The organism is Streptomyces sp. NPDC004721, assembly GCF_053601495.1.
In genome coordinates, this window is sequence record NZ_JBSGBZ010000027.1 from 56,455 (window position 1) to 112,413 (window position 55,959).

Sequence of the window (55,959 nt, forward strand, 5' to 3'; positions counted from 1 at the left end):
GTCCTCGCCCTCCAAGTCGCCCTCCAGCTCCAGGTAGGTGGCCCGCAGCCGCTCCAGCGTTTCCGCGTCCGGCTCGGCCCACAGCCCGCGGTCGGCCGCCTCCAGCAGCCGCTCGGTGATGCCCCGCAGCGCCCACGGGTTGGACTTCTTCATGAAGTCCCGGTTCTCGGCGTCGAAGACGTACTCGGCGCTGAGCTTCTCGTACATCCAGTCGTCGACCACGCCCGCCGTGGCGTCGTAGCCGAACAGGTAGTCCACGGTCGCCGCCATCTCGAAGGCGCCCTTGTAGCCGTGCCGGCGCATGGCCGCCATCCAGCGCGGGTTGACCACCCGGGCGCGGAAGACCCGGTGCGTCTCCTCGCCCAGCGTGCGGGTCTTCACCTGGTCCGGGACGGCGGAGTCCCCGACGTACGCCTCCGGGCTCGTCCCCGTCAGGTGGCGCACCATCGCGACCATGCCGCCGTGGTACTGGAAGTAGTCGTCCGCGTCGACCAGGTCGTGCTCACGGGTGTCGACGTTCTTCGCCGCCACCGCGATCCGCCGGAACGCCGTCTCCATGTCCCCGCGCGCCGCGCGCCCGTCGAGGCCGCGTCCGTAGGCGTAGCCGCCCCACACCGCGTACACCTCGGCGAGGTCCGCGTCCGAGCGCCAGTTGCGCGCGTCGATCAGCGGCAGCAGACCCGCGCCGTACGCGCCCGGCTTGGAGCCGAAGACACGGGCCGTGGCGCGGCGCCGGTCGCCGTGCTCGGCGGTGTCCTCGTCGGCGTGGGCCTTCACGAAGTTCCGCTCGGCGGGCTCGTCCAGCTCCGCCACCGCCCGTACCGCGTCGTCGATCAGCCCGACGACGTGCGGGAACGCGTCCCGGAAGAAGCCCGAGATGCGGACCGTCACGTCGATGCGCGGCCGGCCCAGCTCCGCCAGGGAGACCACCTCGAAGCCGGTCACCCGGCGGGAGGCGTCGTCCCACACCGGGCGGCAGCCCAGCAGCGCCAGGATCTCGGCGATGTCGTCACCCTGGGTGCGCATCGCGGACGTGCCCCAGACCGTCAGGCCCACCGACTTCGGGTACGCGCCGGTGTCCTGGAGATAGCGGGCCACCAGCGAGTCGGCGAGCGACTGGCCGACCTCCCAACTCAGCCTGGACGGGATCGCCTTGGGGTCGACCGAGTAGAAGTTGCGCCCGGTCGGCAGCACGTTGACCAGACCCCGGGTCGGCGAGCCGGACGGTCCCGCGGGGACGTAACCGCCGTCCAGCGCCCGCAGGATGTGCCCGATCTCGTCCGTCGTACGGGCGAGCCGCGGCACGACCTCGGTGCAGGCGAACTCCAGCACGGCCGTCGCGTCCGGGAGTTCGGTGCCCAGTACCTCCCGGACGAGCGCCGGACCCGTGTCGGCCGCCCAGCCACGCTCCTCCATGCCTTCGGCGATCCGCCGGCAGAGCTGCTCCAGCAGGTCGATGGCGTCCGCGGCCGTGCGCGCCGGACCCTCCACCAGGTCCGTCAGCTCCACCGGCACCTTCACCGGAGCGCCCGGCTCGGCCAGCAACTCCTTCTCCACCAGGCCGAAGTGCTCCGCGAGACAGGCCCGCAGCCCCGGCAGCGCGTTCGCCTGCCCGCCCCACACCTGCGAGGCGCGCAGCACGGCCAGCACCAGGTTCACCCGCGGCTCGCCGACCGGGCCGCCGCCGAGGATGTGCAGGCCGTCCCTGATCTGCACGTCCTTGATCTCGCACAGATAGCCGTCGATGTGCATGACGAACTCGTCGAACGCGTCGTCGTCCGGCTGCTCGTCCACCCGCAGGTCGTGGTGCAGTTCGGCGGCCTTGACCAGGGTCCAGATCTGGGCCCGCACGGCGGGAGCCTTCGCCGGGTCCAGGTCGGAGACGAGCGCGTACTCGTCGAGGAGCTGCTCCAGCTTGGCCAGGTCGCCGTACGTGTCCGCGCGCGCCATCGGCGGGACGAGGTGGTCGACGACCGTGGCGTGCCCGCGCCGCTTGGCCTGGGTTCCCTCGCCGGGGTCGTTGACGATGAACGGGTACACCAGCGGCAGGTCGCCGAGCACCGCGTCCGGCGCGCATCCGCGGGACAGGCCCAGCCCCTTGCCGGGCAGCCACTCCATCGTGCCGTGCTTGCCCATGTGCACGATCGCGTCGGCGCCGAACCCCCCCTCTGATGTCGCAGCCTCCAGCCACCGGTAGGCCGCCATGTAGTGGTGGGACGGCGGCATGTCGGGGTCGTGGTAGATCGCGATCGGGTTCTCGCCGAAGCCGCGCGGCGGCTGGATCATGACGACCACGTTCCCGAACCGCAGGGAGGCCAGGACGATGTCGCAGCCGTCTACGTACAGGCCGCCCGGCGGCTCGCCCCACGCCTCCGTCATCGCGTTCCGCAGCTCCGGGTCCAGCCGGTCGAACCACGCCCGGTAGTCGGCCAGCGGCACGCGCGCGGGCGCGGCGGCGAGCTGGTCCTCCGTCAGCCACTCCACGTCGTGACCGCCCGCCTCGATGAGGCGGTGGATGAGCTCGTCGCCGTTGTCGGGACAGCCCTCGACCGCGTAGCCCGCGTCCCGCAGCGCGTCCAGGACCCGTACCGCCGACGCCGGGGTGTCGAGCCCCACCGCGTTGCCGACCCGCGAGTGCTTGGTCGGGTACGCCGTGAAGACGAGCGCGACCCGCTTCTCCGCGTTGACCTTGTGCTTCAACCGCGCGTGCCGCACCGCGATCCCGGCGACCCGGGCGGCTCGCTCGGGGTCGGCCGTGTACACCGGCACGTCGTCCGGGCCCTGCTCCTTGAAGGAGAACGGGACCGTGATCAGCCGCCCGTCGAACTCCGGGATCGCGACCTGCATGGCCGCGTCCATGGGGGACAGCGCCGCGTCGGACCCGTCCCACGCGGCGCGCGAGGAGGTCAGGCAGAGCCCTTGCAGCACGGGGATGTTGAGGTCCGCGAGCGCCCCGATGTCCCACGCTTCCTCGTCGCCGCCCGCCGACGCCTGAGAAGCGTGCGTGCCACCGGCGGCGAGGACGGTGGCGACCAGCGCGTCGGCGCGTCCGAGGATCTCGTACAGCCCGGCGTCCGCGTCGCGCAGCGAACCGCAGTAGACGGGAAGGGCGTTGGCGCCGTGCGCCTCGATCGCGTCGCACAGCGTGTCGACGAACGCGCTGTTGCCGCTCAGTTCGTGGGCGCGGTAGAAGAGCACGCCGACGGTCGGGCGGCCGGCCACCAGGGCACGTTCGCCGTGAACGCCGTACTCCGGCATCCGCCGCGGCTCCTCGAAGCCCTCGCCGGTCAGCAGCACCGTGTCGGAGAGGAACCGGGCGAGTTCCGCCAGGTTCTCCGGGCCGCCCTCGACGAGGTACTTCAGCGCCTCCGCCACGACTCCGGCCGGTACCGACGACTCGGCCATCAACTCGGCGTCCGGTACGGCCTCTCCGCCCAGCAGCACGGTCGGCACGCCGGAGGCCTTCAGTGCGGCGAGCCCGTCCTCCCAGGCGCGCTTGCCGCCGAGCAGCCGTACGACGGCGACGTCCGCGCCGTCGAGCAGCCCCGGAAGCTCCTCGCCGACGTCCACGCGGGTCGGGTTGCCGATCCGGTAGGAGGCGGCCGAGGCTCGGGCGGCGAGCAGATCGGTGTCGGCGGTCGACAACAACAACACTGTGCTCATGCGGGCGCTCCCGGTGGAATGAAAGGCAGTCCTTGCGGCGCGCCCGACTCGATGAGCCGCCAGAGCGCGTCCGTGTCCGCGTGCTGTTCGATCAGGTCGCCGAGCCGGTCGAGCTGCTCCTCGCGCAGCGCGGCGAACGAGGTGTCGGGCGCCGGCACGAAACGGCGTCCGGCGGCGGCCGCCACCTCGCGCAGGAACGCGCGCCGGAAGCCGTCCGATTCCAGCGAGCCGTGCCAGTGCGTGCCCCAGACGGCCCCGACCCGGCAGCCGTCCAGGAAGGGCTCCCCGCCGGTGACTTCGGCGACCCCGTGGTGGATCTCGTATCCCTCGACCCGCTCGCCGAGGGCTTCGCCCCGCGGCCGGGTGAGGGTCTTCTCGCGGGCGAACCCGACCCGTACGGGCAGCAGGCCCAGCCCGTCGACGTGCCCGCGGCGGCTCTCCACGTCGTCCTCGATGTGCTCGCCGAGGATCTGGAAGCCGCCGCAGATGCCCAGCACCGGCCGCCCCTCGGCGGCCCTGCTCGCCAGAGCCCGTGCGAGCCCCCGCTCCCGCAGCCATTCCAGCGCCCTGACCGTGCCGCGTGTGCCGGGCACGACGACGAGGTCGGCGTCGGTCAGCTCCTCGGGCCGGTCCACGAACCGCACCACGACGCCCGGTTCGGCGGCTAGCGCGTCCACGTCGGTGAAGTTGGACATCAGCGGCACGGCGCAGACGGCGACCCGCAGCACGTCCTCGCCGACCGGCGGCGCCACGGTGGACTCCCGCACCGCGCCCCGTAGCGAGACCCGCAGCCCGTCCTCCTCGTCGATGCCGAGCCCGTGCCGGAACGGCAGCACGCCGTACGTACGCCGGCCGGTGAGCGCGTGCAGCATGTCGAGCCCGGGTTCGAGCAGCGAGACGTCCCCGCGGAACTTGTTGACGAGGAACCCGGCGACGAGTTCCTGGTCCTCCGGCGACAGCAGCGCGAGCGTGCCGTAGAAGGAGGCGAAGACGCCACCGCGGTCGATGTCGCCGACGACGAGCACGGGCAGCCGGGCGCCGCGCGCGATCCCCATGTTGACGATGTCGGTCCGGCGCAGGTTGATCTCCGCCGGGCTGCCCGCCCCCTCGCAGATCACCGCGTCGTACGTGCTCCGCAGCTCGGCGAGGCAGTCCAGCACGGTGCCGAGGAGCTTCTGCTGCCGCCCGCCGTGGTAGCCGCGCGCGCTCAACTCGCCCACCGGTTTGCCCAGCAGGACGACCTGGCTGCTCTGCTCGCCGCCCGGCTTGAGCAGCACCGGGTTCATCAGCGCGGTCGGCTCGATGCGGCACGCCTGGGCCTGCATGGCCTGCGCCCGCCCGATCTCGGCGCCCTCCCGGGTGACGAACGAGTTGAGGGACATGTTCTGCGCCTTGAAGGGGGCGACCTTCACGCCCTGGCGCACCAGCCACCGGCAGATCCCGGCCGTGACGACGCTCTTCCCGGCGTCGGAGGTGGTGCCGGCGACGAGCAGACCGCCACTCATGACGTCCGTCCTCTCTTCAGCAGCCGTACGCCCGCGCACACGCCGAGCGCGAGCCAGCCCACGCGGCGGGAGAGCCGTACCGCGCGCTCGATGTCACCCGGCCGGACGGCGCGTCCGGCGCCGTTGAGCACCGGGCGGTGCTCAACGCGCCCGGCGTACGAGAGCGTGCCGCCCAGCCGCACCCCGAGCGCCCCCGCGAACGCGGCTTCCACCGGACCGGCGTTGGGGCTCGGATGCTTCCCGGCGTCGGAGCGCCAGGCCCGTACGGCACCGCGCGGGTCGTCGCCCGTGACGGCCGCCAGGGCGGCGGTGAGCCGTGCCCCCGGCCATCCGGCGAGGTCGTCGAGCCGGGCCGAGGCCCAGCCATAGCGGCGGTACCGGGGGGACTTGTGCCCGACCATGGCGTCCAGGGTGTTGACCGCGCGGAAGCCGAGCAGGCCCGGCACACCGGCGGCGGCGCCCCACACCAGCGCGCCCACCACCGCGTCGGAGGTGTTCTCGGCGACGGACTCGACGACGGCCCGGGCGATCCCGTCGGCGTCCAGCGCCTGCGGGTCGCGCCCGCACAGATGCGGCAGCCGCGCCCGCGCGGCCTCGACGTCCCCGGCCCCCAGCGCGCGCCCGATCTCCCGCGCCTCACGGGCGAGGGAGGTCCCGCCGACGACGGCCCAGGTGGCGGCGGCGGTCAGCGCGACGGACGCGGTACGGGAGGAACGCGCGGCGGACACGGCCAGCGCGGCCGACGACACGACGCCCCCCACGCACACGGCGGTGTGCAGGGCGCCCCAGCCGCGGTGGTCCCGCCACAGCGCGCGTTCCACGGCACCCGCGGCCCGTCCGAACACGGCGACGGGGTGCCCGCGGCGCGGATCGCCGAGGAGCAGGTCACCGAGGAGGCCGGCGGCGGCGCCGTACGCGAAGTCGCGATCGGCACCCATCGGGTCAGCCGGTCGTGCGGTCGGTCGGACAGACGCTGGTGAACCTTGGTCGGCAGCCGCGCATGGCGATATGTGTCCTCACTCAGGGTGTCCACGCCCTGGTTCGACGAGACCGGCGGCGAGAGTTCCTGGCTCCCGGGGAAGTTCTTCCCCGGTCACAGTGGCGGGACCGCGCCGGATTCGCACCGGACTTCCTCTCCTGCCGCCGTACTTGGCTCCGGCAGTCCACCACGCACCGCGAACACCCGTCAACCTGCCGTTGACCTGCGCAGGGGTACTGAGATGAGGCCCACACCGCGGACGCCGGGAACCAGAAGACCCGCCCTTTCCGGGCCGTCGTGGGGACGGCCCGGAAAGGGCGGGTGACGTGAGGGACCCGGACCCGGACCCGGTTGCCGGGGTCCGGGCCGCGCCGGTCGCAGCACTAGTGCCGCGGCAGGCAACGTTTGCCCGTGAAGGAGCGGCGTCTGGTGCGTGCTCTGGGGGTACCCCCTGCTCGAAGAGCTTGGGGGAGTGCCGGCCGGAAGTCCTCGTACTGGACGTACTTGGGCTTTCGGCCGGTGCGGCGAGTGGGGTCCCCCCTGCTCGAAGAGCTCGGGGGAGCGTGCCGGGCGTCGCGACGGGGCGAACGTTGTCTGTCGGGGCAATACAACTAGGCCACGATCAGGTAGATCCCGTAGGCCACGGCGGCGGCGCACGCGGCGAAGCAGGCGTAGGCGCCGGTGACCGCGAGGGCCCCGCCGCCGTGGCCCGCGGCGACGGCCCGCTCGCGGCGGGAGAGGCCGGCGATGCCGAGGGTGAACAGGGCCACGAGGCCCACCGTGACGCCGAGGCTGACGCCGAAGACGGAGCCGAGGGCCACCCAGTCGATCTTCATGGTGCTTCTCTTCCTTCTGCCTGTGGCGCGGGCTCAGACGGTGGCGGCCGGCGGGGTCGCCACGGACGCGGGATCAGCGGCGGGTGCGGAGGCCTGGGCGGGGATCGTGGCGGTGAGTTCCTCGGTCACCGGGGAGGCCGGGGGCGGGGTGACGGCCGCGATGGCCTGGGTGACCACGCCGGCCGGCTCCTCGGTTTCGTTGACGTTGGTGTGGTCGACGACCTCGCGGCGGGAGATCTTCCAGATCGCGGCGCTGGAGGCCACGAGGAACGCGGCGACGAGCCAGGTACCCCAGTCGCCGAGGCGCGTCACGGCCTCCGCGCCGGCCGCGACCAGGGCCGCGGCGGGCAGCGTGAGGGCCCAGGCGACGGCCATGCGGCTCGCGGTGGACCAGCGGACCACGCCGCCCTTGCGGCCCAGGCCCGCGCCCATCACCGAACCGGAGACGACGTGCGTGGTGGAAAGGGAGAAGCCGAGGTGGGAGGAGGCCAGGATGGCGGTGGCCGCGCTGGTCTGGGCGGCGAAGCCCTGCTGCGGCTGAAGGTCGGTCAGGCCCTTGCCCATGGTGCGGATGATGCGCCAGCCGCCGATGTAGGTGCCGAGCGCGATGGCCAGGCCCGCGGAGAGGATGACCCAGGTGGGAGGGTTGGAGCCGGGGGCGAGGGCGCCGCCGGCGATCAGGGCGAGGGTGATGACGCCCATCGTCTTCTGCGCGTCGTTGGTGCCGTGGGCCAGCGAGACCAGGCCCGCGGAGGCGATCTGCCCGGCGCGGTGGCCCTTCTCGGCCGCCTTGCCGTTCGAATTCGACTTGCCGCCGATGCCGTACGACAGCCGGGTCGAGACCAGTGCGGCCAGACCCGCGACGACCGGGGCGGCGACCGCCGGGATGAGGACCTTGGTGAGCAGGACACCGCCGTGCACGGCGCTGAAGCCGGCCGAGGCGATGGTGGCGCCGATCAGACCGCCCATGAGGGCGTGCGAGGAACTGGAGGGGAGTCCGACCAGCCAGGTCAGCAGGTTCCAGAGGATCGCGCCCACCAGGGCGGCGAAGATGACTTCGGGACGGATGCCGTTCTCGTCGACGAGACCCTTGGAGATCGTGTTGGCGACCTCCACGGAGAGGAAGGCGCCCACCAGGTTCAGCACGGCGGACATGGCCACCGCGACCTTGGGCTTGAGTGCACCGGTGGAGATGGTCGTGGCCATCGCGTTTGCGGTGTCGTGGAAACCGTTCGTGAAATCGAACGCGAGTGCGGTGATCACCACTATCGCGAGGATCAGCGAGAAGCTTTCCATTTACCCAGGCAATCGTTCGAGCGTCATTGGCGCGTTGAACGTAGGTAACCCGGGTGAACAGAAGATGAACTGAGTCGGTCATCGGGGTGTCCGTTCCCGTGGTCCGATGGGGAGAGAGCGGTCGCTCGCGGGAGGCGTCCTGGCAGGATCGGCACATGACCGAACTCGGAGAGACGGCCCGCGCCTGGCGGGCGCTGGTCGCGGCGGCCCGCCGCACGGTGTCCGACGGACTGGTCGTCGGCACCTCCGGCAACGTGTCCGTCCGCGTGGGCGACACCGTGCTGGTCACCCCCTCGGGCGTCCCCTACGACCGGCTCACGGACGACGACGTCACCGGTGTCGGCCTGGACGGCCGGCAGGTGCTCGGCACACTGGTGCCGACCAGCGAACTGCCCATGCACCTCGCGGTCTACCGCAGCACCGACGCGGGTGCCGTCGTCCACACCCACGCCGTGCACGCGACGGCCGTCTCGACCCTCGTCACCGAGCTCCCGCTGATCCACTACATGGCCGGCGCCCTCGGCGGGCCCGTCCGCGTGGCCCCGTACGCCACGTACGGCACCGAGGAGCTGGCCCGGAACATGCTGCGCGCCCTCGACGGCCGCACCGGCTGCCTGCTGCGCAACCACGGCACCGTCACCTACGGTGCCACCCTCGACCAGGCCTACGACCGTACGGCCCAGTTGGAGTGGATGTGCCGTGTGTGGCTGGCGGCGTCCGGCGTCCCCGGCCTGACGCCGGCTCTGCTGACGCCGGAGCAACTGGCCCAGGCGGGGGAGCGGCTGCGGGTGTACGGACAGCCGGGGCCGGGGCCGGGGCCGGGGCGGGGGTAGGGGCAGGGACAGGGGCGGGAGCCGGGGCCGGGAATCGGGAACGACGCCGGACGGTGCGGTGGCGCCGGCCCCGTGTGCGGGCGGCGCCGGAATGAACGCCGCTCTCCATGGAACTCGCGCGGACATGTCACCCCGACCCTTCGTCCCACTGGCCGGTGACCGGGTGCGCCAGGACACTGGAGCCGTGCCCACAGTCAAAGCGACGGCCGCGGCCGTCACCGCGGCCCTGGCGGCCGGCGCGGCGAGCGTCGCCGCGGGCCGGCTCGCGAGCGACGCCGCGCTCAAGGCGCTCCCGGGCCGGCCCCTGCCCACCGAACCCCGGCTCAGCGTGCACGGCACGGCCGCCGGGCAGATCAGCCTCACCCGGGACCTGGCCTCCCTGCGCCCGGGCACCTACGGCCTGGCCGGCAACGGCTCCCACGCCGTGGTCGGCCCCGTCCTGCCCACCGCCCCGCACCAGCCCGACACCGTCGTACGCCGGCTGGAGCGCGTCACCCACGGCGCCCTGCACCGTGGCGACAAGGTGTGGCTCACCCCGAACCTGCACGTCGGCAACCCGCGCTCCGCCCTCGGCATCGAGCACGCCGACGTCGACATACCGGGCGAACTCGGCCCCCTGCCCGCGTGGTTCGTGCCCGGAGTCCGCGAGACCTGGGTGATCGCGGTGCACGGCCTGGGCGCCACCCGCGAACTCCCCATGAACATCATGGGGTTCCTGCACCGCCGGCACTTCCCGGTGCTGGCCCTCGCCTACCGCGGCGACCTCGGCGCGCCCCGTCCGCCGGACGGCCTGAACCACCTCGGCGAGACCGAGTGGCGCGACCTGGACGCGGCGATCCGCTACGCCGTGCGGTACGGCGCCGAGCGGATCGTTCTGCACGGCTGGTCCACCGGCGCCACGATGGCGCTGCGCGCCACCGCCCGCTCGGCGGTGCGCGAGCGGATCTCCGGACTGGTGCTGGACTCCCCGGTGCTCAACTGGGAGGTGACACTGCGGGCCCTGGCCCGGGCGCGGCACACCCCGGGCCCGCTGCTGCCGCTCGCGGTGCGCGCCGCGCAGGGGCGCACCGGTCTGTACGGCGACCGCCTGGCCGCGGCGACGGACCCGGAGGGGCTCACGGTACCGACGCTGATCTTCCACGGCCCGGGCGACCAGGTGGCCCCCTGGCAGCTCTCCCGCCGCCTCGCCGAGCGCCGTCCCAACCTGATCGCGCTGCACACGGTGCCGAACGCTCCGCACGGCGCGATGTGGAACGCCGACCCCGAGGGGTACGAGGAAGCCCTGCGGCGCTTCCTGACGCCGCTGATGTGAGGTGGGGGCACGGTTCCGGTTCGCCCCGTGTCACCTGCCTCGGGGCCGGCGTCCGGACGGGTCTTCGGACCCCTTTCGGAACCGGCCGGATGGTGCCCGTCCGGGGCCCTCTTTGCCCTCCCTTGGCCTTCTCCATCGCCTGCCGTGACATTCCGTTTGGGTTTTCGGACCGTCAACCGGAAGACTGCACCCGTGACGTCCCGTATCCCGCGCGACTCCAGGCTTCGCATCGTCCGCCCACGACCCCTGGCCGCCGCCCCCAGAGCCGTGAACCAGCGGCACACGCGCCGCCCCGCCCCGCGCCCCCCGGAGGGCACTCCGGCACCCGCGGAGCTGGCCGGAATGGCGCGCTCCCGTCTGGCCGGGGCGGCCCGCCTCGCCCGCTGGGCGGACGCCGCCCTCGGGCCCGGCCGCGGGGGGCCGACCACCGACGACAAGGCCACCCTCTCCGACGCGACCGCCGAGCGGGCGGCCGCCGATCTGGGCCTGACCGCCGCTCAGGTCCGTGCCGACTGGGACACCGCCCGGCTCGCCGGCCTCATCGAGGTGCACGGCGACAACGCCCGCCCCGGCTGGCGGCTGCGTGCCTGGCACCGCGACGACAGCGCCGTCCTGCGCGGCTGGGTGGCCCTCTTCGACGCCTGGTCGCTCGCCTGCCCGGAACCGGAGGGCCACGAGGCGGCCGCCGTCGCCGAGGTCGTCTCGGCCATGCCGCAGGTCCTGTCCTTCCTCCAGCTCTCCGCCGGACCCGTCCCCGTCGAGCAGCTCCTCGACCTCCTCCGCCAGCGCGTCTCGGAACTGCGCACCGACCGCTGCGAGGTCCCCTACGACCCCGACGCCGCCGGTCCGGCGCCGGACGGCGCCACGACCACGGCGGTCGAGCCCGCCCCCGAACCGAAGACGGGTCTCCGGGCGGCCCCCACCGCCGTCTCCGACGATGCGGCGGCTTCGGCGCCGGGTGGTGCCGCGACCGCCGAGTCCTCGGCTGCGGCTACCCGGCTCGGTGCCGTTCCCGGCCCGGAGGCGGGCCCGCGGGTGGCGCCTGCCGTCGGGCCGACCGGCGTTTCCGTCTCCGACGATGTGGCGGCTTCGGCCCCGGGTGGTGCCGCGACCGCCGCGTCCCCGGCTACCGCCACCGGACTCGGTGCCGTTCCCGGCCCGGAGGACGGGGCGTCGGCCCCGGCGATCCACGCGCCCGAGCCCGCCGCTCCCGTGTCCGCGACGCACGCCCAGGCGCCGGGTGGTCCCGCCGCGGCCGTCTCCGGGCCCGAGGGCCAGGGGGCCCCGGCCCCCGGCGGGGCCCTTGCCACCGTGCGTGAGGCGGGAAGCACCGTGACCGCGCTGTCCGGTGCCGCCGCCGAAGGCACCTCGCTCGCGCCGCTCCTCGACTGGGCCCTCCGGGCACTCGCCGCGGTGGGGGCGCTGACCGACGGGGACGGGCAGGCCACACTCACCCCGCTGGGGAGTTGGGCGGTGTGGGTGAAGCTGGAGCAGATCTGCGTGGCCGCGCAGAGCCCCGCCGGGAACATCGAGCAGTCGGCCGAGGACATGCTCCGCGGCTGTGCGCAACTGCGGCCCAACGCGGCCCGCGCCGAGTACCGCGCCTGGCTCGCCGCCCGCCCCGTCGGCAGCGCCGTCACCGAGCTGCTCGGCGGCGCCCGCGGGGAGGACGCCCTGCTGCGCGGACTCGCCTTCGAGGCGCTGCGGGTCGTCGGCGCGCCCGCCGAGCCCGACGTACGGGCCGTGCTCGACGAGCCGGCGCTCAGGCCCTACGCCCTGCTGTGGCTCGCCGAGCACGACGGCATCGACGCGGAGGACGCCCACGAGGTGCTCACCCGCGAGGAGGCCACATGGCTGTGGGTCGACACCGCCGCCGCCGTCACCGACCACGGCGAGGCCTCGATGCTCGTACGGCATCTGGAGGCCGCGGTGCAGCCCACCGTCCCGATGCTGCTCGACGAGGTGCGCACCGTGGGCCACCCCCGCACCGTGCAGGTGCTGGTCGCGCTCGCCGCCGCGCACCCGGACCCGGCGCTGGCCAAGGCCGTCCGCCGGGCGGCCTTCCAGGTCCACACCGGAGGCAGCTGACCCCCGGGACCGCGGGGCCGGTCAGCCCTCGACGAGGGGGGCGTACGTGCCGAAGCTCCAGATGTTGCCCTCGACGTCCCGGGCCATGTAGTCCCGGGAGCCGTAGTCCTGGTCGGTCGGGGGCATCAGGATCTCCGCGCCGTGGTCCGCCGCACGCCGGTGGTGGGCGTCCACGTCGTCCACCACGACGTACACCCCCGTGGGCCCCGCGCCGCGCATCGCCTCGTCGAAGCGGCCGCCGCGGCCCTTCGAGCCCAGCATCACCGCGCCGTGGCCCTGCACCAGCTCGGCGTGGTGTACGAGGCCGTCCTCGCCCTCGTACACCGCCAGTTCCGTGAAGCCGAAGGCTTCCGTCAGCTGCTTGACGGCCGCCTTGGCGTCCGCGTACAGCAGCGTCGGGTAGATGCTCGGGCGTTCGCCGGCCGTGTCCGCCATGCCGATCACTTCCTTGTGAGTCGGTTCGCACCGAGGAGTCCGGTGCGCCGCCCAGTCTGGCACCGGCCACTGACAGCGCCCCGGCGCAAACACCCGGAAAAGCGCTTGCCCGCCCCCGTTAGACTGTCCCCCATGGCCATTCTCCTCGTGCATTAGACGGCGGGTACGTCCTCAGCCGCCCACCCGCCACCCTCCCCCGAGCTCTTCGAGCAGGGGGCACCCCAGCCCTGGAGTCTGTCCGTGATCTCCGCTTCCGGCATCGAGCTGCGCGCCGGTGCCCGCGTCCTCATCGAGTCCGCCACCTTCCGCGTCGCCAAGGGCGACCGTATCGGCCTGGTCGGCCGCAACGGCGCCGGCAAGACCACCCTCACCAAGGTCCTGGCCGGCGAGGGCATCCCCGCCGGCGGCACCGTCACCCGGTCCGGTGAGGTCGGCTACCTCCCGCAGGACCCGCGCACCGGCGACCTCGACGTACTCGCCCGCGACCGCGTGCTCTCCGCGCGCGGCCTGGACGTGCTGATCCGCAGGATGCGCGAGAACGAGCAGCGCATCGCCACCGGCAAGGGCTCCACCCGCGAGAAGGCGCTCAAGCAGTACGAGCGCCAGGAGACCGAGTTCCTCACCAAGGGCGGGTACGCCGCAGAGGCCGAGGCCGCCACCATCGCCGCCGCGCTCAACCTGCCCGACCGGGTGCTCGGCCAGCCCCTGCACACCCTCTCCGGCGGTCAGCGCCGCCGCATCGAGCTGGCCCGGATCCTGTTCTCCGACGCCGACACCCTGCTCCTCGACGAGCCCACCAACCACCTCGACGCCGACTCGATCATCTGGCTGCGCGACTATCTGAAGACCTACCGCGGCGGCTTCATCGTGATCTCCCACGACGTCGACCTGGTCGAGACGGTCGTCAACAAGGTGTTCTACCTGGACGCCAACCGCGCCCAGATCGATGTCTACAACATGGGCTGGAAGCTCTACCAGCAGCAGCGCGAGGCCGACGAGAAGCGCCGCAAGCGGGAGCGCGCCAACGCCGAGAAGAAGGCCGCCGCGCTCAACGCGCAGGCAGACAAGATGCGCGCCAAGGCCACCAAGACGGTCGCCGCGCAGAACATGGCCCGCCGCGCGGACAAGCTGCTCAGCGGCCTGGAAGCGGTCCGCCAGTCCGACAAGGTCGCCAAGCTCCGCTTCCCGGAGCCGGCGCCCTGCGGCAAGACGCCGCTGACCGCCGAGGGCCTGTCGAAGTCGTACGGCTCCCTGGAGATCTTCACCGACGTCGACCTGGCCATCGACAAGGGCTCCCGAGTCGTCATCCTCGGCCTGAACGGCGCGGGCAAGACCACGCTGCTGCGCCTGCTGGGCGGGGTGGAGACCCCCGACACCGGCCGGGTCGTCGAGGGCCACGGCCTCAAGCTCGGCTACTACGCCCAGGAGCACGAGACCCTGGACGCGGACCGCACGGTGCTGGAGAACATGCGCTCGGCCGCTCCCGACATGGACCTGGTCGAGGTCCGCAAGGTGCTCGGCTCGTTCCTGTTCTCCGGCGAGGACGTCGACAAGCCGGCCGGGGTCCTCTCCGGCGGCGAGAAGACTCGCCTGGCACTGGCGACGCTGGTCGTCTCCTCCGCCAACGTCCTGCTGCTCGACGAGCCCACCAACAACCTCGACCCGGCGAGCCGCGAGGAGATCCTCGGCGCGCTGCGCACCTACAAGGGCGCCGTCGTCCTCGTCACGCACGACGAGGGCGCGGTCGAGGCACTGCAACCGGAGCGGATCATCCTGCTGCCCGACGGCGTCGAGGACCTGTGGGGCGCGGACTACGCGGATCTCGTCGCCCTCGCTTGACCGAACAGCTGATCAACGGAGTATGGATCATTCGGCCCATCGGTGATCCACCATCTGTGTGAGATCTCCTCGTATCGAGGTGTGTCCTCCATCGATTTCGCGGCCGAGCCCTTATGTGCCAAGGGCTCGGCCGCTGTGCGTCGCTGACCAGGTACTTCGCGGAAGAACCCGATCGGCGGTACGGACGCCGAGGCGCGGAAGAACAGATTCCGCTTGTGGGGATGTGCTCCTGTCGTCACGGGCGGGTCTCACGGACCTTGCCGAATGGGTGGCCATCGGGCCCCGGAGGGGTGATCATGAGGGGACCAGAGCGCACTTCCCATGAGGAGGCACGGGTGGCCGAGACTCTGAAGAAGGGCAGCCGGGTGACCGGCGCCGCGCGCGACAAGCTCGCGGCAGACCTGAAGAAGAAGTACGACGCCGGTGCGAGCATTCGGGCGTTGGCCGAGGAGACCGGCCGCTCGTATGGCTTCGTCCACCGGATGCTCAGCGAGTCGGGTGTCACGCTCCGTGGGCGTGGCGGGGCGACGCGGGGCAAGAAGGCCGCCTCGGCCTGAAACCGCGGGCGGCCCATCCGCTTTCGACGGTGACCACCCGGTCGGTTCTCCGATCGGCCGGATGGTTACTGTGCAGTCACTTACGATGCCCGGAGGGCATCCACGATGACCGCACCCGTCGGAGGCGCACCATGGCTTCGCCCAAGCACGACCTCGATCCGGTACTCGACAAGGACGGCGTACGGCTCACCGTCGACGACGCGGTCGCCACGGTGACGCTGGCCAACCCGGCCAAGCGCAACGCGCAGAGCCCGGCTCTGTGGCGGGCGCTGACCAAGGCCGGGCGGCTGCTGCCGGGCTCCGTCCGCGTCGTGCTGCTGCGCGGCGAGGGCAAGTCCTTCTCCGCGGGGCTCGACCGGCAGGCGTTCACGCCCGAGGGCTTCGACGGCGAGCCGTCGTTCATCGACCTCGCGCGTGGCTCCGACGCCGAGCTGGACGCGGCCATCGCCGAGTACCAGCAGGCGTTCACCTGGTGGCGCCGCAACGACATCGTGTCCGTCGCGGCGGTCCAGGGGCACGCCATCGGGGCGGGCTTCCAGCTGGCGCTCGCCTGTGATCTGCGCGTCGTCGCGGACGACGTGCAGTTCGCCATGCGCGAGACCAGCCTCGGGCTGGTGCCGGACCTCACCGGCACGCATCCGCTGGTGGGGCTGGTCGGCTACGGCCGCGCGCTGGAGATCTGCCTCACCGGCCGGTACGTGGGCGCAGCCGAGGCGGTGAACACCGGGCTGGCGAACCTGGCCGTGCCCGCGGGCCAGCTCGACGAGACGGTACGGGACCTGGCCGCGGCGCTCCTGGCCGCGCCCCGTGACGCCGTGGTCGAGACCAAGGCGCTGCTGCGCGGTGCCCGGGAGCGGTCGTACGAGGAGCAGCGCGCCGCCGAACGCGAGGCGCAGGCCCGGCGCCTGCGGGACCTGGCCGGCGCCGGCGACTGACGGCGGCGCCGTATCGGGCGCGCGATCGTGCCGGTCCGCCTACCGTGGTTCGGGACGACGACCGAAAGGACGTACGGCGATGACCACGGAACAGGACCGGACGAGGACCTCCGAGGGCGAGCGGGAGGTACCGGAGACCACCGCGACCCGCAGGGCACAGGCCACCCGGCGCGGTCTGGGAGATCCCGCCACCCGGGGGCGGACCACCATCGCCGACGGGGTCGTGGAGAAGATCGCCGGGATGGCCGCGCGCGACGTGGTCGGCGTGAGCGCCATGGGCAGCGGGTTCTCCCGGACCTTCGGGGCCGTGCGGGACCGCGTCCCGGGCGGTGCGAAGTCCGTGACCCGGGGGGTGAAGGCCGAGGTCGGCGAGGTGCAGACCGCACTCGACCTGGAGATCGTCGTCGACTACGGGGTGTCGATCATCGAGGTGGCGCGGGCGGTCCGGGAGAACGTGATCGCGTCGGTGGAGCGGATGACCGGTCTCGAGGTCGTCGAGGTCAACATCGCCGTCAGCGACGTGCAGCTGCCGGAGGAAGAGGAGGAGGAAGCCGAGCCGCGCATCCAGTGACGCACCGGCCACCACGCCGGCGAAGGACGGATGACGAAGGGCGACCGGACGACGGCCCGGCGACGGCCGAGGAGTTGAGGAGCGCGCAATGAGTATGGCCGTGGTCGGCATGATCGCCGGTATGGCGCTGGGCTTCGCCGGGTACTTCGGCGGCTTCGGTGCCTTCCTGCTGGTGGCGGCCCTGGGCGCCGTCGGCTTCGTCGTCGGCCGGTTCCTGGAGGGGGACCTGGAACTCGGTGACTTCTTCCGCCCCCGTGACCACCGCCGGAGGTGACCCGCGGTGAGCGGCGGGAACGACGAGCCGGGCACCACCCCGGCCGGCATGCTGCCCGGCGAGCGCGGCGCGACGACGATCGCCGACCGCGTCGTCGCCAAGATCGCCGCACGGGCGGCCCGCGAGGCGCTCGGCGACCTGCCGCCAGACGCCGCGCCGCCGCACGCCACGGTGGTGGTGCGCCACGACGTCGCACGCGTCCGGATCGTCCTCGACCTCGCCTACCCGAGCGACATCGGCGCGTCCTGCCATGAGGTGCGTCGCCAAGTGGTGGAGCGGGTAAGCGCCTTGGTGGGAATGCAGGTGCCGGAGGTCGCGGTCCGCGTGGAACGGCTGCACCTGGCACCCGCGTACGGCGCGGCACAGGGGAGGACGCGATGAGCGAGCCCCAGGGCTCCGACGGCACCACGCAGCGCCTGCCGGTCCTCGAGAAGGACGACACCCTCGGGCGGCCCGCCGCCCCGGACACCGACGGCTCGCCGCCCGTCCAGGAGGGCGCGGACGGCCGCGGCGGCCGCTTCTGGTCGGTGCGCCGGGTGCCCGCGGGCATCGTCGCGCTGCTGCTCCTGATCGTGGCGGGCGCCTTCCTGTACGACATCGTGGCCGTCCGCGCCGGCCGGCCCGCCCTGCGCTGGCGCCGGGAGCTGGCCCGGCAACTGGCGCAGCGGCCGCTGGACGACACCTGGGTGCTCGCCGGCGCGGGCGTCGCCGCGGTCCTCGGCCTGTGGCTGATCGTGCTCGCGGCCACTCCGGGGCTGCGCCGCCTGCTGCCCATGCGGCGCACCCACCCCGACGTACGGGCCGGGCTGCACCGGGAGGCCGCCGCGCTGGTACTGCGCGACCGGGCCATGGAGATCGCCGGTGTGCGGTCGGTGCGCGTACGGCTGCGCCGCCGCAGGGCCGACGTACGCGTGGTCTCGCACTTCCGGGCGCTGGAGGAGGTGCGCGCCGACCTGGACACCGTGCTCGCCGAGGCGGTCCGGGGGCTGGGCCTGATCCGGCCGCCCGCCCTGTCGGTGCGCGTCGCGCGGCCCGGGCGGAGGGGGTGAGGACGTGCTCAGGATCGTCAACCGGGTGCTGACCGGGCTCATCGGTCTTGTGCTGCTGGTGGTGGGCGGATCGGTGCTCGCCGTGGGGCTGGGCGTACGGCCGCCGTCGTGGTGGATCCACCGCGGCCCGCACGACGTCCTGCTGAGCACCGCCGAGCGGACGCGGTGGCGGGAGGCCGGCTGGTGGTGGCCCGCCGTCCTCGCCGCCCTGGCGGTCCTGGTGCTGCTGGCCCTGTGGTGGCTGGTCGCGGTGGTGCGCCGGCGGCGGCTCGGCGAGGTGGTCGTCGACACCGGGGACGGCGAGGCGGCACTGCTGCGGGGCCGGGCCGTGGAGGGCGTCCTGGCCGCGGACGCCGAGCAGCAGGACGGTGTCGCCGGCGCCCAGGTCCGTCTGACCGGCCGCCGCGGCGCCCCCAGGACCCATGTGCAGCTCCTCCTGGAACCCCACGTGGACCCGGGAGCCGCCCTGGACCACCTCACCGGCCAGGCCCTCGCCCACGCCCGGGACTCCGCCCGCCTCGCGGCGCTTCCGGCGGAGGTGCGGCTCAGGGCGGTCGGGCACCGCGCGGAACGGGTGAGCTGACCCGTCCGCGCCCCCCCCGTGCCCTGGCAGCGCCGCGCTCAGAACCCGTGCCGGGCCCCGCCGTCCACCGGCAGCATCACACCGGTGATGTAGGACGCCGCGGGCGACAGCAGGAACGCGGCCGCCCGGCCGAACTCCTCCGGCATCCCGTACCTGCGCAGCGGCACCCGCGACTCGGCGGCCGCCCGGGTCGCCTCCGGATCCGCGGACAGCGCGTCCAGCTCGCGCACGCGGTCGGTGTCGATGCGGCCCGGCAGCACACCCACGACCCGGATGCCCCGCGATCCCAGCTCGTCGGCGAGGGACTTGGCGAACCCGGCCAGGCCGGGCCGCAGTCCGTTGGAGATGGTCAGCCCCGGAATCGGCTCGTACACGGACCCGGACAGCACGAACCCGACGACCCCGCCCGGCTCCAGCTCGGCCGCCGCGGCGCGGGCGAGCCGCACCGCGCCGAGGAACACCGACTCGAACGCCGCCTGCCACTGCTCGTCGGTGTTGTCGGCGACGAAGCCGGCCGGCGGCCCACCGACGCTCACGAGCACGCCGTGGAAGCCACCGAAGTGCTCCCGCGCCGCCGCGATCAGCCGCGCCGGCGCCTCGGCGTCCGCGTTGTCCACGGCCATCCCGACCGCGTTCGGCCCCAGCTCGGCCGCCGCCTCCGCGACCCGCTCGCCGTCCCGCCCGGTGATGACCACCTTCGCGCCGTCGGCGACGAGCTCGCGCGCGGTGGCGTTGCCCAGTCCGCGCGTGGCGCCGGTGACGACGTACACCCGGTCCTTCAGTCCAAGATCCATGGCCCCTATCCTGCCCGGTCGCTGCGGCGCGGGGCGAGGCCGACGAGAACGTCCCGCGCTACACCGCCGCGGGTTCCGCCTCCGGCGTCGCTTCCTTCGCCGCCGCCTGCGCGCGCTCGCGGGCCTCGCGGCGCAGCAGGACCACCCAGCCGACCGGGACGCCCGCCGTGAACAGCCACCACTGGATGGCGTACGCCAGGTGCGGGCCGATGTCGCCGTGCTCCGGGTCGGGCAGCAGCTGGGGGCTGCCGCCCTGGGGCGCGGGCGAGGTCAGTTGGACGTAGCCGCCGAGGACCTGCTTCCCGAGCCGCTCGGCCTGCTGCGTGCTGCTGATCAGCATCACCTGGCGGTCGGGCAGGCCCTTGACGTCCTTGATGCCGCTCGCCGCGGTCGTCTCGTCGGGCATCAGCCGGCCGGTGACGGTGATCTCTCCGCGCGCGGGCGCCGGGATCGTCGGGAACGTCGTCTGCGAGGCGTCCGCGGGGACCCAGCCCCGGTTGACCAGCAGAATCCTGCCGTCCTCGAGGACGAAGGGGGTCAGCACGTGGTAGCCGACATCGCCGTTGTCGTTGGTGCGACGACGCACGACCTCCTCGGCCGCGGTGTCGAAGTGCCCCTTGGCGGTGACCCTGCGGTACAGGTCGGCGTGCTTCACGGTCGCGCCGGGCGAGGTCAGCGACTCGGCCGGCACCGGCCGCGCGGCCAGCGATTCGGCGATCACCTGGTTCAGCGCGACCTTGTGCTCATGGCGGTGCAACTGCCAGAAACCCAGCCGGATCATCGTCGGGATCAGCGCGATCGCGACAATGGTGAGGATCACCCACTGGCGGGTCAACAGGAAGCGGTACACCCCACGACGGTACCTCTGCGGTCGTGGGGTGTTTTCGGCAGGGGTGTCCTCAAACGCGGTCGACGATCCCGACCCTCCCCTCGGCGCGGGCGCAGTGCGCGCCGCAGTACCAGTGGCCCTCGACCTCGACGCCCTGCCCGATGATCTGGACACGACAGTGCTCGCAGATCGGTGCCATGCGGTGGATCGCGCAGGCGAAGCAGTCGAAGACGTGCACCGAGCCCTGGGCGTGCACCTCGAAGGTCATTCCGTAGTCATTGCCGCATACTTCACATCTCGCCATGCGCCACAGGGTGAGCCGTGGCCGCGGCGCGGGCGAGCGGACCGTGGGCGAGTCGCCCGGTAATCACCCGTACGCCCGTCAGCGGCTCTCCGCCGGCTCCACGTCCCTGAGCAACTGCCCGAACGCCGCCTCGTCCACCACCGGAGTGCCGTACTGGCGCGCCTTGACCACCTTCGACGTGCCCGAGTCCGGGTCGTTGGTCACCAGCAGGCTGGTCAGCCGGGACAGACTGGTGGCCACGTGCAGTCCGGCCTCGGTGGCCCGGTCCTCCAGCAGTTCGCGGTCGGTGGAGGTGTCGCCGGAGAAGGCCACCCGCATGCCCTGCTTGAGGCGCTTGCCGTCCTCGTAGCGACCCGGGTTGGGGTACGGGCACGCGGGCCGCTTGCGCGAGGGGCGCCAACTGCCCGCGCGGTAGCCGCCCGACTGCTGCCGGGGCACGGGCCGGTCCGACCATTCCGTCAGCGGCCGGCACTCCAGCAGTGGCAGCCGCATCCCGCCCGCCGCCGCGGCCCGCAGGCTCGGCCGGAACGCCTCGGCCAGCACGCGCGCGTCGTCCAGCGCGTGGTGCGCCCGCTGCTGCACGACGCCGAAGTGCGCCGCCAGCGACTCCAGCTTGTGGTTGGGCAGGGGCAGGTCCAGCTCCTTGGCGAGCGCGATGGTGCACAGCCGCTGCCGCACCGGCGCCTCACGCTTCGCGCGCGCGTACTCCCGCGCGATCATCTGCCAGTCGAACACCGCGTTGTGCGCGACGAGCACCCGGTCCGCCAGCCGCACGGCGAACTCCTCGGCGATGTCCGCGAACAGCGGCGCGCCCTCCAGGGTGTCGCTCGTCAGTCCGTGGATCCACACCGGCCCCGGATCCCGCTCGGGGTTGACCAGCGTGTACCAGTGGTCCTCGACCTCGCCGCGCGCGTCCAGCCGGTAGACCGCCGCGGAGATGATGCGGTCGTCCCGGGCCAGGCCGGTGGTCTCCACGTCAACGACCGCGTATCCCTTCGGATACGCGGTCGGCCACGGTGTGGGGGACAACCCTGCGAGCGTGCGGTCTTCGAGCATGGTCACTGAGGATACGGGCCACGACTGACACCCTCGCCCACCGGTCGCCCCGCGGAGCCTGCGAACGGCTGCCCGCGGGACCGGGGGTGTGCCTCACGGGACATCAGGAACCGTGCGGGGACAGGAGGGACGAACCGTGCGATCCTCCGTCCTGTGACGGAACCAACGCATGACGAGCCGCACGGCGGCGCGCTCGGCTCGCGGCTCAACTGGCTGCGGGCGGCCGTCCTCGGCGCCAACGACGGCATCGTGTCCACCGCGGGACTCGTCGTCGGCGTGGCCGGTGCGACGGACTCCCGTTCGACACTGCTGACCGCGGGATTGGCCGGTCTGCTCGCCGGGTCGATGTCGATGGCGGCGGGGGAGTACGTGTCGGTGTCGACGCAGCGGGACTCGGAGATGGCCGCGCTGGCCGTGGAGAAACGGGAGCTGCGGGAGCAGCCCGAGGAGGAGCTGCGGGAGCTGACCGACCTGCTCCAGGCGCGCGGACTCTCGCGTGACGTGGCCAGGGAGGCGGCGGAACAGCTCACCGAGCGGGACGCGCTGCGCGCGCACGCCAGCGTGGAGCTCGGCATCAACCCCGACGAGCTGACCAACCCGTGGCACGCGGCCGGGGCGAGCTTCCTGGCGTTCACGGTGGGCGCGCTGCTCCCCCTGCTGGCCATCGTGCTCCCGCCGGCGGACTGGCGGTTGGGCGTCACCGTGCTGTCCGTCCTGGCCGCCCTCGTCCTCACCGGCTGGAGCAGTGCCCGGCTGGGGGCGGCGAGGCCGGGCCGGGCGGTGCTGCGGAACGCGGCCGGCGGGGCGCTGGCCATGGCGGTGACCTATGTCGCGGGGACCCTGCTGGGCGCGGTGGGGGTCTGACGCCCCCTTCGGGCACCGAGCCCGCCGGCTCCGCTCACCAGCGGATCGGCAACGGCAGCGCCGTCAGCAGCCCCGACACCGCGACGACCGCGCCGAGGACGGCGACCTCGGCCCGCGCGGGGGCGCAGGCGGTCAGCGGGTCGGGTGCCCGCCGCAGCCGGATCCGGGCCCACAGGGCGAGCAGGGCGACGCCGGCCACGAGGATCACCTTGGCGAGCAGGGTGCGGCCGTAGGCCGTCGCCGTCAGCTGGTGCAGCACCGTGTCCGCCGGCATCCGGCGCAGCGTGCTGCACACCCCCGTCGCGGTCACCCCGGCGAGCGCGGCGGCCGCCACGCGCGCGTAGCGGCCCAGCAGGGCGGCACCCGCCGCCGCTCCGCGCCACAGCCGCAGCGTGCGCAGCACGTGCAGCAGACCGCCCACCCACAGGGCGCCGCAGACCAGGTGCACGACGGTCAGCGCGGAGCCGACGAGCGGGGTGCTCTCGGTCCCGGGATGCGCGCGCAGGGCCTCGGCCACCACCACGGCGGCGAGCGGCCACAGCTGCGTTGCCGGGCGCCGGGAGACCGCGCACAGGCCGGTGACGAGGAAGGCGTTGACCTCCAGCAGGGCCAGCGCCCCGTCCCGGGTCCGGTAGAGGCCGCCGACGTCGATCTGTGCCGGGCTGTGCGGCACCAGGTTGCCGGTGGCCACCACGGAAGCGAGGCCCACGGCGGCGAGGAGACCGGCGGCGGCCGCGTAGAGGGCCCAACTGCGGGGAAGTTCGGCTGGGGCCCCGGGCAGGCGGGCGGCCGGCCGGTTCACGAACAGCTCGCCGACGGGGACGCAGACCGCCGCGAACAGCACCGTCCGCAGCACCGCTATGCCGCCGGTGCCGGGGGCCGCCGCCTCTCCGGTGCCGTGCAGGGCGGCGGACGGACCCAGCAGGGGTATGAGTGCGGCGAGTGCCACCAGAACGAGGACGGCGACGGCCCGGGCCGTCGCGCCGCGCCGCCCCGTCTCTCGCGCGTCCCCCGTCCCGGCGGCCGGTCGTATGAGCGTCACCCAATGATCTTCACCAGCCACCCCGAACGGGGCAAGCGCGCGCGGCCAAGTGGGGGAGCACGGTTCCGCCCGCACCGTCTTGGCGCGCCCTGTCCCGTGCGACTCCCGGTGTCAGGTGCCGTCACGTGCCCTGTGCCCGCGGGCGCGGGCCGAGCCGGGCGCCGTCGTCGATCACCTCACCCGACGACACCCGCGCGGCGATCGCGGGCGACCCGACCGCCGCCGGCGTCCCGGTGCGCGCGGAGAAGCCGTCGGCCACCCGGCTGCCGACCGTTTAGGTCAGGTCCAGCGGGGTGCGTCCGCGCCCCAGGGCCCCGGCGGCCGGGACCAGTCGGACGGGGCGCCGGTGAAGGAGACGGGCGTGCGTGCGTGGCGCAGGCGCCCGATCCGGCTGGTTGTCTCGCCGAGCCAGGGGCCGGGACCGTCGTACGCGGAGCCCTGCACGGTGTCCGTCGCGGGGACCGGTCCGGTGCCGGTCCGCGTCAGCCAGGACGCCGTGCGCGCCAGGGCCAGCCGTACGACCCGGGTGCCGCCCTCCGTCGTCTGCTCGGTCAGGGCGCGCAGCACTGCCGCCGCGAGCAGATAGCCCGTGCCGTGGTCCAGGGCCTGCGCGGGCAGGGCGCCGGGCTGCTCGGGCGACCCCTCGATCGCGGCGATGCCGGTGGCGGCCTGTACGAGGCTGTCGAAGCCCCGGCGTCCGCCCCACGGCCCGTATGCGCCCCACGCCGACAGCTGTGCCACGACCAGGCCGGGCCGCCGCTCGGCCAGCGCCTCGGCGGAAAGCCCGAACCGGTCCAGGGCGCCGGGCCGGTATCCCGTGACCACGACGTCCGCCGCGGCGAGCAACTCCTCGAAGGCGGCCCGGTCGGCCGCGAGATCCAGGGCCGCCGACCGCTTCCCGAAACCGGTGTCCGCGTGCAGGCCTGCCTCTTCGGGATGGTCCGGCGCGTCCACGCGCAGCACGTCCGCGCCCAGCAGGGCGAGCGTCCGGGTGGCGACGGGGCCAGCGAGCACCCGGGTCAGGTCGAGCACGCGCAGTCCGGCGACGGGCAGCAGGAGAGCGCTCGGCACGGGCGCGAGCACGCGCGCGTGTGCCTCGTCCAGCCGCTCCCGCTCGACCAGCGGCCGGGCGGCCACCGCGGCACCCTGCTCGTGCGCGGCCCATTCCTCGGGGGTGCGCAGTGCGACGGCGAGGCCTCCGGCCGCGTACACGGCCTCCTCGACCTCCCGCGCGGACCGTACGGCGAGCGCGGACGCGACCCGGTCCACGTCGTCCGGCGCTTCCAGCGCGCGGAGCAACCGCTCCCGGTGGTGGGGGTAGTTGGCGTGCGTGCGCACCCAGCCGTCCGCCGTCCGCCAGAACCGCGACAGCGGCGCGAAGGAGACGGGTGCGTTCCCGTCCACCCGCAGCTGCCGCTCGCTCGTGAAGGCCGTGGCCACGGCGCCGTCGTCCCCCCGAACCGCCGGCACCGCGGCGAGCCCCGCCCGCAGCGCGCCCAGCTCGGCGGCGGCCAGGGCACTGGCACACACGCAGGTGCGTGCCAGTTCCCGTACGGGAAGGCGCGCCGCAAGCGCGCCTTCCCGCTGCACGGTGGTGACCCGCGACAGGAGGGCGGGATCGCCGCCCAGCGCGGACCACGCGAAGGTGATGTCAGTCATGACCGCACTATGCAGGGGCTGACCGACATCTCCCGTGTCTACTTGGTCACGGCGTTGAGGGCGTTGACGATGCCCTCGCCGTAGAAGGCGTTCTTGCCCTCGCCGCCCTTGCACTCGGCGTCGATCTTGCCGTCGCCGTTGATGTCGTACGGGGTCGTGCACTCCTTCTTGTCGGCACCCTGGGCCAGCAGCGCCTTCACCTGGTTCGGCCTGGCCTCCGGGTGGGTCGACTTGATGAGCGCGGCGACACCCGCGACGTGCGGTGACGCCATCGACGTACCGGCCATGTAGCCGTACCCGCCGCCCGGCAGCGTGCTGTAAATCCGGCCGTCGACGGCAGGGGCGTCGGGCGCCTGGTAGCGGGTCGAGTCGCCGCCCGGCGCGGCGACGTCGATGATGCCCTGGCCGTAGTTGGAGAACGACGACTTGATGCCCTTGGCGCCGACGGAGGCGACCGTGACGACACCCGGCAGCTGCGCCGGGATGTCCAGGCACTTCTTCGGGTCGATCACCCGCTTACCGGCGGTGCCGTCGTTCGGGCTGACCACGTCGAGGATCGACTTGCCGGCGAGGTCCCAGTTGTCGTTGCCGGCGGCCGCGACGTTGACCGTGCCCTTGCTCTCCGCGTACTTGGTGGCGCGCGACACGGCCTCCACCAGAGCCTTCTGGTCCAGGTCGTCCCCGCAGTTGAACTGCCACGGGTCGGTGTAGTAGCTGTTGTTGGTGACGTCCACGCCGTGCTCGGCGGCCCAGATGAAGCCGCACACCACGGCCTCTGTGTAGAACCAGCCGCCGGGCGTCGACACCTTGATGCCGGACACCTTCACACCGGGGGCGACCCCGACCACGCCGATACCGTTCTTCGCGGCGGCGATCTCACCGGCGACGTGCGTGCCGTGCGCGCTCTCGCCCTTGTTCGGCCGCCAGGCGCCGTCGGCCGTGTTCGGCTTGCCCGACACGCAGTTCACGGACGCGGCACGGTTGAAGTTGGGGGCGAGGTCCGGGTGGGTGTCGTCCACACCGGTGTCGATCACGCCGACGGTGACCTTGGAGCTGCCCAGGGTGACCTCGTGGGCCTTGTCCGCCTTGATCATCGGCAGGTCCCACTGCAGGCCCTGCAGCGGATCCTGACCGGGGGCGGCCGCTTCGGCCGCCGCCTGCATCTCCGCGTCGGTGAGAACCTCCGGCGCCCACATCTCCGTGGTCGTCTGCGGGGACAGCGGAGCGGTCCGGGTGGAGCCCGCCGACTCGACCCCCTGGTCCTCGCGTATCTCCTTGGCGAAGTCGGCGTTCGACGAGTGGACGACGATGACGCCGATCTGGTCGTAGGCGATGACGACCGAGCCGCCGGCCTTGCCGATCGCCTTCTGCACGTCCGCGGAGCTGTGGCCGGGACGGACGTTGACGACGTAGCTCAGCGCGTCCCCGGCGGCGGCGGCGGAGATGCTCTGCGCGGCGGCCACCTGCTGACCGGCCTCGGTGGCGGACGCCACGTTCGGCAGGAACGCGAGAGCGGAGGCGACGGCCATGCCGAGCGGGATGGTGACGGTACGCCGGTTGAGGCGAACGCTCATGTGAACTCCAGAGTTTCGAACCATTGCAGTGCGGCATGCGACAGGCATGCGAGGCGTGGGGGGAGTATGTGGAAGTGACGAACCGTGCCCGTCACTTGACCGCGCGGAGCGCGTTGACGACCCCGGAGCCGTAGAACCCGTTGCGGTTCTTGTTGCCCTTGCAGAACGAGTCGACGACGCCGTTGCCGTCGGGGTCGTAGGGCTCGACCGGGCACCCCGGGTTGTCCGCCTGGGCCTTGAGGAGGGACAGCAACTGGGCGGGCGTGGCGTTCGGATGGGTCGACTTCAGCAGCGCGGCGACACCGGCGACGTGCGGGGAGGCCATCGACGTGCCCTGCAGGTAGGCGTACTTGCCGTTCGGCATCGTGGACAGGATGCGGCCGTCCCGTGACGGGGTGTCGGGGATCTGGTACTTGTCGCCGCCCGGTGCGGCGACGTCGATGACGCCGTCGCCGTAGTTGGAGTAGTACGACTTGAGGTCCTGCACCCCGGTGGCGGCGACCGTCACCACACCCGGCAGCTGGGCCGGTGCGTCGAGGCACTTCTTCGGGTCGATCGTGCGGCTCACCGGGGTCGTGTCGTTCGGGCTGGAGGCGTCGACGATCGACGGGGCGATCAGATCGTGGTTGGAGTTGCCCGCCGAGGCCACGTTCAGAGTGCCCTTGCGCTGCGCGTACAGCTGAGCCCGGTTGACGGCGTCGGCGATGGCCTTCTGGTCCGCCTCGTCACGGCAGTTGTACTTCCACGGGTCCACGTAGTAACTGTTGTTGGTTATCTGGACGTCGTGGTCGGCGGCGAACACGAAGGCGCAGACGACGCTCTCGGCGTAGAACCACTGGTCCGCGTCCGGCTGGGCGACCGTGATGCCCGAGACCCGCACACCGGGCGCCACACCCGCGACCCCGGTGCCGTTGCGGGCCGCGGCTATCTCACCCGCCACGTGCGTGCCGTGGTAGTGGTCCGCGTCCACCGGCCGCCAGGAGCCGTACGTGGTGTCCGCCTTGCCGCTGACGCAGTTCGCGGACTGGGCGGCGGAGAAGTTCGGGGCGAGGTTCGGGTGGGTGTCGTCGACGCCGGTGTCGATCACGGCGACGGTGACCTTCGCACTGCCCGGGTTGATCGCGGCGGCCTTGTCGGCACCGATCGCCCGCAGGTCCCACTGGTTGGCCTCGAGCGGCTCGAGGGGCACCGAACCCTTTGTCTGCTTCGCCGTCTTGGCGGCCTTCGTCAGCTGCGCGACCTCGTCCTTGGACAGGTACTGCGCCGCGCCCACGTCTGTCGTCCCCGACGCGGTCAGCGGCGCGGTACGGGTGGCACCCGCCGAGTCCACCCCGGGGGTGTTGCGGATGGTACTGGCGAAGTCCGGGTTCGCGGAGCGAGCCACGATGACGCCGATCTGGTCGTACGTCATCACGACGGTGCCGCCGGCCGCGGTGATCGACCGTTGAACCCGGGCGATCGTGTGATGGTTCGTCGTGGTGTTGACGACGTAAGACATGGTCGGCGCGTCCTGCGCCTCCGCCGCCGAGGCCGCGCGGGGCGCCGCCGACGCCGCCGAGGGCAGGAAGCCGAGTGACGCGGTCAGCGACAGCGCGACCGGTACGGCCAGGGCAAGGCGGCGTCTGGAACGCAGATGAGCCATGGGGTCTCCACATCATCCGGGTGAAGACCTGCCCGGCGACAGGTGGCAGCCCAGGCAGGTACATGACGGGTAGTGCAGGGTGAAGCTATCCCGCCGCCTCCCTCACCAGCAATGACTTAGCAATGACTTGTTCAGACCGGTTGCGAAACAACCAACGGGACTTGAACCGGTCACCGCGTGGCGCCGTGGACCTTGGGCGAGGCACCCGAGCACGATCGGGCCCCTGTCCCAACCGCATCCGACACGCGAGGAGACCGAAGTGGCCACCGAGACACCGCCACCCTCGAAGACCCAGGCCCCACTCCCGACCACCGAGGAGTTCCTCGCGGTGCGGGACAGCGCGGAGTTCGGTGAACTGCGCCGTTCCTACCGATCCTTCGCCTTCCCGCTGACCGTCGCCTTCATCGCCTGGTACCTGCTGTACGTGCTGCTCTCCAACTACGCGGGCGGCTTCATGGGCACCAAGCTGTTCGGCAACATCAACGTCGCCCTCGTCCTGGGCCTCGCCCAGTTCCTCACCACGTTCCTCATCGCCTGGTGGTACGCGCGGCACGCCGCCGTCAAGCTCGACCCCAAGGCCGAGGCCATCAAGTCCCGGATGGAGGGCACCGAATGAGCCCCGCGATCGCACCCACGCTGACCCTCGCGGCCGGTGAGGCGAGCCGGCACCGGCCGCTGATCATCACCCTGTTCGCGGTGTTCGTCCTCGCGACCCTCGTCATCACCGTCTGGGCCGGCCGGCAGACCAAGGACGCCGCCGACTTCTACGCCGGCGGACGGCAGTTCACCGGCTTCCAGAACGGCCTCGCGGTCTCCGGCGACTACATGTCCGCCGCGTCCTTCCTCGGCATCGCCGGCGCCATCGCGCTGTTCGGCTACGACGGCTTCCTGTACTCCATCGGCTTCCTCGTCGCCTGGCTGGTCGCCCTGCTCCTGGTCGCCGAACCACTGCGCAACTCCGGCCGGTACACCATGGGCGACGTACTGGCCTACCGGATGCGCCAGCGCCCGGTCCGCACCGCGGCCGGCACCTCCACCATCGTGGTGTCGATCTTCTACCTGCTGGCCCAGATGGCCGGCGCCGGCGTCCTCGTCTCGCTGCTGCTCGGCATCACCAGCGACGGAGGCAAGATCGCCATCGTCGCGCTGGTCGGCGTGCTGATGATCGTGTACGTCACCATCGGCGGCATGAAGGGCACCACCTGGGTGCAGATGGTCAAGGCCGTGCTGCTCATCGCCGGCGCCGTGCTGCTCACCTTCCTGGTCATGCTGAAGTTCAACTTCAACATCTCCGACCTGCTCGGCAAGGCCGCCGCCAACAGCGGCAAGGGCAGCGCCTTCCTGGAGCCCGGACTGAAGTACGGCGCCACGGGCACCACCAAGTTGGACTTCCTCTCGCTCGGCATCGCCCTGGTCCTCGGCACCGCCGGTCTGCCGCACATCCTGATCCGCTTCTACACCGTTCCCACGGCCAAGGCCGCCCGCAAGTCCGTGATCTGGGCGATCGGCCTGATCGGCGCCTTCTACCTGATGACCCTCGCGCTCGGCTTCGGCGCCGCCGCGCTCATCAAGTCCGACGAGATCATCGCCTCCAACAAGGCGGGCAACACCGCGGCGCCACTACTCGCCCTGCACCTGGGCGGAGTCGACTCCAACTGGGGCGCCATCCTGCTGGCCTCCATCTCCGCCGTCGCCTTCGCCACGATCCTGGCCGTCGTCGCCGGCCTGACCCTGGCCTCGTCCTCCTCCTTCGCCCACGACATCTACGCCAACGTCATCAAGAAGGGCACCGCCACCGAGAAGCAGGAGGTGAACGCGGCCCGCTGGGCGACCGTCGGCATCGGCGCGGTCTCGATCGTCCTGGGCGCCCTCGCCCGCGACCTGAACGTCGCAGGACTGGTCGCGCTCGCCTTCGCCGTCGCCGCCTCCGCCAACCTGCCCACGATCCTCTACAGCCTGTTCTGGAAGCGGTTCACCACCTCCGGCGCCCTGTGGTCGATCTACGGCGGTCTGGTCACCGCGGTCGGCCTGGTGCTGTTCTCGCCGGTGGTCTCGGGCAAGCCGACGTCGATGTTCCCCGACGTCGACTTCCACTGGTTCCCGCTGGAGAACCCCGGCCTCATCTCGATCCCGGTCGGCTTCCTGCTCGGCGTCGTGGGCACCCTCCTGTCCAAGGAGACCCCGGACGACGCCAAGTACGCCGAACTGGAGGTGCGCTCCATGACGGGCACCGGAGCGCACTGAACGCCCACCCGTCCAAAGCGGCCGCGTCGCGGGGATCGTAGATCCCTACGACGCGGCCGCGCCGTATCTCGTGACTTCCGGCGCTGTCGTTGTCAGTGGTGTCACGTAGGCTCGCAGATGACGACAACTTCGAGTGGTGCGCCACATGGATCCGAGACGAGGGAGGGGGCCGCATGCTCATCGACACCTACGGCCGGGTGGCCACCGACCTGAGAGTCTCGCTGACCGACCGGTGCAACCTGCGCTGTACGTACTGCATGCCCGAGGAAGGGCTGCAGTGGCTGGCCAAGCCGACCCTGCTCACCGACGACGAGATCGTCCGCCTGATCGACATCGCCGTCACCTCCCTCGGCATCAGGGAGGTCCGCTTCACCGGCGGCGAGCCCATGCTGCGACCCGGCCTGGTCGGCATCGTCGAGCGGGTCGCGGCGCTGGACCCCCGCCCGCAGACGTCCCTCACCACCAACGGCATCGGACTGAAGCGCACCGCGACCGCCCTGAGGGCCGCCGGCCTGGACCGGGTCAACGTCTCCCTGGACACCCTGCGCCCGGACGTCTTCAAGGCGCTCACCCGCCGGGACCGGCACAAGGACGTCATCGAGGGCCTCGAAGCCGCCCGCGAGGCCGGCCTGACCCCGGTGAAGGTCAACACCGTCCTGATGCGCGACCTGAACGCGGACGAGGCCCCGGACCTGCTGGCCTGGGCGGTGGAGCACGACTACGAGCTCCGCTTCATCGAGCAGATGCCCCTGGACGCCCAGCACGGCTGGAAGCGCGAGGGCATGGTGACCGCGGCCGAGATCCTGACCTCGCTGGGCACCCGCTTCGAGCTGACCCCCGAGGGCGACGGGGAGCGCGGCTCGGCCCCGGCCGAGCGCTGGATCGTGGACGGCGGCCCGCACCGCGTCGGCGTGATCGCCTCCGTCACCCGCCCGTTCTGCGCGGCCTGCGACCGCACCCGGCTCACGGCCGACGGCCAGATCCGCACCTGCCTGTTCGCCACCGAGGAGACCGACCTGCGCGCCGCCCTGCGCTCCGGCGCCCCCGACGAGGAGATCGCCCGCATATGGCGGGTGGCGATGTGGGGCAAGAAGGCGGGAGCGGGCCTGGACGACCCGTCGTTCGTCCAGCCGCAGCGGCCGATGTCGGCGATCGGCGGCTAGCGCCGTGCCGGGCGTCGCGAGCCGGTGACCCTTTCCGGTCGCAGCACTAGGCGCCGCCGTGTGCGCTGTTGTCCGGCGCTTCCCACTCGCTGAAGGGAACCACGTCCTTCAGAAAGCCCCGCACACCGAGGAACTGGGACAGGTGCTCCCGGTGCTCCTCGCACGCCAGCCACGTCTTGCGGCGCTCCGGTGTGTGGATCTTCGGATTGTTCCAGGCCAGCACCCACACGGCGGCGGCACGGCAGCCCTTGGCGGAGCAGATCGGGGTTTCGTCAGTCACGGGTTCGTCTCACAACCACTGCACACAAGGCGACGCCGAGCAGCCACGGGGGGAGCTGCCCGGCGTCGGTCTGTCGCTCCGACGGGGGATGCGGAGCGCGTACGAAGTATGTCACGCGTAACCCGCCGCCCGGCACCGGAACAACATGATTGATCTGAGCATTTCTTGAGCTTCCCGGAACGCCACCGTCCGGCCGCGCCGACGGGCCAGGTCAGGCGCTGTCACGCGGCTCGCGCGCCGTTCCGGCCGCGGTGTCGCCCGCGGTGTCGTCCGTGGCGGACCGCGTGAAACCGTCGTCGCTCCGCGGCGGCGTGATCATCGGCTTCGACGGCATGGTGACGAACGTCGACGGCAGTTTGGGCGCGCCCTCCCGCCCCGCGTTCGCGATCACCACGGAGATGTAGGGGAGCACCGCCCCGAGCACCAGCGCCACGATCGCCACATACCGCTCGACGTTCCACAGCGCCACCGCGAGGATCACCGACGCCGTACGGATCGACATCGAGATGACGTACCGGCGCTGCCGGCCGCGCACATCCTCCTGAAGGCCCGTCCGGGCTCCCGTGATCCGGAACACCTGGGCGTTGCCCTCGCCGTGCTGTTTCCGCATCACCCGTCCACCATTCGTCCGTATCGGACAACTCCCCGGCCCCCGTCCGGTCCGTGACCGGTCGGGACAACGACCCGCCGACCTCCACGTTACGCCGCGTTCCCAGCGCCTACGAGGCCGGGGCCGCCGTTCTGCCTGCACGAACGGCGCCGGCTCCGTCCCGTGGGCCGCCCGGGGGCCTTCCGGCGGCCGTACCCGACGTGCGACCCACCGAAGCCGCCCCGACACTGGGCGTAATGCTCACATAGAGCCGGACGAGGAGGCAGCCATGGGCTGGTTGTGGGCGATCATCGTGGGTTTCGTGCTGGGGCTCATCGCGAAGGCCATCATCCCGGGCAAGCAGCACAGCCCCATCTGGCTGACCACGATCTTCGGCATGCTCGGCGCGATCGTCGGCAACGCGGTGGCCCGCGCGGCCGGTGTCGCCTCGACCCGCGGCGTCGACTGGAGCAGGCACTTCTTCCAGCTCGTGGCCGCGATCATCATCGTCTTCGTCGGCGACATGGCGTACATGGCGCTGTGGGGCAACAAGAAGCGGCAGGACGCCCAGCGGGCATAGCGCGGGCGCACAGGCCGAAGGGGGCGGCCCACCCGGAATCCCGGGTGGGCCGCCCCCTTCGTGCCTGGTCGTACGTCCGGGCTCAGCCGCTCGTGACCTCGACCGCCGCCAGGTTCTTCTTGCCCCGGCGCAGCACCAGCCAGCGGCCGTGCAGCAGGTCCTCCGCGGCGGGGACCGCGTCCTCGGCGGTGACCTTGACGTTGTTCACGTAGGCGCCGCCCTCCTTCACCGTGCGGCGCGCGGCCGACTTGCTGGGCACCAGGCCGACCTCGGCGAACAGGTCGACCACCGGGCCCAGCTCGGTGACCTCGGCGCGCGGCACCTCCGACAGCGCCGCCGCCAGGGTCCCCTCGTCCAGCCCGGTCAGCTCGCCCTGGCCGAACAGCGCCTTGGACGCGGCGATCACGGCGGCCGTCTGCTCGGCGCCGTGCACCAGCGTCGTCAGCTCCTCGGCCAGCGCGCGCTGCGCGGCCCGGGCCTGCGGACGCTCCTCGGTCTGCCGCTCCAGCTCCTCCAACTCCTCGCGGGACTTGAAGGACAGGATGCGCATGTAGCGGGAGATGTCCCGGTCGTCCACGTTCAGCCAGAACTGGTAGAACGCGTACGGCGTCGTCATCTCCGCGTCGAGCCAGACCGCGCCGCCCTCGGTCTTGCCGAACTTGGTGCCGTCCGCCTTCGTCATCAGCGGCGTCGCGAGCGCGTGCACCGCCGCGTCCGGCTCAAGCCGGTGGATCAGGTCGAGGCCGGCCGTGAGGTTGCCCCACTGGTCGCTGCCGCCCTGCTGGAGCGCGCAGCCGTACCTCCGGTAGAGCTGGAGGAAGTCCATGCCCTGGAGGATCTGGTAGCTGAACTCGGTGTAGCTGATGCCCTGGTCGGACTCCAGACGGCGGGCGACGGAGTCCTTCGTCAGCATCTTGTTGACCCGGAAGTGCTTGCCGATGTCCCGCAGGAACTCGATCGCGGACAGGCCCTGCGTCCAGTCGAGGTTGTTCACCATCACGGCGGCGTTCTCGCCCTCGAAGGACAGGAACGGCTCGATCTGGCCGCGCAGCCGGTCCACCCAGCCGGCCACCGTCTCCGGGTCGTTCAGCGTGCGCTCGGCGGTCGGGCGGGGGTCGCCGATCAGGCCCGTGGCCCCGCCGACCAGCGCCAGCGGCCGGTGCCCGGCCTGCTGGAGCCGGCGCACGGTGAGCACCTGCACCAGGTGTCCCACGTGCAGTGACGGTGCCGTCGGGTCGAAGCCGCAATAGAACGTGACGGGACCGTCCGCGAGCGCCTTGCGCAAAGCGTCCTCGTCGGTGGACAGGGCGAACAGCCCACGCCACTTCAGCTCGTCGACGATGTCCGTCACGGTTCTCGTGTCTCCTAGGTGATGCTCAGTGCTCTACCGGCAGTCGGGTGACAGCCGACTACGAGGTTATACGCCCTGGCTGACAGAGCTCATGTTGAATTCCGGGACGCGCAGCGCCGGCATCGCGGCCCGGGTGAAGTAGTCGCTCCACTCCCTGGGCAGCGTCTTCTCGGTCCGCCCGGCCTCGGTCGCCCGTCCCAGCACGTCCACCGGCGACTCGTTGAACCGGAAGTTGTTGACCTCACCGGTCACCTCGCCGTTCTCCACGAGGTACACGCCGTCCCGGGTCAGGCCCGTGAGCAGCAGCGTCGCGGGGTCCACCTCGCGGATGTACCACAGGCAGGTGAGCAGCAGCCCGCGCTCGGTGCCGGCGACCATCTCCTGGAGCGAGCGGTCGGTGCCGCCGTCGAGGACGAGGTTGCCGGCCGACGGGGCGAGCGGCAGACCGGTCAGGCCGGCGCTGTGCCGGGTGGTCAGCAGATGCCGCAGCTCGCCGCTGCCGATCCACTCGGTGGCGTGCACGGGCAGCCCGTTGTCGAACACCGACCGGTCGTCCCCGGAGGAGTGCGCGACCACGAACGGCGCGCACTCCAGGCCCGGCTCGTCCGGATCGCTGCGCAGCGTCAGGGGAAGCTCGGTCAGCTTCTCGCCGACCCGGGTGCCGCCGCCCGGCTTGGAGAACACCGTGCGCCCCTCGGCGGCGTCCCGGCCCGAGGACGACCAGATCTGGTAGATCAGCAGATCGGCGACCGCGGTCGGCGGCAGCAGCGTCTCGTACCGCCCGGCGGGCAGCTCGATCCGGCGCTCCGCCCAGCCGAGCCGTACGGCCAGCTCCGCGTCCAGCGCCGCCGGGTCCACGTCCTTGAAGTCCCGCGTGGACCGCCCGGCCCACGCCGAGCGGGTGCGGTCCGGGGACTTGGCGTTCAGCTCCAGCGTCCCGGCCGGCTGGTCGTGGCGCAGCCGCAGGCCCGTCGACGTACCCAGGTAGGTCGACACCAGCTCGTGGTTGGCGAAGCCGTACAGTTCGCGGCCACCGGCACGTGCGCGTGCGAACGACTCGCCGAGCGCGGGGGCGAAGTCCGCGAACACCGCCGAGGAGGTCTCGGCGGGCGCGTCGGTGAAGTCCGGGGACTGCGGTACGTCCGTGACCAGCGGCTGGGCGTCCTCAGCGGGCCCCGCCCCGCGCGCGGCGGCCTCCGCGGCCCGCACCAGCGGCTCCAGCTCGTCCTCGGTCACGGCGGCCCGCGACACCACGCCCGAGGCGGTGCCTTCCCGGCCGTCGACGGTCGCGATCACGGTGAGGGTGCGCCCGCGCGTGACACCGTTCGTGGTCAGCGCGTTGCCCGCCCAGCGCAGATTGGCGGTGGACTGCTCGTCGGCGATCACGACGCACCCGTCGGCCCGGGACAGTGCGAGGGCGCGCTCGACGATCTCGTGCGGCTTGCTGGTACGCGGGCTCATCGACCGGCCTCCTGCGTCGTGTTCAGGCTGTGCTTTTCCGGGGGACAACCCCCGGACCCCCGGCCGGTTCCGAAACCGACGCTCATCGTCCGGCCTCCTGCGTGGTGTTCAGGCTGTGCTTTTCCGGGGGACAACCCCCGGACCCCCGGCCGGTTCCGAAACCGACGCTCATCGACCGGCCTCCTGCGTGGTGTTCAGAATGCTGACGCCCTTGAAGAGGGCCGACGGGCAGCCGTGCGAGACCGCCGCGATCTGGCCCGGCTGGGCCTTGCCGCAGTTGAAGGCGCCGCCCAGGACATACGTCTGCGGTCCGCCCACGGCCGCCATGGAGCCCCAGAACTGGGGCGTGATCCCCTGGTAGGCGAAGTCCCGGACCTGCCCGTCGAGACGGCCGTTGCGGATCCGGTACGCCCGCTGACCCGTGAACTGGAAGTTGTAGCGCTGCATGTCGATCGACCAGGACCGGTCCCCGACGACGTAGATCCCGCGGTCGACGCTCCCGATGAGATCCTCGGTCGACAGCCCGGCCGGGTCGGGCTGGAGCGACACGTTCGCCATCCGCTGCACGGGCACATGGCCGGGGGAGTCGGCGAAGGCGCATCCGTTGGACCGCTCGAACCCGGTCAGCTGCGCGATCCTGCGGTCCAGCTGGTAGCCGACCAGCGTGCCGTCCCTGACCAGGTCCCAGGACTGCGCCTCGACGCCCTCGTCGTCGTAGCCGACGGTGGCCAGGCCGTGCTCGGCGGTGCGATCGCCGGTGACGTTCATCAGCTCGGAGCCGTACTTCAGCTTGCCCAACTGGTCGAAGGTGGCGAAGGAGGTGCCGGCGTAGGCGGCCTCGTAGCCGAGGGCCCGGTCCAGCTCGGTGGCGTGGCCGATGGACTCGTGGATGGTCAGCCACAGGTTGGAGGGGTCGACGACCAGGTCGTAGAGACCCGCCTCGACGCTCGGCGCGCGCATCTTCTCGGCGAGCAGCCCGGGAATCCGCTCCAGCTCGCCCTCCCAGTCCCAGCCGGTGCCGGTGAGGTACTCCCAGCCCCGCCCGACGGGCGGGGCGAGGGTGCGCATCGAGTCGAACTCGCCGCTGGAGTCGTCCACCGACACGGCGGTCAGCTGCGGATGCAGCCGCACCCGCTGCTGCGTGGTCACGGTCCCGGCGGTGTCGGCGTAGAACTTGTTCTCGTGCACGGTCAGCAGCGAGGCGTCGACATGGTCGACGCCGTCGGCGGCGAGCAGCCGCGCGCTCCACTCGGCCAGCAGCCCCGCCTTCTCCTCGTCGGGCACGGTGAAGGGGTCGATCCCGTACGCGGACACCCAGGTCTTCTCGGCGTGCACAGGCTCGGCCGCCAGCTTCACGTACTCGTCGGACCCCGCGGCCTTGATGACCTGCGCCGACAGCTTGGCCATCGCGACCGCCTGCGAGGCGACCTTGGCGGCCGCGTCCGGCGTCAGGTCCACCCCCGAGGCGAACCCCCAGGTCCCGCCGTGCACGACACGCACCGCGTATCCCAGGTCGGTGCTGTCCGACGACCCGGCGAGCCGGGCGTCCCTGAGCCGCCAGGACGCACCACGCACCCGCTCGAACCGGAAGTCCGCGTGCTCGGCCCCCAATGAACGCGCGCGTGCCAGGGCGGCGTCCGCGAGGGGCCGTAGGGGCAGGGCGAGGAACGACTGATCGACTTCGTGGGGCACGGGCGGGCTTCCCTTCGAGGCGCTCTCCTGTGATGGCCGTCGCGGGCAGTGAATCACGTCGCACGCGTCGTGTTCCTCCGAGTAAGCGACAGGGGGACGGGCGGACCTTTCGGCGAACGTCCCGGCACGGGGGACTGACCAGGTCCTTCCGACTGTAGGAACCCGACAGGAGCCGGGGAGAGCCACTGTCGGTGCCCGATTGCCCGCTGGCGTGGCCGGACCGATAGGTTTTCGGTGAAGCCGCCTGTCATCGAGGTGTTCGGGCGGGTTGTCGGAATGCTTCAGACCGCTATCGAAAGGGTGATCCGTTGAGCCGCTCGGTTCTCGTCACCGGAGGCAACCGGGGGATCGGCCTCGCCATCGCCCGTGCGTTCGCCGACGCCGGCGACAAGGTCGCCATCACCTACCGTTCGGGGGAGCCGCCGGCCGCCCTCAAGGAAATGGGCTGCCTCGCCGTCAGGTGCGACATCACCGACCCCGAGCAGGTGGAGCAGGCCTACAAGGAGATCGAGGCCGAGCACGGCCCCGTCGAGGTCCTCGTCGCCAACGCCGGCGTCACCAAGGACCAGCTCCTGATGCGCATGTCCGAGGAGGACTTCACCTCGGTCCTCGAGACCAACCTCACCGGCACCTTCCGCGTCGTCAAGCGGGCCAACCGCGGCATGCTGCGCGCCAAGAAGGGCCGTGTCGTCCTGATCTCCTCGGTGGTCGGTCTGCTCGGCTCGGCGGGCCAGGCCAACTACGCCGCCTCCAAGGCCGGCCTGGTCGGCTTCGCGCGGTCCCTCGCCCGTGAGCTGGGCTCGCGCAACATCACCTTCAACGTCGTCGCCCCCGGTTTTGTGGACACCGACATGACCCGGGCGCTCTCCGACGAGCAGCGCGAGAACATCATGGGGCAGGTGCCGCTCGGCCGTTACGCGCAGCCGGAGGAGATCGCCGCCGCAGTGCGTTTCCTCGCCTCGGACGACGCCTCGTACATCACTGGAGCCGTCATTCCCGTTGACGGCGGACTGGGAATGGGTCACTGATCACCATGAGCGGAATCCTCGAGGGCAAGCGCATCCTGATCACGGGTGTGCTGACGGAGTCCTCCATCGCCTTCCACACCGCCAAGCTGGCCCAGGAGCAGGGCGCCGAGATCATCCTGACCGCGTTCCCGCGGCCCACGCTGACCGAGCGCATCGCCAAGAAGCTCCCGAAGCCGACCAAGGTCATCGAGCTCGACGTCACCAACGACGAGCACCTGGGCCGTCTGGCCGACGTCGTCGGCGAGGAGCTCGGCGGCCTGGACGGCGTCGTCCACTCCATCGGCTTCGCGCCGCAGGACGCGCTCGGCGGCAACTTCCTCAACACGCCGTTCGAGTCGGTCGCCACGGCCATGCACGTCTCGGCGTTCTCGCTGAAGTCGCTGACCATGGCCTGCCTGCCGCTGATGCAGAACGGCGGCTCGGTCGTCGGCCTCACCTTCGACGCCCAGTACGCCTGGCCGCAGTACGACTGGATGGGCCCGGCCAAGGCCGCCCTGGAGGCGACCAGCCGCTACATGGCGCGCGACCTGGGCAAGCAGAACATCCGCTGCAACCTCGTCTCGGCGGGCCCGCTCGGCTCCATGGCCGCCAAGTCCATCCCGGGCTTCAGCGACCTGGCCTCGGTGTGGGACACCCGCTCCCCGCTGGAGTGGGACCTGAAGGACCCCGAGCCGGCCGGCCGGGGCATCGTGGCCCTGTTGAGCGACTGGTTCCCGAAGACCACCGGCGAGATCATCCACGTCGACGGCGGTCTGCACGCCATCGGCGCGTGACGCCGCGCCGCTGAGCTTCGGCGACGTTCGAGGGCCCGCACCCCGGGGTGCGGGCCCTCCGCCGTTCCCGCGTCCGCAGTGCAGCTGCCGACCGTGGCCGTCGTTCTCGCGCTGCCGCTGCCGCTGCCGCTGCCGCTGCCGCTGCCGCCGTACGGGCCGCCGCTGTCGTTCGGGGCGACGCCGCGCACGCGCACGCGTGCGCGTGCCGGTCCGCCCGCGCCGGAGCCGTCCGGCACCGGCTGCCGCGCCACCATCTCCGTCTCCGGCTCAACCCGTAATCCGGGGCCGGCCGCGTCTGCCCGCACATCGAGTGCGACCGGTGGTGGGACCCCGACGGCGACGGCTCCCCGGTGACCGCGGGGCCCGCGCGGGCCGTCCGGACGACCGGTCGCAGCACTAGGTCCGGGTCACCTGCCGGCGGGCGAAGCGATCCGGCCCGTACGGCACAGCAGCGCGTAGCTCGCGGCCTCGGCGGCGGCCGTCTCGGCGTCGCCCGCGCGGATCGCGTCGAGCAGCCGCGTGTGGTCCATGTACGTGTCCGGCGTCAGTTCCGCGCCGACGTCCGCGCGCAGCCAGTCCCGCAGCACCTCGCCCAGATCCGCGTACGTCGCCGTCATGACGTCGTTGTGGGACGCGGCCACCACCGCCAGGTGGAACGTGGCGTCCGCGGTCACGAACGCCTCCGTGTCACCGGACTCCCAGGCCTGCTCGCGACGCAGGAACTGCGCGTGGAGCTGCTTGAGGTCCTTCTCGGTGCGCCGCTCCGCGGCCAGCCCGGCCGCGGCCGACTCCAGCGCGGAACGCAACTCGGCGATGTGCCGCGGATCGGCATCGGCGAACCTGCGGTGCATCACGCCCGCCAGCTCGCTGGTCGCCACGACGTACGTGCCCGAACCCTGGCGGATGTCCAGCAGGCCGTTGTGGGCCAGCGCCCGGACCGCCTCGCGGACCGTGTTGCGGGCCACACCGAGCTGCTCCACCAGCTCCGGCTCCGTCGGGATGCGGGAGCCGACCGGCCACTCGCCCGTGGTGATCTGGCTGCGCAGGGCGGCGATGACCTGTTCGGACAGCGCCGACCGGCGCGGATGGTTCAGTGGCATGGCACACCTTCGTACGCGGGACCCGGGGCCAGGACCCCGAGGCGTCGACAACCAATCATCCCATCATTCTATGATGGTTCTCATGCCACGCGAGGAAACGACCCGCACGACGACACAGACGACCGAACGCATCCCGGCTGCGACCACCGATTCCCGGGACATCCCGGAGCCGGAACCGCACGGACGACGAGCGCCCGGTGGCGGCGCCACGCGCGCGTGGACCACGCGCCTGGTCGTCGTCGGACTCGTGCTGACCGCGCTGAACCTCCGCCCCGCCATCACCAGCCTCGGCGCGCTCCTGGAGGAGGTCCGCCATGGGCTCGGCATGAGCGGCAGCGTGGCCGGAGTGCTCACCTCCGTGCCCCCGCTCTGCTTCGCCGTCTTCGGCGTCATGGCACCCCGGCTGGCCCGCCGCTTCGGTCCGGCCGCCGTGGTGTGCTCGGGCATGGTCGCCATCGCCGCCGGACTGGTGATACGGCCCTACGTGGGCAGCACGGCCGCGTTCGTCGCGGCCAGCGCGCTGGCCCTCATGGGCATCGCCGTCAGCAACGTCCTGATGCCCGTCATCGTCAAGCGCTGGTTCCCCGACCGGGTCGGCACCATGACCGGCCTGTACTCGATGGCCCTCGCCCTCGGCACCTCGACCGCCGCCGCGGTGACGGTGCCGCTGACCGGGGCGCTCGGCGGCAGCTGGCGGTCCGGACTCTCCGTGTGGGCCCTGCTCGCCGCGGCGGCGGTGCTGCCGTGGCTGCCGGTGGTACGGGACCGGTCCCGCACCACCGCGCAGGCGCCGGCCCACACCGGACCCGCGTCCAGGGAAGCGGCCCGCGCGCGGGAGACGCAGGCCCCGGCGCTGCGCATCACCCGGAGCCGTACCGCCTGGGCCCTGGCCGTCTTCTTCGGACTCCAGGCCACCGCCGCCTACATCACCATGGGCTGGATGGCGCAGATCTTCCGCGACGCGGGCGTCCCCGCCGGCAAGGCCGGACTGCTCCTCGCCGTCACCATGGCGATGGGCGTGCCGCTGGCCTTCGTCATCCCGCGCCTGGCCACCCGGCTGCCCCACCAGGGCCCGATCGTGCTGGTGCTCGGCGTCTGCGGCCTGATCGGCTACGCCGGTCTCTACCTCGCGCCCGCCACCGGCTCCTGGGCCTGGGCCCTGCTCCTCGGCATCGCCAACTGCGCCTTCCCGCTCGCGCTCACGATGGTCGGCATGCGGGCCAGGACCGGTCCGGGCGTGGCCCAGCTGTCCGCGTTCGCGCAGAGCACCGGCTACCTGATCTCCATCCCGGGTCCGCTGCTGGTGGGCGTGCTCTACCAGAGCAGCGGCGGCTGGGGGCTGCCCATCGCGCTCATGGCCGGACTGATGGTGCCGCAGATGGTGGTCGGCTACGTGGCGGGCCGCGACCGCACGGTGGAGGACGAGGCGGCGCGCTGAGGCGGCCCCGCGGGCCGCGTACCGGGCGAAGGGTGCGAGACTGGGGCGCATGCAGCCTGTGCTCGACCCGAACCCCAAGAACGGCCAGAGGAAGATGCTGTTCGTCCTCGGCGCGTTCTTCGCCATCTTCGTGATCATCGCCATCGTCGCCACCCTCGCGGCGCCGTGACCGATCCGCCGCCGCCGCCTCGCGCCGCGGCGGAGGTCGCTTTCCCCACGCGCGGTGACGCCTTCCCGCCGTGACCCCCGCGCCGTACGTGCGTCCCGTGACGCCCGCGCGTCCGTGAGCCGGCTCCTCAGGGTCGATGGTGGGGATAACCCCCCCATCCCCTAGGGGGTGAGGGTCAGGGGCAAGTGGGTGGATCACCGGATGGGCCGGGGAGCGCGGATTCCGTAGCTTCGAGACGTGACCGCGAGAGGCGGTCCGCGGACCTCGGAGACCAGCGGAGGCGATCATGTCGGCGCGTACGCACACCCGGCCCCACCCGGCGACCACGGGCGCCGGCGTCGACTCCCGGCTGCCGTGGTGGGCCCTGGCCCTGCCGGTGCTGGCGTTCGTCGCGCTGCTCCTCCTGATACGCAACCCGGCGGACGCACAGGCGGCAGCCGGCGACCCCGCGCTCACCCAGCTGTTCCGGCACGCCCGGGAACTGCTCGCCCGCTGACGCCCCACGGAGGCGCCCCGGACACCGTCCCCGGGGCACGGGCCCGTGCCGCCCGCTGCCCCTGAAAAGGCGCATGTCAACTCCCTGCGCCCCATGGCCTGTTTCATGCGAAGCTGGGACGCATGAGCGTCGCAGAACCCCGCAGGATTGTCCTCTTCCGGCATGCGAAAGCCGACTGGCCGCAGGTGGCCGACCACGAACGACCACTCGCCGAGCGGGGCCGCACGGACGCCGCAGTCGCCGGGCGCAAGCTGGCCGACGCCGGTGTCCCCGTCGACCTGGCCCTGTGCTCGACCGCGACCCGAACCCGCGAGACCTGGAAGCTCGCCGTCCACGAGTTGCCGCATCGGCCGAAGACCGTCTACGAGGAGCGGGTCTACGACGCCTCGCCCGGCGAGCTGATCACCGTCCTCAACGAGACGCCGGACGATGTGCGGAGCGTGATCCTCATCGGCCACAACCCGGGCATCCAGGGCCTTGCCGAGGTGCTGTCCGGCTCGGCCGAGGGTGACGCCCGGGAGCGCATGAACCGCCGTGGGTTCCCGGCTGCCGCGTTCGCCGTGGTGTCCTTCGACGGCTCCTGGAAGGCCCTGGAGCCGGGCGTGGCCACACTGCTCGACTACTGGGCGCCGTCGGAGTAGCCCGACGGCGCTGCGGGAGGCGGCCGGCGCGGACCGCTCAGCTCTCCTCGTGCGCGTCCGCCGCCTCGACCTCTTCGCGGGTGACCCCGAGCAGGTAGAGGACGGTGTCGAGGAACGGCACGTTCACCGCCGTGTGCGCCGCCTCCCGCACCACCGGCTTGGCGTTGAAGGCGACCCCGAGACCGGCCGCGTTGAGCATGTCCAGGTCGTTCGCGCCGTCACCGATCGCCACCGTCTGCGACAGCGGAACGCCCGCCTCGGCGGCGAACCGGCGCAGCAGCCGCGCCTTGCCCGCCCGGTCGACGATCTCGCCGGTGACCCGGCCGGTCAGCTTCCCGTCGACGATCTCCAGGGTGTTGGCCTGCGCGAAGTCCAGCCCGAGCCGTTCCTTCAGGTCGTCCGTGACCTGGGTGAAGCCGCCCGAGACGACACCGACCTGGTAACCGAGCCGCTTGAGCGTACGGATCAGGGTGCGCGCGCCCGGCGTCAGGCGCACCTCGCTGCGCACCTTGTCCACCACGGAGGCGTCCAGCCCCTCCAGCAGTGCCACGCGCGCGTGCAGCGACTGCTCGAAGTCCAGCTCGCCGCGCATCGCCGCCGCCGTCACCTCGGCGACCTTGTCCTCGCAGCCGGCGTGCCCGGCGAACAGTTCGATCACCTCGTCCTGGATGAGCGTGGAGTCCACGTCCATGACGACCAGGCGCTGGGCCCGCCGGTGCAGGCCGGCCCCGACGACCGCGACATCGACACCGAGTGCCGCGGCCTCCGTCACGAGAGCGGTGCGCAGCGGCTCCGTCTCCACGCCGGACACCGCGAACTCCACCGCCGTCACCGGGTACTTGGCCAGCCGGAAGATACGGTCGATGTTGCCGCCGGCCCGGGTGATCCGCGCGGCGATCCGGGCGGTCGCCTCCGCGGTGAGCGGGTGGCCGAGAACAGTGACCAGGGAGCGCCCGAGGCCGCGGGGCCGGTTGTCGCCGCGGCCGGAGATGATCTCCGCCTGCATCTTCATCGACTCGGCCCAGCTGTGCACGGTGGCCCGCAGGTCGCCCTCCAGCGCGGCGGGCGGCTGGGTGACGAGCGCGCACAGCACGATCCGGCCACGGGTGACGACCTGCTCGATGTCGACCACGTCGACGGAGTAGGCGGCGAGGGTGTCGAAGAGACCGGCCGTGATGCCCGGCCTGTCCTTCCCGAAGATCTTGACGAGAAGGGTGGGATCGGCAGAGGTCTGCGAAGCGCTCATGGTGCTTCCACCGTATCCGGCACCCAGTGCCCGCTGCCCCTCAGGTCCGCCTGACGGACAGCGAACAACAGGTGTCCACCGGACGACGGCCTCGCTACCGTCCGGCGCTCACTTCTTCGGAGACCGGGGCGGCCTGGGCGGAGGCGGCGGCCCATCGTCCTGCGCTCCCGGGGGCCGCTTCGGCGGCCGCGGGGGCGGGGGCGGGAGCGGCCGCACAGGCCCAACCACCGTCGGCGCCCCGTACACGTCGTCCCCCGAACCCGCCGGCCGGTCCCGCCCACCGCCCGGTCCGCCCGCCCCATCCGCCTCGGCAGGCTTCGCCCAGTCGGATTGCCCCCGGCCGTCGGACGGACGTCCGCCCGCCGGATTGGCGTGGTCCCACGGCCCGCCCGAGGCCACCGGCCAAGCCTGCCCGCCGCCTGCTCCGCCTGGTCCGTCCGGCTCGGTGGGCTTCGCCCGACCGGACGGCCTGCGGCTGTCGGGTGGACGGTGGCCCGCTGGACGGGTGTCCTGCTGGTCTCGCGGTCGGTCCGAGGCTGCTGACCGGGCCTGTCCGTCGCCGGGCGGGCCTGGTCCGTCCGGTCCGTCCGGCTCGGTGGGCTTCGCCCGACCGGACGGCCTGCGGCTGTCGGGTGGACGGTGGCCCGCTGGACGGGTGTCCTGCTGGTCTCGCGGTCGGTCCGAGGCTGCTGACCGAGCCCGCCCACCGCCCGGGCCGTCCGGTCGGCCCGGCCCTTCCGGCTCGGTGGACTCCCCCCAACCGGACTGGCCTCGGCCGTCCTGGCCTCGGCCGTCCTGCGGACCCGGCCGGGCCCGCCCGCCGCCGGGTCCGTCCGACTCGGCGGACTCCGCCCCACCGGACAGCCCGCGGCCGTCCGGTGGGCGTGCGTCCCGTGGGCGGGTTTCCTCAGGACGGGCGTCCTGTGGGGCTCGCAGTTCGTCCGGCAGGCGCAGGTACGGGTTGGTGGACGGGTTCGGCGGGCGGTACGGCGTCCCCGGTGCGTAGGGGGTCCCCGAGGCGTGGGGGGTCCCTGACGCGTGGGGGCCGGGTCCGCCCGTGCGGCCGGGCCGCCCGGCCTCGTTCGCGGCGGTCCGTATCTCGTGACCGGCTCCCTCCGCAGCCCAGGCCCCCGAGGCGTCCCCTTCCGCGACTGCCCTGTCACCCCGTGCCAAGGGCGCCGCACGGCTGCCGGCGGCTCCGGTCGCGCTCGCCAGCAGGGCGCCCACGGCGCCCGCGCCGGCCCCCCACGCGGCGCCGAGCAGCAGCGCCGTGCCCAGATGCCCACGCAGTTCCACCCCGGCGCCGAACGCATCGAAGCCGAGGACGGACAAGGACGCGTCCACCGACACCTCCGCCGGCCACGCGAGCAGCGGCAGCGCCAGCGCGGTGGCGATACCCAGCCGCAGCGCGCACCGCCCCGCGAAGCCGAGGGCGCCGCGGCCCGGCGCCGCCCCCACCGGAGTCCGTACCGCCGTCAGCACCCCCGCCAGCAGCATCGCCAGCGCCGCCGCGACGCCCAGCAGCCACACCCGGCCGTCCAGGTCGGCCAGACGGGACAGGGTGACCGGCTGGTCGGAGTGCGCCGTGAGCAGCCTGTCCAGCGGGTCCGGCAGGAGCCCGGTCAGTTCACCGGTCGCCCTGCCGTCCCAGGGGACGAAGAGGCCGATCGTGATGCCGAGCCACACCCCGTTGGGGGTGCCGAGCAGTGCCGCGCCCGCGATGCGCCGGGGATGGTCGTCGCCGATCGCGGCGTACGCGGCCGCCGCGAGACCCGCCGCCACGACGACCATCAGCACCGTGACGAGCGCCGACACGGCGGGCCGCACCACCCGGTGCACGGCCTCCCAGCCGCGCGGCAGCGGCGTGCGGCGCGAGGCGAGCAGCGCGATCAGCAGGACCCCGGCCGACCAGGCGAGCCCGCCCAGCAGGGTCGGCGCCGTGTCGACGGTGAAGCCGACCGCCGCCTTGGCGTCGATGAGCCTGCCGATGCGGTCGGGCAGGAGCCCTCCGATGTCCCCCAGGTCGCCGAGCCCCGGAATGCTCACGCCGCCGGATCCCGCGCCGCCCGGCAGCCTGCCGAGCCCGAGCGCGCCCCCGTCGATCGTGACGACGTCGTGGCCCGCCCAGGCCAGCCCGCCCAGCACCGCCACGAACAGCGCCACCACCGCGCCCGCCCGGGCCAGGAGTTCGGCGGCGGCGATCACAACTCCCGCCGTGCGCAAGGACCGTAGGAAGAACCACGACAGCAGCAGTGCACCGACCAGGCTCACGCCGAGTGGCGTGATCTGGAGGGCGGTGTGCGCCTCGGCGCCTTTCAGGCCGAACGCGGACACATCACCGGACGGCGTGACCGAACCACCCGCCCCAAGTGCCACCACCGCGGCGGTCATCGGCCCGAGCGATCCCGCCGCGTCGGCCCGCAGCAGATGCAGACCGAGCGCGGCCGTGCCCGCCATGCCGATCAACGCCCAGCTCACAGAGGCGATCGCGGACAGCAGCACGTCGAGCCATGGCAGGCGCGCACCGTGCCTCGCGGTCCCGACGTTCGTGGCAGCGCTCATGGCAGACCCCCCGATCCGCGGCGCGGCCCGGCCGCCGCGCATGTCCCCCTCGCGTGAAATACCACTCTCCGGCGGGGTTTCAACCCCGTCGGCGAAAAAGCAGCCGAAGCGGACGTACACACTCTTCACAAGGCCCGGCTTTCGGTCAGTGGGCTGAGCCTGAAATAGTTCCCCACGATGTTCGACATCCCTAGACTCCCCGCGACGGGGGCAACTCGGGGGACAACTCAGTGGGGCTTGGAGTGCCGGAACTCGTACTTGAAACCAATGGACGGACCTGGACGCTCGACCCGTCCCGGTCCTACACCCTGGGACGCGATCCGCAGGGGGACATCGTGTTCGACGACGCCAGGGTCTCCTGGCGTCACGCCACGGTCAGCTTCAACGGCCGCAGTTGGGTCATCGAGGACCACGGCAGCACCAACGGCACCTTCGCGCAGGGCCGTCGGATCCACCAGCTGGAACTCGGGCCGGGCGCGGCCGTGCACCTCGGCAACGCGACCGACGGGCCGCTGCTGAGCCTTTCCGGCGCCGCGGCCCCGGCGGCGACGCCGCAGGCCCAGCCACAGCAACAGCCGTACGCGGCGCAGGGGGCGAACCCCGGCTGGGCGCAGCAGGCGCCGCAGCAGCAGTCCCCGCAGGCCGGTTGGCAGGAACCGCAGCAGGGGCAGCAGACGCCGTCGATCCCGCACCAGCAGGGCTCCGGCAGCGGCGCGGGGGCGCCGCCGGTCTACGGCGACCGCAGCCCGACGACCTTCCACCAGTTCTCGCTCGGCCGCGTGATGCGCATCGGCCGTGCCCTGGAGAACGACCTGGTCGTCTCCGACCTCCAGGTCTCCCGCAACCACGCGGAGTTCCACGCCACGCCCGACGGCCGCTTCGAGATCCGGGACCTGGGCTCGCACAACGGCACGTACGTCAACGGCCACCCGGTCCCCAAGGGCGGCTCGGTGCAGCTCGGCCCGGCGGACATCGTCGGCGTCGGCCACTCGACGTTCCGGATCGTCGGCGACCGGCTGGAGGAGTTCGTCGACACCGGCGAGGTGTCCTTCTCCGCCCGCCACCTGACCGTGACGGTCGACGGCGGCAAGCAGATCCTGCGGGACGTCTCCTTCGGTGTCCCGGAGAAGTCGCTGGTCGGGGTCATCGGCCCGTCCGGTTCCGGCAAGTCGACCCTGCTGAAGGCGCTTACCGGCTACCGGCCCGCCGACCAGGGCGAGGTCCTCTACGACCACCGGAACCTCTACAAGCACTTCGCCGAGCTGCGCCAGCGCATCGGCCTGGTCCCGCAGGACGACATCCTGCACAAGGAACTGGCCGTGAAGAAGGCCCTGAAGTACGCGGCCAAGCTGCGCTTCCCGGCCGACACCACGGCGGCCGAGCGCGAGGCCCGCATAGACGAGGTGCTGCGCGAGCTGAAGCTGGACGTCCACAAGGACAAGAAGGTCACCTCCCTCTCGGGCGGTCAGCGCAAGCGTGTCTCGGTGGCCCTGGAGCTGCTCACCAAGCCGTCGCTGATCTTCCTGGACGAGCCGACCTCCGGTCTCGACCCGGGCATGGACCGCGATGTCATGCAGCTGCTGCGGGGACTCGCGGACGACGGCCGCACGGTCCTCGTCGTCACCCACTCCGTGGCCGAGCTGGCCCTGTGCGACAAGCTGCTTGTGATGGCGCCGGGCGGCGCCGTGGCCTACTTCGGCCCGCCGGAGGAGGCGCTGAACTTCTTCGGCTACGACACCTGGGCCGATGTGTTCTCCGCCTTCGAGAACTACCGTGACTACGACTGGGCGGGCCGCTGGAAGGGCTCGCAGCACTACCAGATGTACGCCGCGGACATCGACGCCGTCGAGCCACAGTCCGTACACATGCCTCCGCCACAGGCCATCAGGCCGCCCAAGCCGCAGGGCTGGGGCTCGCAGCTGATGACCCTGATCCGGCGGTACGTGTCGGTGATCGCCTCTGACAAGGGCTTCCTGGCGCTGTCGCTGATCCTGCCGGCGGTGCTCGGCGTGGTCAGCCTGCTCATCGACCACAACCGCGGTCTGCTGGTCAACGAGCAGATCAACCGGACGACGGGGCTGCCCGTCCCGAACGGCACGGCGACCACGGTGCTGCTGATCCTCGCGGTCGGCGCCTGTTTCGCGGGCGCCGCGAACTCCGTCCGCGAGCTGATCAAGGAACGGGTCATCTACGAGCGGGAACGCGCCACCGGCCTGTCCCGCTCGGCGTACCTGATGTCCAAGGTGGTCGTGCTCGGCGCGGTCACCGTGCTCCAGGGCCTGATGGTCGGCCTGATCGGCTTCTCCAGCCGCGAGATCCCCGAAAAGGGCCTGATCCTGGGCAATGCAACGCTGTTCGAGCTGTGCCTGCCGATCATGGCGCTCGGCTTCACCTCGATGATGTTCGGCCTGGTCATCTCCTCGCTGGTGAAGACCGCCGAGAAGACCATGCCGCTGCTGGTGATGTTCGCCATCATCCAGGTCGTGTTCACCGGCTGCCTGTTCACGCTGAACGGCACCATCGGCGTCAACGAGTTCTCGTACCTGATGCCGTCGCGCTGGGCGGTGGCCGCCGCCGGCACCACGCTGGACTTCAACAACATCGCCCCGAACACCGACGACCCGACCAGCACCGACCCGCTGTGGGACCACACGGCCTCCGCCTGGGGCATCGACATGGTCGCGCTGATCGCGCTCGGTGTCGTGTGCGGCTTCCTGGTGGCGCGCTTCCTGCGCCGCCACGAGCCGGAGGTCATGCGCAAGTAACCGCGCCGCGCCACGGCACGAAGGGCGGCACCCCGCAACGGGGTGCCGCCCTTCCGCGTCTCGTCAGAGGTCCGCGCCGGCCTCAGTACGCGCTGTTGACGTTGTCCATCGAGCCGTACCGGTGCGCCGCGTAGTTGGCGGCGGCGGTGATGTTGGCGACCGGGTCGTAGATGTTCCACGACGTGCCGGGGACGTGGTACGCGTTGAAGGTCGGGCCGATGACCTGGAGCAGACCCTTGGACGGGATGCCGTTGCGCGCGTTGATGTCCCAGTTGTTGATGGCGTTCGGGTTGCCCGAGGACTCCCGCATGATGTTGCGGTGCAGGCCGTTGTAGGAGCCGGGGATGTTGTGCTGCTTCATGACGGCGAGCGCCTGCCGGATCCAGCCGTCCAGGTTGTTGCCGTAGCTGGTGTGGACGGCGACCGTCTGCATCTGCGGGCGCTTGGCGGACCGGCTCGCGGTCTGCTTGGCCTCGTGCGCCGCCTTGGCCTTGTGCAGGACGGCGGCCTGGGCCTGCTGCTTCGCGGCGGCCTGCTTCTGGGCCGCGATGGCCTGGATCTTCACGCTCTCGCCCGCGAGCTGGTCGGTGACGCTGGCCTTGACGCCCTGGATCGGCTGGGAGCCGAGCTGCACCGGGGCGGCGGCGACGCTGTTCGCCGGTTCGGCCTGGCTGGGCGCGGCCGAGAAGGCCACGGCGGCCGCACCGAGGACGGCGACGCCGGCGACGGCGATCTTGCGGGGCTGGGCCAGGGCGCGACGGTGACGACGGAAGTTTGCGGGCATGGCGAATAGACCTCTTCGAGTAGCTCGGAGGTCGCTCTCCGGACTGCGGGAGGGGGTCCGTCCCACACAATCGCCGCGAGCGGAAACCCGCGGCGTTGAGCGACGAGAGCAATTCTTAGCGGCCGCAAAATGACCTGGCAAAGGTGTGATGTACGAAGCCGGGTAGTGGAGCGGAACGGACAAAACAGGACAGACAGGATCGTCTGTCCCGTTCGTGACGGGGGGGTCTGTCTCCTATGTCCGTTCGTACGTGATCTGCGTCCTATGGGTGCGCTCACATCGGGGGAGAGGTTTTCTCACCGTTGGTTGCCGCTGCAACGCACTGGGTGAGCGGTTTTCCCGGTAGGGCGCGGTACGCGCCACCGCCCCCGGCCTGTCCGGTACTGGGCCGCCGGACCTAGGTCCAGCGGCCGGGGTGCGGCCGTCACGGGGCCGATCCGCGCCGTCACCCCCCGCCGGTACCGTGAGGACATGAGTCAAGGCCCCAGGTCCGGCCTCGCCGCGGTGAGCGCCGCGCTGCTGGCCATGAGCAGGCATCTGGAGGTGCGCGACGTCCTGAAGACGATCGTCGCCTCGGCCCGCGAACTGCTCGACGCGCAGTACGCCGCCCTCGGCGTACCGGACGACCACGGCGGCTTCGCCCAGTTCGTGGTCGACGGGGTCAGCGACGAGCAGTGGCGGGCCATCGGCCCGCTCCCGCGCCAGCACGGCATCCTCGCCGCGATGCTGCGCGAGGCCCGCGTCGAGCGCCTGGCGGACCTGCGCGAGGACCCGCGCTTCGAGGGCTGGCCCGCCGCCCACCCGGAGATGTCCGACTTCCTGGGCCTGCCGATCCGCGACGGCGACGAGGTCATCGGCGCCCTGTTCCTGGCGAACAAGAACTGCGAGAGGCCCCGGGGCGGCTGCGGCTTCACCGAGGAGGACGAGGAACTGCTCGCCATCCTCGCCCAGCACGCCGCGATCGCCCTCACCAACGCCCGCCTCTACGAACGCAGTCGCGAGCTGACCATCGCCGAGGAGCGCTCCCGCCTCGCCCACGAACTGCACGACGCGGTCAGCCAGAAACTGTTCTCCCTGCGCCTGACCGCCCAGGCCGCCACCGCCCTCGTCGACCGCGACCCGGCGCGTGCCAAGGGCGAATTGCAGCAGGTCGCCGCGCTCGCCGCCGAGGCCGTCGACGAACTGCGCGCCGCCGTCGTGGAGCTGCGCCCCGCCGCCCTCGACGAGGACGGCCTGGTCGCCACCCTCCGCACCCAGATCCAGGTCCTCGACCGCGCCCACAGCGCGCGTGTCACCTTCACCACCCGCGGCATCCGCGCCCTGCCGGCCGCGCAGGAGGAGGCCGTGCTCCGCGTCGCCCAGGAAGCCCTGCACAACGCGCTGCGGCACGCGCGGGCGGACCACGTCGACGTCACTCTGGACCGCCGCGGCTGCGGCGCAGTCCTGCGGATCACCGACGACGGCACCGGCTTCGACCCGAAGGCGGTGCGCCGCGCGGGTCGCCACCTCGGCCTGGTCTCCATGCGGGACCGGGCGAGCGGGGCCGGCGGACGGCTGACGGTGGAATCGGAGCCCGGCAAGGGCACCGCGATCGAGATGGAGGTCCCCGGTGGCTGACGCAATCAAGGTGCTGCTCGTCGACGACCACCAGGTGGTCCGCCGGGGCCTGCGCACCTTTCTGGAGGTGCAGGACGACATCGAGGTCGTGGGCGAGGCGGCGGACGGCGCCGAGGGAGTCGCCCGCGCCGAGGAACTGAGGCCCGACGTCGTCCTCATGGACGTCAAGATGCCCGTCATGGACGGGGTCGAGGCGCTGCGCCGGCTCCGCGAACTCGACAATCCCGCGCGCGTGCTGATCGTCACCAGCTTCACCGAGCAGCGCACGGTGGTCCCGGCGCTGCGCGCGGGCGCCGCCGGGTACGTCTACAAGGACGTGGACCCCGACGCGCTCGCGGGCGCCATCCGCTCGGTGCACGCCGGGCACATCCTCCTCCAACCGGAGGTCGCGGGCGCCCTGTTGTCCCAGGAGGAGAGCAACTCCGGCCAGAGCCGCGGAACGTCACTGACGGAGCGGGAGCGGGAGGTGCTCGGCCTGATAGCCGACGGCCGCTCGAACCGCGAGATCGCCCGGGCCCTGGTGCTCTCCGAGAAGACCGTCAAGACACATGTGTCGAACATCCTGATGAAGCTCGACCTCGCGGACCGCACCCAGGCCGCGCTGTGGGCCGTACGACACGGCGTGAGCGGCTGACTCCGCCCGCGGACGGCAATTCGGAGGGTCCCGCTCCGGACTGAGATTCATACCGTCGTGGGAATGTCCCCCGGATGGCGCAACCTCCGTGCGGCCCGGCCGTTCTCCAGTGCGTGCCGAGGCGACTGCCGCGGCGATCACCAGGAGGGGTCAGAAGTGAAGAACCTGAAGAAGGCAGCGGCCGTGACGATGGTGGCCGGGGGGCTCGTGGCCGCCGGCGCCTCGATGGCCTCCGCCACCGACGGTGCCTGGGCGGGCGGTGCCGCCAAGGGCTCCCCGGGCGTCGTCTCGGCCAACGTCGTCCAGGCCCCGATCCACATCCCGGTCAACGCCGTCGGCAACAGCGTCAACGTCATCGGCGTCCTGAACCCCGCCTTCGGCAACCTCGGCCTCAACCACTGAGCCACCCAGGGCCTCTCGTTTGGATCATGCCGGCCTGATCCAAACGAAAGACCCTAGTGCCCCGACAGGCAACGTTCGCCCCGTCGCGACGCCCGGCACGCTCCCCCGAGCTCTTCGAGCAGGGGGGACCCCCACTCGCCGCACCGGCCGAAAGCCCAAGTACGTCCAGTACGAGGACTTCCGGCCGGCGCTCCCCCAAGCTCTTCGAGCAGGGGGTACCCCCAGAGCACGCACCGGACGCCGCTCCTTCACGGGCAAACGTTGCCTGCCGCGGCACTAGACCGACGGCCTCCTGGCTCCCCCCAGGAGGCCGTTTCGCCGTCCGCGGGCAGTCTCGACGCCGGTCACGCCACTCGTCAGCCCGCCCCTTTGTCCCGCTTCTCCCGTTCCTCGACCACCGAGTTGTACGCCGCCACCTGCGCCCGCCGAGCCGTCCGCTCCACCGGCCGCAGCGCGGCCCCCCGCGCCGCCATCTCGGACGCGCTCACCGCGCCCCCATGCCCGTTCTCGTACGCCAGCGAGACCAGCAGCGCCACCCGCCGCGCCAGCTCCAGCACCCGCACCGCCCGCGGCGGATACCCCGGTGCCAGAACCTCCTGCCCCCGCTCGGCCCGCGCCCGGTACGCGTCGATCGCCGCCTCCGCCACCGGCCCCGATCCGGCCACGTCCAGCCGCGACAGCACCGAAGTCGCCTCCCGCAGCGCCTCCGCCAGTTCCCGCTCGGCCTCGCCCAGAGACGGCACATCGGCCGGCGGCGCCTCCCGCACGGGCAGCACGTGCCACAGCACCTCCGCGTGCACATCGCCCTCGGGCCCGGCCTCGTGCACCTGGGGCACCAGCCCGAAGGCGGCCCCGTGGCAGAGCACCGCCTCCCCGGCCTCCAGCGCCCGCGCGTTGAACTCAGGCGGCCCGCTCAGCCCCAGCGGATGCCCCGGCGCGGGCAGCGCCACCCGCAGCGCGCCCACCCCGAGCCGCCGCAGCCGCCCCAGCGCCAACGTGAGCCCGACCGGCCCCGACTCCCCGGGCAGCCCTTCCACTCGATGGACAGCGTCGTCCCCGACGATGGCGAGCACGGCGTCGTCCGGCGAGACATATCCGGACAAGAGGGAGTTTCCCCAAGAGGCGAGGCGTCCAGAGCGCGGTTCCGAGAGCATGCCTCCACCCTAAGGACCGGACCGATGGAACGGCCCGCCCGGCTCGTGGCGTAGATTCGGTCAGGGCTGCGCCCACCGGCGCGGCGGACCCAGCCACAGGCGTACGCGACAGCCGAGACCGGCGGCACACTGCAAGGGGAGACAACGCGCTCATGAGCGATGTTCTGGAGCTTCAGGACGTATCCGTGGTCCGTGAGGGCCGGGCTCTCGTGGACCAGGTCTCCTGGTCGGTCAAGGAGGGTGAGCGCTGGGTCATCCTCGGCCCCAACGGCGCCGGCAAGACCACCCTGCTGAACGTCGCCTCCACCTACCTCTTCCCCAGCAGCGGCACCGCCACCGTCCTCGGCGAGACGCTCGGCAAGCCCGGCACCGATGTCTTCGAGCTGCGCCCCCGCGTCGGCATGGCCGGCATCGCGCTGGCCGAGAAGCTCCCCAAGCGCCAGACCGTGCTCCAGACCGTGCTGACCGCCGCCTACGGCATGACCGCCGGCTGGCAGGAGGAGTACGAGGACGTCGACGAGCAGCGCGCCCGCGCCTTCCTCGACCGCCTCGGCATGAGCGACTACCTGGACCGCAGGTTCGGCACCCTCTCCGAGGGCGAGCGCAAGCGCACCCTGATCGCCCGCGCCCTGATGACCGACCCCGAACTGCTCCTGCTCGACGAGCCCGCCGCCGGTCTCGACCTCGGCGGCCGCGAGGACCTGGTCCGCCGCCTCGGCCGGCTCGCCCGGGACCCGATCGCCCCTTCGATGATCATGGTCACCCACCATGTCGAGGAAATCGCCCCCGGCTTCACCCACGTCCTGATGATCCGCCAGGGCAAGGTCCTCGCCGCCGGCCCGCTGGAGCTCGAACTCACCTCCCGCAACCTCTCCCTGTGCTTCGGTCTCCCGCTTGTCGTCGAACAGGTCGGTGACCGCTGGACCGCGCAGGGGCTGCCGCTGTCCTGAACCCACTCCGCGCCCTGTCCGCCGTCACCGGCCGCGGCCTAACATGACCATGTGAACAACATCGACGCATGGGTGTGGTGGCTGGTCGGCGCGGCGGCACTCGGAATCCCGCTCGTGGTGACCGCGATGCCGGAATTCGGCATGTTCGCGGTGGGAGCGGTCGCCGCCGCGGCCGTCGCGGGCTTCGGCTTCGGCGTCGTCGTCCAGGTGCTCACCTTCGTCGTCGTCTCGGTCGCCCTCATCGCCGTCGTCCGGCCCATCGCGGCCCGGCACGGCAAACAGCGCCCCGAACTGGCCACGGGAGTGGACGCGTTGAAGGGC

51 protein-coding genes, 3 pseudogenes and 1 riboswitch (2 of these 55 cut by a window edge) are annotated in these 55,959 nt (G+C 72.4%); of the genes and pseudogenes, 30 read left to right on the top strand and 24 right to left on the bottom strand.

Annotated elements, in window-relative coordinates:
* The 5 genes from cobN to ACWEK3_RS24380 all read right to left on the bottom strand — a co-directional run.
* A protein-coding gene (gene cobN / locus ACWEK3_RS24360; protein WP_453250595.1) for a cobaltochelatase subunit CobN crosses the window boundary here: on the bottom strand, window positions 1-3,663 show its 5' portion. It extends 6 nt beyond the left edge of the window; 3,663 of the gene's 3,669 nt are visible here — the first part of the coding sequence; its start codon is at window positions 3,661-3,663; its stop codon lies beyond the left edge, outside the window.
* The gene (locus ACWEK3_RS24365; RefSeq protein WP_450546319.1) at window positions 3,660-5,168 is read right to left on the bottom strand and encodes a cobyric acid synthase; all 1,509 of its coding nucleotides are present in this window, start codon (window positions 5,166-5,168) and stop codon (window positions 3,660-3,662) included. Before ACWEK3_RS24365 ends, cobN begins: the two co-directional genes overlap by 4 nt.
* On the bottom strand, window positions 5,165-6,106 hold the full coding sequence (locus ACWEK3_RS24370; RefSeq protein WP_450546321.1) for a cobalamin biosynthesis protein: 942 nt from the start codon (window positions 6,104-6,106) through the stop codon (window positions 5,165-5,167). Before ACWEK3_RS24370 ends, ACWEK3_RS24365 begins: the two co-directional genes overlap by 4 nt.
* A 100-nt stretch (window positions 6,107-6,206) precedes the next feature.
* Window positions 6,207-6,351, bottom strand: a riboswitch (cobalamin riboswitch).
* A gap of 407 nt (window positions 6,352-6,758) precedes the next feature.
* On the bottom strand, window positions 6,759-6,983 hold the full coding sequence (locus ACWEK3_RS24375; RefSeq protein WP_361411246.1) for a hypothetical protein: 225 nt from the start codon (window positions 6,981-6,983) through the stop codon (window positions 6,759-6,761).
* A gap of 33 nt (window positions 6,984-7,016) precedes the next feature.
* Window positions 7,017-8,279: an anion permease gene (locus tag ACWEK3_RS24380; RefSeq protein ID WP_450545915.1), complete on the bottom strand. Its 1,263-nt coding sequence runs from the start codon at window positions 8,277-8,279 to the stop codon at window positions 7,017-7,019.
* A gap of 155 nt (window positions 8,280-8,434) precedes the next feature.
* On the opposite strand from ACWEK3_RS24380, the gene ACWEK3_RS24385 reads away from it, so the two are divergent.
* The 4 genes and pseudogenes from ACWEK3_RS24385 to ACWEK3_RS24400 all read left to right on the top strand — a co-directional run.
* Window positions 8,435-9,112 carry a class II aldolase/adducin family protein gene (locus tag ACWEK3_RS24385; protein WP_453250596.1) on the top strand — a complete coding sequence of 226 codons (678 nt, stop codon included), beginning with the start codon at window positions 8,435-8,437 and terminating at the stop codon, window positions 9,110-9,112.
* Window positions 9,113-9,296: 184 nt separating this feature from the next.
* Window positions 9,297-10,424 carry an alpha/beta hydrolase gene (locus ACWEK3_RS24390; RefSeq protein ID WP_450545918.1) on the top strand — a complete coding sequence of 376 codons (1,128 nt, stop codon included), beginning with the start codon at window positions 9,297-9,299 and terminating at the stop codon, window positions 10,422-10,424.
* Between the two features lie 342 nt (window positions 10,425-10,766).
* Window positions 10,767-11,432, top strand: a pseudogene (locus tag ACWEK3_RS24395) (hypothetical protein); the annotation flags it as partial.
* A gap of 360 nt (window positions 11,433-11,792) precedes the next feature.
* A pseudogene (locus ACWEK3_RS24400) lies at window positions 11,793-12,512 on the top strand (hypothetical protein); the annotation flags it as partial.
* Between the two features lie 21 nt (window positions 12,513-12,533).
* On the opposite strand, the gene ACWEK3_RS24405 reads toward ACWEK3_RS24400, so the two are convergent.
* A complete protein-coding gene (locus ACWEK3_RS24405; protein WP_450545920.1) occupies window positions 12,534-12,947 on the bottom strand; it encodes a VOC family protein in 414 nt (137 codons plus the stop codon).
* Window positions 12,948-13,187: 240 nt separating this feature from the next.
* Here ACWEK3_RS24405 and ACWEK3_RS24410 point away from each other — a divergent pair, with 240 nt between their 5' ends.
* The 8 genes from ACWEK3_RS24410 to amaP all read left to right on the top strand — a co-directional run bounded on the left by ACWEK3_RS24410 (window position 13,188) and on the right by amaP (window position 18,755).
* Window positions 13,188-14,786, top strand: a complete 1,599-nt coding sequence (locus ACWEK3_RS24410; RefSeq protein WP_388726355.1) for an ABC-F family ATP-binding cassette domain-containing protein — start codon at window positions 13,188-13,190, stop codon at window positions 14,784-14,786.
* 335 nt (window positions 14,787-15,121) lie between these two features.
* On the top strand, window positions 15,122-15,343 hold the full coding sequence (locus ACWEK3_RS24415) for a helix-turn-helix domain-containing protein (protein WP_018567695.1): 222 nt from the start codon (window positions 15,122-15,124) through the stop codon (window positions 15,341-15,343).
* A gap of 131 nt (window positions 15,344-15,474) precedes the next feature.
* A complete protein-coding gene (locus ACWEK3_RS24420) occupies window positions 15,475-16,278 on the top strand; it encodes an enoyl-CoA hydratase/isomerase family protein (RefSeq protein ID WP_450545922.1) in 804 nt (267 codons plus the stop codon).
* Window positions 16,279-16,357: 79 nt separating this feature from the next.
* Window positions 16,358-16,849: an Asp23/Gls24 family envelope stress response protein gene (locus ACWEK3_RS24425; protein ID WP_361411230.1), complete on the top strand. Its 492-nt coding sequence runs from the start codon at window positions 16,358-16,360 to the stop codon at window positions 16,847-16,849.
* Window positions 16,850-16,937: 88 nt separating this feature from the next.
* Window positions 16,938-17,123 (top strand): hypothetical protein, encoded by a 186-nt coding sequence (locus ACWEK3_RS24430; protein WP_361411228.1) that lies wholly within the window; start codon window positions 16,938-16,940, stop codon window positions 17,121-17,123.
* A 48-nt stretch (window positions 17,124-17,171) separates the two neighbouring features.
* On the top strand, window positions 17,172-17,504 hold the full coding sequence (locus tag ACWEK3_RS24435; protein WP_384431026.1) for an Asp23/Gls24 family envelope stress response protein: 333 nt from the start codon (window positions 17,172-17,174) through the stop codon (window positions 17,502-17,504).
* Window positions 17,501-18,172: a DUF6286 domain-containing protein gene (locus ACWEK3_RS24440; RefSeq protein WP_453250597.1), complete on the top strand. Its 672-nt coding sequence runs from the start codon at window positions 17,501-17,503 to the stop codon at window positions 18,170-18,172. The genes ACWEK3_RS24435 and ACWEK3_RS24440 overlap by 4 nt, the downstream gene beginning before the upstream one ends.
* Before the next feature lie 4 nt (window positions 18,173-18,176).
* Window positions 18,177-18,755: an alkaline shock response membrane anchor protein AmaP gene (gene amaP, locus ACWEK3_RS24445; RefSeq protein WP_450545927.1), complete on the top strand. Its 579-nt coding sequence runs from the start codon at window positions 18,177-18,179 to the stop codon at window positions 18,753-18,755.
* Between the two features lie 38 nt (window positions 18,756-18,793).
* Here the strand turns inward: amaP and ACWEK3_RS24450 are convergent, their stop codons facing one another.
* The 4 genes from ACWEK3_RS24450 to ACWEK3_RS24465 form a co-directional block, all read right to left on the bottom strand.
* Window positions 18,794-19,549, bottom strand: coding sequence for an SDR family oxidoreductase (locus ACWEK3_RS24450; protein WP_384084988.1), 756 nt, complete (start codon window positions 19,547-19,549; stop codon window positions 18,794-18,796).
* A gap of 58 nt (window positions 19,550-19,607) precedes the next feature.
* A complete protein-coding gene (locus ACWEK3_RS24455) occupies window positions 19,608-20,399 on the bottom strand; it encodes an SURF1 family cytochrome oxidase biogenesis protein (protein WP_453250598.1) in 792 nt (263 codons plus the stop codon).
* Between the two features lie 49 nt (window positions 20,400-20,448).
* Complete coding sequence (locus ACWEK3_RS24460; RefSeq protein ID WP_141362214.1) at window positions 20,449-20,682, bottom strand: hypothetical protein; 234 nt, start codon at window positions 20,680-20,682, stop codon at window positions 20,449-20,451.
* A gap of 78 nt (window positions 20,683-20,760) precedes the next feature.
* On the bottom strand, window positions 20,761-21,738 hold the full coding sequence (locus ACWEK3_RS24465; protein WP_453250599.1) for a DEDDh family exonuclease: 978 nt from the start codon (window positions 21,736-21,738) through the stop codon (window positions 20,761-20,763).
* A 153-nt stretch (window positions 21,739-21,891) separates the two neighbouring features.
* Between ACWEK3_RS24465 and ACWEK3_RS24470 the strand changes: the two genes are divergently transcribed.
* Complete coding sequence (locus tag ACWEK3_RS24470) at window positions 21,892-22,602, top strand: VIT1/CCC1 transporter family protein (RefSeq protein ID WP_453250600.1); 711 nt, start codon at window positions 21,892-21,894, stop codon at window positions 22,600-22,602.
* 34 nt (window positions 22,603-22,636) lie between these two features.
* Here the strand turns inward: ACWEK3_RS24470 and ACWEK3_RS24475 are convergent, their stop codons facing one another.
* Entirely contained in the window at window positions 22,637-23,644 is a 1,008-nt protein-coding gene (locus ACWEK3_RS24475) for a CopD family protein (RefSeq protein WP_453250601.1), read from the bottom strand.
* Between the two features lie 125 nt (window positions 23,645-23,769).
* Between ACWEK3_RS24475 and ACWEK3_RS24480 the strand changes: the two genes are divergently transcribed.
* Window positions 23,770-23,922, top strand: coding sequence for a hypothetical protein (locus tag ACWEK3_RS24480; protein WP_450545938.1), 153 nt, complete (start codon window positions 23,770-23,772; stop codon window positions 23,920-23,922).
* Window position 23,923: 1 nt separating this feature from the next.
* Here ACWEK3_RS24480 and ACWEK3_RS24485 read toward each other — a convergent pair whose 3' ends face one another.
* The 3 genes from ACWEK3_RS24485 to ACWEK3_RS24495 form a co-directional block, all read right to left on the bottom strand.
* A complete protein-coding gene (locus ACWEK3_RS24485; protein ID WP_453250602.1) occupies window positions 23,924-25,303 on the bottom strand; it encodes a CoA transferase in 1,380 nt (459 codons plus the stop codon).
* Window positions 25,304-25,341: 38 nt separating this feature from the next.
* Complete coding sequence (locus tag ACWEK3_RS24490; RefSeq protein WP_453250603.1) at window positions 25,342-26,877, bottom strand: S8 family peptidase; 1,536 nt, start codon at window positions 26,875-26,877, stop codon at window positions 25,342-25,344.
* A gap of 91 nt (window positions 26,878-26,968) precedes the next feature.
* Window positions 26,969-28,519, bottom strand: coding sequence for a S8 family peptidase (locus ACWEK3_RS24495; RefSeq protein ID WP_450545943.1), 1,551 nt, complete (start codon window positions 28,517-28,519; stop codon window positions 26,969-26,971).
* A gap of 259 nt (window positions 28,520-28,778) precedes the next feature.
* Here ACWEK3_RS24495 and ACWEK3_RS24500 point away from each other — a divergent pair, with 259 nt between their 5' ends.
* The 3 genes from ACWEK3_RS24500 to moaA all read left to right on the top strand — a co-directional run bounded on the left by ACWEK3_RS24500 (window position 28,779) and on the right by moaA (window position 31,926).
* Window positions 28,779-29,135 (top strand): DUF485 domain-containing protein, encoded by a 357-nt coding sequence (locus ACWEK3_RS24500; protein ID WP_450545945.1) that lies wholly within the window; start codon window positions 28,779-28,781, stop codon window positions 29,133-29,135.
* The gene (locus tag ACWEK3_RS24505) at window positions 29,132-30,763 is read left to right on the top strand and encodes a solute symporter family protein (protein ID WP_361411204.1); all 1,632 of its coding nucleotides are present in this window, start codon (window positions 29,132-29,134) and stop codon (window positions 30,761-30,763) included. The genes ACWEK3_RS24500 and ACWEK3_RS24505 overlap by 4 nt, the downstream gene beginning before the upstream one ends.
* A 173-nt stretch (window positions 30,764-30,936) precedes the next feature.
* Complete coding sequence (gene moaA / locus ACWEK3_RS24510; protein WP_361424987.1) at window positions 30,937-31,926, top strand: GTP 3',8-cyclase MoaA; 990 nt, start codon at window positions 30,937-30,939, stop codon at window positions 31,924-31,926.
* A 46-nt stretch (window positions 31,927-31,972) separates the two neighbouring features.
* Here moaA and ACWEK3_RS24515 read toward each other — a convergent pair whose 3' ends face one another.
* Both ACWEK3_RS24515 and ACWEK3_RS24520 read right to left on the bottom strand, forming a co-directional pair.
* Window positions 31,973-32,206, bottom strand: coding sequence for a hypothetical protein (locus tag ACWEK3_RS24515; protein ID WP_365431979.1), 234 nt, complete (start codon window positions 32,204-32,206; stop codon window positions 31,973-31,975).
* A gap of 211 nt (window positions 32,207-32,417) precedes the next feature.
* On the bottom strand, window positions 32,418-32,816 hold the full coding sequence (locus ACWEK3_RS24520) for a DUF3099 domain-containing protein (protein WP_450545950.1): 399 nt from the start codon (window positions 32,814-32,816) through the stop codon (window positions 32,418-32,420).
* 268 nt (window positions 32,817-33,084) lie between these two features.
* Here ACWEK3_RS24520 and ACWEK3_RS24525 point away from each other — a divergent pair, with 268 nt between their 5' ends.
* A complete protein-coding gene (locus tag ACWEK3_RS24525; protein ID WP_376607031.1) occupies window positions 33,085-33,375 on the top strand; it encodes a GlsB/YeaQ/YmgE family stress response membrane protein in 291 nt (96 codons plus the stop codon).
* Window positions 33,376-33,457: 82 nt separating this feature from the next.
* Here the strand turns inward: ACWEK3_RS24525 and tyrS are convergent, their stop codons facing one another.
* The 3 genes from tyrS to ACWEK3_RS24540 form a co-directional block, all read right to left on the bottom strand.
* Complete coding sequence (tyrS, locus tag ACWEK3_RS24530; protein ID WP_450545952.1) at window positions 33,458-34,726, bottom strand: tyrosine--tRNA ligase; 1,269 nt, start codon at window positions 34,724-34,726, stop codon at window positions 33,458-33,460.
* Between the two features lie 66 nt (window positions 34,727-34,792).
* Window positions 34,793-36,187, bottom strand: a complete 1,395-nt coding sequence (locus ACWEK3_RS24535) for a metallopeptidase TldD-related protein (RefSeq protein ID WP_450545954.1) — start codon at window positions 36,185-36,187, stop codon at window positions 34,793-34,795.
* Window positions 36,188-36,355: 168 nt separating this feature from the next.
* Window positions 36,356-37,879 (bottom strand): TldD/PmbA family protein, encoded by a 1,524-nt coding sequence (locus ACWEK3_RS24540; protein WP_450547744.1) that lies wholly within the window; start codon window positions 37,877-37,879, stop codon window positions 36,356-36,358.
* A gap of 308 nt (window positions 37,880-38,187) precedes the next feature.
* Between ACWEK3_RS24540 and fabG the strand changes: the two genes are divergently transcribed.
* Together fabG and fabI are read left to right on the top strand one after the other, a co-directional pair.
* Window positions 38,188-38,907: a 3-oxoacyl-[acyl-carrier-protein] reductase gene (gene fabG / locus ACWEK3_RS24545; RefSeq protein WP_361425004.1), complete on the top strand. Its 720-nt coding sequence runs from the start codon at window positions 38,188-38,190 to the stop codon at window positions 38,905-38,907.
* 5 nt (window positions 38,908-38,912) lie between these two features.
* The gene (fabI, locus tag ACWEK3_RS24550; protein ID WP_390874158.1) at window positions 38,913-39,680 is read left to right on the top strand and encodes an enoyl-ACP reductase FabI; all 768 of its coding nucleotides are present in this window, start codon (window positions 38,913-38,915) and stop codon (window positions 39,678-39,680) included.
* A gap of 407 nt (window positions 39,681-40,087) precedes the next feature.
* Here the strand turns inward: fabI and ACWEK3_RS24555 are convergent, their stop codons facing one another.
* Entirely contained in the window at window positions 40,088-40,780 is a 693-nt protein-coding gene (locus ACWEK3_RS24555; protein ID WP_450547199.1) for a FadR/GntR family transcriptional regulator, read from the bottom strand.
* A gap of 82 nt (window positions 40,781-40,862) precedes the next feature.
* Between ACWEK3_RS24555 and ACWEK3_RS24560 the strand changes: the two genes are divergently transcribed.
* The 4 genes from ACWEK3_RS24560 (at window position 40,863) to ACWEK3_RS24575 (ending at window position 43,524) form a co-directional block, all read left to right on the top strand.
* The gene (locus ACWEK3_RS24560; protein ID WP_453250604.1) at window positions 40,863-42,218 is read left to right on the top strand and encodes a CynX/NimT family MFS transporter; all 1,356 of its coding nucleotides are present in this window, start codon (window positions 40,863-40,865) and stop codon (window positions 42,216-42,218) included.
* A 49-nt stretch (window positions 42,219-42,267) separates the two neighbouring features.
* Complete coding sequence (locus ACWEK3_RS24565) at window positions 42,268-42,387, top strand: SGM_5486 family transporter-associated protein (RefSeq protein WP_376402597.1); 120 nt, start codon at window positions 42,268-42,270, stop codon at window positions 42,385-42,387.
* 286 nt (window positions 42,388-42,673) lie between these two features.
* Window positions 42,674-42,883: a hypothetical protein gene (locus ACWEK3_RS24570; RefSeq protein WP_361425022.1), complete on the top strand. Its 210-nt coding sequence runs from the start codon at window positions 42,674-42,676 to the stop codon at window positions 42,881-42,883.
* Window positions 42,884-43,005: 122 nt separating this feature from the next.
* Window positions 43,006-43,524, top strand: coding sequence for a SixA phosphatase family protein (locus ACWEK3_RS24575; protein ID WP_361425025.1), 519 nt, complete (start codon window positions 43,006-43,008; stop codon window positions 43,522-43,524).
* A gap of 37 nt (window positions 43,525-43,561) precedes the next feature.
* On the opposite strand, the gene serB is transcribed toward ACWEK3_RS24575, so the two are convergent.
* Window positions 43,562-44,770 (bottom strand): phosphoserine phosphatase SerB, encoded by a 1,209-nt coding sequence (gene serB / locus ACWEK3_RS24580; RefSeq protein WP_450547202.1) that lies wholly within the window; start codon window positions 44,768-44,770, stop codon window positions 43,562-43,564.
* 948 nt (window positions 44,771-45,718) lie between these two features.
* Window positions 45,719-47,332 (bottom strand): annotated as a pseudogene (locus ACWEK3_RS24585) (streptophobe family protein); the annotation flags it as partial.
* A 242-nt stretch (window positions 47,333-47,574) separates the two neighbouring features.
* Here ACWEK3_RS24585 and ACWEK3_RS24590 point away from each other — a divergent pair.
* Window positions 47,575-50,097, top strand: a complete 2,523-nt coding sequence (locus tag ACWEK3_RS24590) for an FHA domain-containing protein (RefSeq protein WP_450547203.1) — start codon at window positions 47,575-47,577, stop codon at window positions 50,095-50,097.
* Between the two features lie 82 nt (window positions 50,098-50,179).
* Here ACWEK3_RS24590 and ACWEK3_RS24595 read toward each other — a convergent pair whose 3' ends face one another.
* Window positions 50,180-50,881, bottom strand: coding sequence for a transglycosylase SLT domain-containing protein (locus ACWEK3_RS24595; RefSeq protein ID WP_450547204.1), 702 nt, complete (start codon window positions 50,879-50,881; stop codon window positions 50,180-50,182).
* 471 nt (window positions 50,882-51,352) lie between these two features.
* On the opposite strand from ACWEK3_RS24595, the gene ACWEK3_RS24600 reads away from it, so the two are divergent.
* The 3 genes from ACWEK3_RS24600 to chpE all read left to right on the top strand — a co-directional run bounded on the left by ACWEK3_RS24600 (window position 51,353) and on the right by chpE (window position 53,534).
* Window positions 51,353-52,498, top strand: a complete 1,146-nt coding sequence (locus ACWEK3_RS24600; RefSeq protein ID WP_450547205.1) for a GAF domain-containing sensor histidine kinase — start codon at window positions 51,353-51,355, stop codon at window positions 52,496-52,498.
* Window positions 52,491-53,132, top strand: coding sequence for a response regulator transcription factor (locus tag ACWEK3_RS24605; RefSeq protein ID WP_365425345.1), 642 nt, complete (start codon window positions 52,491-52,493; stop codon window positions 53,130-53,132). Before ACWEK3_RS24600 ends, ACWEK3_RS24605 begins: the two co-directional genes overlap by 8 nt.
* Before the next feature lie 156 nt (window positions 53,133-53,288).
* Entirely contained in the window at window positions 53,289-53,534 is a 246-nt protein-coding gene (chpE, locus tag ACWEK3_RS24610) for a chaplin ChpE (RefSeq protein ID WP_453250605.1), read from the top strand.
* Between the two features lie 356 nt (window positions 53,535-53,890).
* Here chpE and ACWEK3_RS24615 read toward each other — a convergent pair whose 3' ends face one another.
* A complete protein-coding gene (locus ACWEK3_RS24615; RefSeq protein WP_453250606.1) occupies window positions 53,891-54,688 on the bottom strand; it encodes a hypothetical protein in 798 nt (265 codons plus the stop codon).
* A 152-nt stretch (window positions 54,689-54,840) separates the two neighbouring features.
* Here ACWEK3_RS24615 and ACWEK3_RS24620 point away from each other — a divergent pair, with 152 nt between their 5' ends.
* Together ACWEK3_RS24620 and ACWEK3_RS24625 are read left to right on the top strand one after the other, a co-directional pair.
* Window positions 54,841-55,638: an ABC transporter ATP-binding protein gene (locus tag ACWEK3_RS24620; protein ID WP_361425049.1), complete on the top strand. Its 798-nt coding sequence runs from the start codon at window positions 54,841-54,843 to the stop codon at window positions 55,636-55,638.
* A 51-nt stretch (window positions 55,639-55,689) separates the two neighbouring features.
* Window positions 55,690-55,959, top strand: the 5' portion of a protein-coding gene (locus tag ACWEK3_RS24625) for an NfeD family protein (RefSeq protein ID WP_450547743.1). 162 nt of this gene lie beyond the right edge of the window; only the first 270 of its 432 coding nucleotides appear in the window; the start codon lies at window positions 55,690-55,692; its stop codon lies off the right edge, out of view.

What these genes read in the sequence shown, in the direction of transcription:
- ACWEK3_RS24495 (WP_450545943.1), bottom strand. Translation starts at nt 28,519, where the DNA reads ATGGCTCATCTGCGTTCCAGACGCCGCCTTGCCCTGGCCGTACCGGTC.
- ACWEK3_RS24435 (WP_384431026.1), top strand. Translation starts at nt 17,172, where the DNA reads ATGCTGCCCGGCGAGCGCGGCGCGACGACGATCGCCGACCGCGTCGTC.
- ACWEK3_RS24620 (WP_361425049.1), top strand. Translation starts at nt 54,841, where the DNA reads ATGAGCGATGTTCTGGAGCTTCAGGACGTATCCGTGGTCCGTGAGGGC.
- ACWEK3_RS24385 (WP_453250596.1), top strand. Translation starts at nt 8,435, where the DNA reads ATGACCGAACTCGGAGAGACGGCCCGCGCCTGGCGGGCGCTGGTCGCG.
- ACWEK3_RS24615 (WP_453250606.1), bottom strand. Translation starts at nt 54,688, where the DNA reads ATGCTCTCGGAACCGCGCTCTGGACGCCTCGCCTCTTGGGGAAACTCC.
- ACWEK3_RS24570 (WP_361425022.1), top strand. Translation starts at nt 42,674, where the DNA reads ATGTCGGCGCGTACGCACACCCGGCCCCACCCGGCGACCACGGGCGCC.
- serB (WP_450547202.1), bottom strand. Translation starts at nt 44,770, where the DNA reads ATGAGCGCTTCGCAGACCTCTGCCGATCCCACCCTTCTCGTCAAGATC.
- ACWEK3_RS24555 (WP_450547199.1), bottom strand. Translation starts at nt 40,780, where the DNA reads ATGCCACTGAACCATCCGCGCCGGTCGGCGCTGTCCGAACAGGTCATC.
- ACWEK3_RS24595 (WP_450547204.1), bottom strand. Translation starts at nt 50,881, where the DNA reads ATGCCCGCAAACTTCCGTCGTCACCGTCGCGCCCTGGCCCAGCCCCGC.
- moaA (WP_361424987.1), top strand. Translation starts at nt 30,937, where the DNA reads ATGCTCATCGACACCTACGGCCGGGTGGCCACCGACCTGAGAGTCTCG.
- ACWEK3_RS24565 (WP_376402597.1), top strand. Translation starts at nt 42,268, where the DNA reads ATGCAGCCTGTGCTCGACCCGAACCCCAAGAACGGCCAGAGGAAGATG.
- ACWEK3_RS24440 (WP_453250597.1), top strand. Translation starts at nt 17,501, where the DNA reads ATGAGCGAGCCCCAGGGCTCCGACGGCACCACGCAGCGCCTGCCGGTC.
- ACWEK3_RS24460 (WP_141362214.1), bottom strand. Translation starts at nt 20,682, where the DNA reads ATGGCGAGATGTGAAGTATGCGGCAATGACTACGGAATGACCTTCGAG.
- ACWEK3_RS24490 (WP_453250603.1), bottom strand. Translation starts at nt 26,877, where the DNA reads ATGAGCGTTCGCCTCAACCGGCGTACCGTCACCATCCCGCTCGGCATG.
- ACWEK3_RS24535 (WP_450545954.1), bottom strand. Translation starts at nt 36,187, where the DNA reads ATGAGCCCGCGTACCAGCAAGCCGCACGAGATCGTCGAGCGCGCCCTC.
- ACWEK3_RS24430 (WP_361411228.1), top strand. Translation starts at nt 16,938, where the DNA reads ATGAGTATGGCCGTGGTCGGCATGATCGCCGGTATGGCGCTGGGCTTC.
- ACWEK3_RS24375 (WP_361411246.1), bottom strand. Translation starts at nt 6,983, where the DNA reads ATGAAGATCGACTGGGTGGCCCTCGGCTCCGTCTTCGGCGTCAGCCTC.
- ACWEK3_RS24600 (WP_450547205.1), top strand. Translation starts at nt 51,353, where the DNA reads ATGAGTCAAGGCCCCAGGTCCGGCCTCGCCGCGGTGAGCGCCGCGCTG.
- ACWEK3_RS24505 (WP_361411204.1), top strand. Translation starts at nt 29,132, where the DNA reads ATGAGCCCCGCGATCGCACCCACGCTGACCCTCGCGGCCGGTGAGGCG.
- ACWEK3_RS24450 (WP_384084988.1), bottom strand. Translation starts at nt 19,549, where the DNA reads ATGGATCTTGGACTGAAGGACCGGGTGTACGTCGTCACCGGCGCCACG.
- ACWEK3_RS24575 (WP_361425025.1), top strand. Translation starts at nt 43,006, where the DNA reads ATGAGCGTCGCAGAACCCCGCAGGATTGTCCTCTTCCGGCATGCGAAA.
- ACWEK3_RS24370 (WP_450546321.1), bottom strand. Translation starts at nt 6,106, where the DNA reads ATGGGTGCCGATCGCGACTTCGCGTACGGCGCCGCCGCCGGCCTCCTC.
- ACWEK3_RS24525 (WP_376607031.1), top strand. Translation starts at nt 33,085, where the DNA reads ATGGGCTGGTTGTGGGCGATCATCGTGGGTTTCGTGCTGGGGCTCATC.
- ACWEK3_RS24425 (WP_361411230.1), top strand. Translation starts at nt 16,358, where the DNA reads ATGACCACGGAACAGGACCGGACGAGGACCTCCGAGGGCGAGCGGGAG.
- fabI (WP_390874158.1), top strand. Translation starts at nt 38,913, where the DNA reads ATGAGCGGAATCCTCGAGGGCAAGCGCATCCTGATCACGGGTGTGCTG.
- ACWEK3_RS24465 (WP_453250599.1), bottom strand. Translation starts at nt 21,738, where the DNA reads ATGCTCGAAGACCGCACGCTCGCAGGGTTGTCCCCCACACCGTGGCCG.
- ACWEK3_RS24420 (WP_450545922.1), top strand. Translation starts at nt 15,475, where the DNA reads ATGGCTTCGCCCAAGCACGACCTCGATCCGGTACTCGACAAGGACGGC.
- ACWEK3_RS24520 (WP_450545950.1), bottom strand. Translation starts at nt 32,816, where the DNA reads ATGCGGAAACAGCACGGCGAGGGCAACGCCCAGGTGTTCCGGATCACG.
- ACWEK3_RS24560 (WP_453250604.1), top strand. Translation starts at nt 40,863, where the DNA reads ATGCCACGCGAGGAAACGACCCGCACGACGACACAGACGACCGAACGC.
- ACWEK3_RS24405 (WP_450545920.1), bottom strand. Translation starts at nt 12,947, where the DNA reads ATGGCGGACACGGCCGGCGAACGCCCGAGCATCTACCCGACGCTGCTG.
- ACWEK3_RS24365 (WP_450546319.1), bottom strand. Translation starts at nt 5,168, where the DNA reads ATGAGTGGCGGTCTGCTCGTCGCCGGCACCACCTCCGACGCCGGGAAG.
- ACWEK3_RS24380 (WP_450545915.1), bottom strand. Translation starts at nt 8,279, where the DNA reads ATGGAAAGCTTCTCGCTGATCCTCGCGATAGTGGTGATCACCGCACTC.
- ACWEK3_RS24485 (WP_453250602.1), bottom strand. Translation starts at nt 25,303, where the DNA reads ATGACTGACATCACCTTCGCGTGGTCCGCGCTGGGCGGCGATCCCGCC.